55 protein-coding genes (2 of these 55 only partly in view) are annotated in these 57,204 nt (G+C 60.0%); 35 read left to right on the plus strand and 20 right to left on the minus strand.

The features are described from left to right. The 4 genes from recQ to ACYZT8_RS07615 all read left to right on the plus strand — a co-directional run. Positions 1-246, plus strand: the 3' end of a protein-coding gene (recQ, locus tag ACYZT8_RS07600) for a DNA helicase RecQ (RefSeq protein ID WP_461980200.1). It extends 1,881 nt beyond the left edge of the window; the window shows 246 of its 2,127 coding nt (coding positions 1,882-2,127); its start codon lies off the left edge, out of view; the stop codon is at positions 244-246. 118 nt (positions 247-364) lie between these two features. Then, positions 365-799, plus strand: coding sequence for a MarR family transcriptional regulator (locus ACYZT8_RS07605; RefSeq protein WP_461980201.1), 435 nt, complete (start codon positions 365-367; stop codon positions 797-799). A gap of 128 nt (positions 800-927) precedes the next feature. Further along, positions 928-2,673: a FimV/HubP family polar landmark protein gene (locus tag ACYZT8_RS07610; protein ID WP_461980202.1), complete on the plus strand. Its 1,746-nt coding sequence runs from the start codon at positions 928-930 to the stop codon at positions 2,671-2,673. A gap of 45 nt (positions 2,674-2,718) precedes the next feature. Next, on the plus strand, positions 2,719-3,006 hold the full coding sequence (locus tag ACYZT8_RS07615) for an Rdx family protein (protein WP_461980203.1): 288 nt from the start codon (positions 2,719-2,721) through the stop codon (positions 3,004-3,006). Here ACYZT8_RS07615 and ACYZT8_RS07620 read toward each other — a convergent pair. The 3 genes from ACYZT8_RS07620 to ACYZT8_RS07630 all read right to left on the minus strand — a co-directional run bounded on the left by ACYZT8_RS07620 (position 3,000) and on the right by ACYZT8_RS07630 (position 6,326). After that, entirely contained in the window at positions 3,000-3,890 is an 891-nt protein-coding gene (locus ACYZT8_RS07620) for a DMT family transporter (RefSeq protein ID WP_461980204.1), read from the minus strand. The genes ACYZT8_RS07615 and ACYZT8_RS07620 overlap by 7 nt on opposite strands. 447 nt (positions 3,891-4,337) lie before the next feature. Continuing rightward, positions 4,338-5,396, minus strand: a complete 1,059-nt coding sequence (locus ACYZT8_RS07625) for an IS110 family RNA-guided transposase (RefSeq protein WP_461982392.1) — start codon at positions 5,394-5,396, stop codon at positions 4,338-4,340. 165 nt (positions 5,397-5,561) lie between these two features. Next, the gene (locus ACYZT8_RS07630; protein WP_461980205.1) at positions 5,562-6,326 is read right to left on the minus strand and encodes a helix-turn-helix transcriptional regulator; all 765 of its coding nucleotides are present in this window, start codon (positions 6,324-6,326) and stop codon (positions 5,562-5,564) included. Positions 6,327-6,455: 129 nt separating this feature from the next. Between ACYZT8_RS07630 and ACYZT8_RS07635 the strand changes: the two genes are divergently transcribed. Continuing rightward, a complete protein-coding gene (locus ACYZT8_RS07635) occupies positions 6,456-7,271 on the plus strand; it encodes a UDP-2,3-diacylglucosamine diphosphatase (protein WP_461980206.1) in 816 nt (271 codons plus the stop codon). 135 nt (positions 7,272-7,406) lie between these two features. Here the strand turns inward: ACYZT8_RS07635 and ACYZT8_RS07640 are convergent, their stop codons facing one another. Together ACYZT8_RS07640 and ACYZT8_RS07645 are read right to left on the minus strand one after the other, a co-directional pair. Further along, positions 7,407-7,997 (minus strand): HD domain-containing protein, encoded by a 591-nt coding sequence (locus ACYZT8_RS07640; protein WP_461980207.1) that lies wholly within the window; start codon positions 7,995-7,997, stop codon positions 7,407-7,409. A 99-nt stretch (positions 7,998-8,096) separates the two neighbouring features. After that, entirely contained in the window at positions 8,097-8,408 is a 312-nt protein-coding gene (locus tag ACYZT8_RS07645; protein ID WP_131062531.1) for an Mpo1-like protein, read from the minus strand. 166 nt (positions 8,409-8,574) lie between these two features. Here ACYZT8_RS07645 and ACYZT8_RS07650 point away from each other — a divergent pair, with 166 nt between their 5' ends. Next, positions 8,575-9,636: an AraC family transcriptional regulator gene (locus ACYZT8_RS07650; RefSeq protein ID WP_461980208.1), complete on the plus strand. Its 1,062-nt coding sequence runs from the start codon at positions 8,575-8,577 to the stop codon at positions 9,634-9,636. Here the strand turns inward: ACYZT8_RS07650 and ACYZT8_RS07655 are convergent. Continuing rightward, positions 9,593-11,047: a TrkH family potassium uptake protein gene (locus ACYZT8_RS07655; protein ID WP_461957749.1), complete on the minus strand. Its 1,455-nt coding sequence runs from the start codon at positions 11,045-11,047 to the stop codon at positions 9,593-9,595. The genes ACYZT8_RS07650 and ACYZT8_RS07655 overlap by 44 nt on opposite strands. Before the next feature lie 122 nt (positions 11,048-11,169). Between ACYZT8_RS07655 and ACYZT8_RS07660 the strand changes: the two genes are divergently transcribed. Further along, positions 11,170-11,733 carry a nitroreductase family protein gene (locus tag ACYZT8_RS07660; protein ID WP_461980209.1) on the plus strand — a complete coding sequence of 188 codons (564 nt, stop codon included), beginning with the start codon at positions 11,170-11,172 and terminating at the stop codon, positions 11,731-11,733. 130 nt (positions 11,734-11,863) lie between these two features. Here the strand turns inward: ACYZT8_RS07660 and ACYZT8_RS07665 are convergent, their stop codons facing one another. The 6 genes from ACYZT8_RS07665 to ACYZT8_RS07690 all read right to left on the minus strand — a co-directional run bounded on the left by ACYZT8_RS07665 (position 11,864) and on the right by ACYZT8_RS07690 (position 16,149). After that, a complete protein-coding gene (locus ACYZT8_RS07665; protein ID WP_461980210.1) occupies positions 11,864-13,204 on the minus strand; it encodes a sensor histidine kinase in 1,341 nt (446 codons plus the stop codon). Positions 13,205-13,468: 264 nt separating this feature from the next. Further along, the gene (locus ACYZT8_RS07670) at positions 13,469-13,918 is read right to left on the minus strand and encodes a Spy/CpxP family protein refolding chaperone (protein WP_461980211.1); all 450 of its coding nucleotides are present in this window, start codon (positions 13,916-13,918) and stop codon (positions 13,469-13,471) included. Between the two features lie 125 nt (positions 13,919-14,043). Next, positions 14,044-14,721: a response regulator transcription factor gene (locus ACYZT8_RS07675; RefSeq protein ID WP_461980212.1), complete on the minus strand. Its 678-nt coding sequence runs from the start codon at positions 14,719-14,721 to the stop codon at positions 14,044-14,046. Between the two features lie 7 nt (positions 14,722-14,728). Next, the gene (locus ACYZT8_RS07680) at positions 14,729-15,142 is read right to left on the minus strand and encodes a translation initiation factor 2 (RefSeq protein ID WP_461980213.1); all 414 of its coding nucleotides are present in this window, start codon (positions 15,140-15,142) and stop codon (positions 14,729-14,731) included. A gap of 109 nt (positions 15,143-15,251) precedes the next feature. Then, entirely contained in the window at positions 15,252-15,551 is a 300-nt protein-coding gene (locus tag ACYZT8_RS07685) for a YciI family protein (RefSeq protein WP_008156126.1), read from the minus strand. Position 15,552: 1 nt separating this feature from the next. Beyond that, the gene (locus ACYZT8_RS07690) at positions 15,553-16,149 is read right to left on the minus strand and encodes a septation protein A (RefSeq protein WP_461980214.1); all 597 of its coding nucleotides are present in this window, start codon (positions 16,147-16,149) and stop codon (positions 15,553-15,555) included. A gap of 87 nt (positions 16,150-16,236) precedes the next feature. Between ACYZT8_RS07690 and ACYZT8_RS07695 the strand changes: the two genes are divergently transcribed. From ACYZT8_RS07695 to rluB, 6 genes are all read left to right on the plus strand, one after another. Continuing rightward, positions 16,237-17,100: a PHP domain-containing protein gene (locus tag ACYZT8_RS07695; RefSeq protein WP_461980215.1), complete on the plus strand. Its 864-nt coding sequence runs from the start codon at positions 16,237-16,239 to the stop codon at positions 17,098-17,100. Positions 17,101-17,113: 13 nt separating this feature from the next. Beyond that, positions 17,114-17,743, plus strand: coding sequence for an L-threonylcarbamoyladenylate synthase (locus ACYZT8_RS07700; RefSeq protein WP_461957755.1), 630 nt, complete (start codon positions 17,114-17,116; stop codon positions 17,741-17,743). Beyond that, positions 17,744-18,565: a segregation and condensation protein A gene (locus ACYZT8_RS07705; protein WP_461957756.1), complete on the plus strand. Its 822-nt coding sequence runs from the start codon at positions 17,744-17,746 to the stop codon at positions 18,563-18,565. It abuts the gene before it with no gap. A gap of 11 nt (positions 18,566-18,576) precedes the next feature. Further along, the gene (scpB, locus tag ACYZT8_RS07710; RefSeq protein WP_461980216.1) at positions 18,577-19,569 is read left to right on the plus strand and encodes an SMC-Scp complex subunit ScpB; all 993 of its coding nucleotides are present in this window, start codon (positions 18,577-18,579) and stop codon (positions 19,567-19,569) included. 147 nt (positions 19,570-19,716) lie between these two features. After that, entirely contained in the window at positions 19,717-19,908 is a 192-nt protein-coding gene (locus ACYZT8_RS07715) for a DUF1289 domain-containing protein (RefSeq protein WP_461980217.1), read from the plus strand. A 156-nt stretch (positions 19,909-20,064) separates the two neighbouring features. Continuing rightward, positions 20,065-21,363 carry a 23S rRNA pseudouridine(2605) synthase RluB gene (gene rluB / locus ACYZT8_RS07720; RefSeq protein WP_461980218.1) on the plus strand — a complete coding sequence of 433 codons (1,299 nt, stop codon included), beginning with the start codon at positions 20,065-20,067 and terminating at the stop codon, positions 21,361-21,363. 175 nt (positions 21,364-21,538) lie between these two features. Here rluB and ACYZT8_RS07725 read toward each other — a convergent pair whose 3' ends face one another. Then, positions 21,539-22,504 carry a leucyl aminopeptidase gene (locus ACYZT8_RS07725; protein WP_461980219.1) on the minus strand — a complete coding sequence of 322 codons (966 nt, stop codon included), beginning with the start codon at positions 22,502-22,504 and terminating at the stop codon, positions 21,539-21,541. Positions 22,505-22,573: 69 nt separating this feature from the next. Continuing rightward, positions 22,574-22,711 (minus strand): hypothetical protein, encoded by a 138-nt coding sequence (locus ACYZT8_RS07730; protein WP_010461921.1) that lies wholly within the window; start codon positions 22,709-22,711, stop codon positions 22,574-22,576. 931 nt (positions 22,712-23,642) lie between these two features. Here ACYZT8_RS07730 and ACYZT8_RS07735 point away from each other — a divergent pair. Together ACYZT8_RS07735 and arfB are read left to right on the plus strand one after the other, a co-directional pair. Further along, on the plus strand, positions 23,643-25,058 hold the full coding sequence (locus tag ACYZT8_RS07735) for an amino acid permease (protein WP_461980220.1): 1,416 nt from the start codon (positions 23,643-23,645) through the stop codon (positions 25,056-25,058). Between the two features lie 217 nt (positions 25,059-25,275). Next, positions 25,276-25,689 carry an alternative ribosome rescue aminoacyl-tRNA hydrolase ArfB gene (gene arfB / locus ACYZT8_RS07740; RefSeq protein ID WP_123364512.1) on the plus strand — a complete coding sequence of 138 codons (414 nt, stop codon included), beginning with the start codon at positions 25,276-25,278 and terminating at the stop codon, positions 25,687-25,689. On the opposite strand, the gene ACYZT8_RS07745 is transcribed toward arfB, so the two are convergent. The 6 genes from ACYZT8_RS07745 to phhA form a co-directional block, all read right to left on the minus strand. After that, complete coding sequence (locus tag ACYZT8_RS07745; protein ID WP_461980221.1) at positions 25,686-26,900, minus strand: MFS transporter; 1,215 nt, start codon at positions 26,898-26,900, stop codon at positions 25,686-25,688. The genes arfB and ACYZT8_RS07745 overlap by 4 nt on opposite strands. Positions 26,901-26,999: 99 nt before the next feature. Then, complete coding sequence (locus ACYZT8_RS07750; protein WP_461957763.1) at positions 27,000-27,185, minus strand: hypothetical protein; 186 nt, start codon at positions 27,183-27,185, stop codon at positions 27,000-27,002. 77 nt (positions 27,186-27,262) lie between these two features. Next, positions 27,263-27,394 carry a hypothetical protein gene (locus ACYZT8_RS07755; RefSeq protein ID WP_017337149.1) on the minus strand — a complete coding sequence of 44 codons (132 nt, stop codon included), beginning with the start codon at positions 27,392-27,394 and terminating at the stop codon, positions 27,263-27,265. Positions 27,395-27,673: 279 nt separating this feature from the next. Beyond that, the gene (locus ACYZT8_RS07760) at positions 27,674-28,867 is read right to left on the minus strand and encodes an amino acid aminotransferase (RefSeq protein WP_461980222.1); all 1,194 of its coding nucleotides are present in this window, start codon (positions 28,865-28,867) and stop codon (positions 27,674-27,676) included. Continuing rightward, entirely contained in the window at positions 28,867-29,223 is a 357-nt protein-coding gene (locus ACYZT8_RS07765) for a 4a-hydroxytetrahydrobiopterin dehydratase (RefSeq protein ID WP_123509107.1), read from the minus strand. The genes ACYZT8_RS07760 and ACYZT8_RS07765 overlap by 1 nt, the downstream gene beginning before the upstream one ends. Positions 29,224-29,340: 117 nt before the next feature. Next, positions 29,341-30,129: a phenylalanine 4-monooxygenase gene (gene phhA, locus ACYZT8_RS07770; protein WP_461980223.1), complete on the minus strand. Its 789-nt coding sequence runs from the start codon at positions 30,127-30,129 to the stop codon at positions 29,341-29,343. A gap of 310 nt (positions 30,130-30,439) precedes the next feature. Between phhA and ACYZT8_RS07775 the strand changes: the two genes are divergently transcribed. From ACYZT8_RS07775 to pseG, 20 genes are all read left to right on the plus strand, one after another. After that, positions 30,440-32,002: a sigma-54-dependent transcriptional regulator gene (locus ACYZT8_RS07775; RefSeq protein WP_461980224.1), complete on the plus strand. Its 1,563-nt coding sequence runs from the start codon at positions 30,440-30,442 to the stop codon at positions 32,000-32,002. A gap of 319 nt (positions 32,003-32,321) precedes the next feature. Beyond that, on the plus strand, positions 32,322-33,062 hold the full coding sequence (locus ACYZT8_RS07780; protein WP_010457018.1) for a flagellar basal body rod protein FlgF: 741 nt from the start codon (positions 32,322-32,324) through the stop codon (positions 33,060-33,062). Between the two features lie 45 nt (positions 33,063-33,107). Next, positions 33,108-33,893 carry a flagellar basal-body rod protein FlgG gene (gene flgG, locus ACYZT8_RS07785; RefSeq protein ID WP_027922324.1) on the plus strand — a complete coding sequence of 262 codons (786 nt, stop codon included), beginning with the start codon at positions 33,108-33,110 and terminating at the stop codon, positions 33,891-33,893. 51 nt (positions 33,894-33,944) lie between these two features. Continuing rightward, positions 33,945-34,640 (plus strand): flagellar basal body L-ring protein FlgH, encoded by a 696-nt coding sequence (gene flgH / locus ACYZT8_RS07790; RefSeq protein ID WP_461980225.1) that lies wholly within the window; start codon positions 33,945-33,947, stop codon positions 34,638-34,640. 27 nt (positions 34,641-34,667) lie between these two features. After that, a complete protein-coding gene (locus tag ACYZT8_RS07795) occupies positions 34,668-35,756 on the plus strand; it encodes a flagellar basal body P-ring protein FlgI (protein ID WP_219097715.1) in 1,089 nt (362 codons plus the stop codon). An 11-nt stretch (positions 35,757-35,767) separates the two neighbouring features. Then, positions 35,768-37,063 carry a flagellar assembly peptidoglycan hydrolase FlgJ gene (gene flgJ / locus ACYZT8_RS07800; RefSeq protein ID WP_461980226.1) on the plus strand — a complete coding sequence of 432 codons (1,296 nt, stop codon included), beginning with the start codon at positions 35,768-35,770 and terminating at the stop codon, positions 37,061-37,063. Between the two features lie 23 nt (positions 37,064-37,086). Then, positions 37,087-39,153: a flagellar hook-associated protein FlgK gene (flgK, locus tag ACYZT8_RS07805; protein ID WP_461980227.1), complete on the plus strand. Its 2,067-nt coding sequence runs from the start codon at positions 37,087-37,089 to the stop codon at positions 39,151-39,153. A 13-nt stretch (positions 39,154-39,166) separates the two neighbouring features. After that, a complete protein-coding gene (locus ACYZT8_RS07810; protein WP_461980228.1) occupies positions 39,167-40,732 on the plus strand; it encodes a flagellar hook-associated protein 3 in 1,566 nt (521 codons plus the stop codon). A 93-nt stretch (positions 40,733-40,825) separates the two neighbouring features. Beyond that, entirely contained in the window at positions 40,826-44,398 is a 3,573-nt protein-coding gene (locus tag ACYZT8_RS07815) for a glycosyltransferase (protein WP_461980229.1), read from the plus strand. Positions 44,399-45,574: 1,176 nt separating this feature from the next. Next, complete coding sequence (gene rfbF, locus ACYZT8_RS07820) at positions 45,575-46,348, plus strand: glucose-1-phosphate cytidylyltransferase (protein WP_438662263.1); 774 nt, start codon at positions 45,575-45,577, stop codon at positions 46,346-46,348. After that, positions 46,330-47,412: a CDP-glucose 4,6-dehydratase gene (gene rfbG, locus ACYZT8_RS07825; RefSeq protein ID WP_461980230.1), complete on the plus strand. Its 1,083-nt coding sequence runs from the start codon at positions 46,330-46,332 to the stop codon at positions 47,410-47,412. The genes rfbF and rfbG overlap by 19 nt, the downstream gene beginning before the upstream one ends. Further along, complete coding sequence (locus ACYZT8_RS07830; RefSeq protein WP_461980231.1) at positions 47,409-47,969, plus strand: dTDP-4-dehydrorhamnose 3,5-epimerase family protein; 561 nt, start codon at positions 47,409-47,411, stop codon at positions 47,967-47,969. Before rfbG ends, ACYZT8_RS07830 begins: the two co-directional genes overlap by 4 nt. Beyond that, a complete protein-coding gene (locus tag ACYZT8_RS07835; protein WP_461980232.1) occupies positions 47,966-49,192 on the plus strand; it encodes a methyltransferase domain-containing protein in 1,227 nt (408 codons plus the stop codon). Before ACYZT8_RS07830 ends, ACYZT8_RS07835 begins: the two co-directional genes overlap by 4 nt. After that, positions 49,189-50,046: an NAD-dependent epimerase/dehydratase family protein gene (locus ACYZT8_RS07840; RefSeq protein ID WP_461980233.1), complete on the plus strand. Its 858-nt coding sequence runs from the start codon at positions 49,189-49,191 to the stop codon at positions 50,044-50,046. Before ACYZT8_RS07835 ends, ACYZT8_RS07840 begins: the two co-directional genes overlap by 4 nt. Then, the gene (locus ACYZT8_RS07845) at positions 50,036-51,106 is read left to right on the plus strand and encodes a class I SAM-dependent methyltransferase (protein WP_461980234.1); all 1,071 of its coding nucleotides are present in this window, start codon (positions 50,036-50,038) and stop codon (positions 51,104-51,106) included. The genes ACYZT8_RS07840 and ACYZT8_RS07845 overlap by 11 nt, the downstream gene beginning before the upstream one ends. A gap of 17 nt (positions 51,107-51,123) precedes the next feature. Next, positions 51,124-51,861, plus strand: a complete 738-nt coding sequence (locus ACYZT8_RS07850; RefSeq protein ID WP_094471212.1) for a cephalosporin hydroxylase family protein — start codon at positions 51,124-51,126, stop codon at positions 51,859-51,861. Between the two features lie 51 nt (positions 51,862-51,912). Beyond that, on the plus strand, positions 51,913-54,846 hold the full coding sequence (locus tag ACYZT8_RS07855) for a TIGR00180 family glycosyltransferase (RefSeq protein ID WP_461980235.1): 2,934 nt from the start codon (positions 51,913-51,915) through the stop codon (positions 54,844-54,846). 103 nt (positions 54,847-54,949) lie between these two features. Further along, positions 54,950-56,119 (plus strand): UDP-4-amino-4,6-dideoxy-N-acetyl-beta-L-altrosamine transaminase, encoded by a 1,170-nt coding sequence (gene pseC, locus ACYZT8_RS07860; RefSeq protein WP_461980236.1) that lies wholly within the window; start codon positions 54,950-54,952, stop codon positions 56,117-56,119. Between the two features lie 37 nt (positions 56,120-56,156). Further along, positions 56,157-56,852, plus strand: a complete 696-nt coding sequence (pseF, locus tag ACYZT8_RS07865; protein ID WP_461980237.1) for a pseudaminic acid cytidylyltransferase — start codon at positions 56,157-56,159, stop codon at positions 56,850-56,852. Beyond that, positions 56,849-57,204 carry the beginning of a UDP-2,4-diacetamido-2,4,6-trideoxy-beta-L-altropyranose hydrolase gene (gene pseG, locus ACYZT8_RS07870; protein WP_461980238.1) on the plus strand. 1,150 nt of this gene lie beyond the right edge of the window, so the window shows 356 of its 1,506 coding nt (coding positions 1-356); it begins with the start codon at positions 56,849-56,851; its stop codon lies beyond the right edge, outside the window. Before pseF ends, pseG begins: the two co-directional genes overlap by 4 nt.

Below are 57,204 nucleotides of genomic sequence, written 5' to 3' on the forward strand. Positions count from 1 at the left end.
CAGCTGCAATGCTCGGAAAAGAATGTCTACACCATGCTCGCCGAGGCGATCGGCAAGCAGCAGTTGTCGCTGGAGCAAGCACTGGATCTGCCTGAAGAGTTGATGGGCGAGGTCCAGGATGCCTTCCTGGATGGCGAGGGCGAGTTGCCACCGGTGTCGGAGATTGCCGCGCTGTTCGCGGGGAGAGTGCCGGAAGGTGTTTTGTACTGCGTTCGGGCGGCACTGCAATCCGAATTCGAGGTTTAAATGACCTGTTACAGTGATGTAACGATTCACTACAGACCAAGCCTTGCCTCAAGCCAATGGTCATGCTTAGCTGACTAATAATTAGTTTTCTCTATTTCAGTCTAATCATGAGTTTTTTATGCCGTTAACCGATCAACACCGTTTTGGCATGCAACTGGCCCAGATGTCCCGCGGCTGGCGTGCCGAACTGGATCGCCGTCTGGCTGGCCTGGGTCTGTCCCAGGCACGCTGGCTGGTGCTGCTGCACCTGGCGCGCTTCGAACAAGCACCGACCCAACGTGAACTGGCGCAAAGCGTCGGCGTTGAAGGGCCGACCCTGGCCCGGTTGCTCGACAGCCTGGAAACACAAGGCCTGGTCCAGCGCCAATCGGTGCTGGAAGACCGTCGGGCGAAAAAAATCGTCCTCTGTGCCCCGGCCCGTCCTTTGATCGAACAAATTGAAACCATTGCCACGCAACTGCGCCGCGAACTGTTTGACGGCGTCGACGAGGCGGATTTAAAGATTTGCATGCGTGTCCACGGGCACATTCTGGCCAACCTGGAAAAATCTTGAGGCATAACCGCGCGTCAGCTTTTTGAGATAACCCGTTGGGCAGACTATAAAGAACTACTAGGCAATATCGTGTTCGTAACGGATGTGCGAACGCGTACAGGTTGGTTCTGGTTATCTAAGGGATGCTCATGCTCGAGAGTTGGCACGTTGTATTGCGGTGTTGCGCCAGGCTGCTACTGGTCGGTGGTGCGGTCACTTACTCGGCATTGGCCCCTGCGCTGGGATTGGGCGACATTACCCTTCATTCCGCGCTGAATCAGCCGTTGCGCGCTGACATCGCTTTGCAGGATGCCGGTGGGCTGGAGGAGGGCGAGCTCTCGGTCAGCCTAGCGACAGCAGAGGAGTTCACCCGCGCCGGCGTCGATCGGGTGTTCTTCCTCAACGACCTGAAGTTCACGCCGATCTTGCGGGGCAACCGCAGCCTGATCCGGGTGACCTCCAACAAACCGGTCAATGAACCCTTCCTGAATTTCCTGGTGCAGCTCAATCAGCCCAACGGGCGTTTGCTGCGCGAGTACACGGTGCTGATCGATCCACCGGGTTCACCGGGAATTGTGCCGGCCGATGACGAACCGGCCGCCAGCGCGCAAAACTCTCCATTCCCGAGCGTCAAACCGGCCACTGCGCAGGCACCCACGGCGAAGAAATCGGCGCCAGCGCCTGCCGTCGTTCAACCTGCCGCGCCTGTTCCTGACCCTGTTGCCGAACAATTGGCCGCCAGCGTCCTGCAAAACCAGCAGCTGCAAAAAACCGTAGATGAGCTGAATGCGAAGCTTCAGGCACAGGACGAGCAGATCGCCGGCCAGAAAAAACAGGTGACCGGACTGCAAACCCAGTTGGCGGAGGTCCAACAGGCACCGCTGGAGACGCCGGTAGCGGTGGCGCCCGCTCCCGTCGTTGTCGAAGAACCCGAGGCTAGCCATTGGCCGCTGATCATCGGCTTGCTGGCGCTGATCGCTTTGGTGCTGCTGGGGTTGTTTGTTCGGCGTCAACGGCAGCAGCTTCAGGCATTGCCCGAGTCTTCGCCCGTTGTACCGGCGCGACATGAGCCGATGCTTGAGCGTCCGGCGCAACAGCCCATACTGAAACCCGTTCCCGAAAACCGTGAAGAAACACCAACGGGTGATGTGCTGGAAGGGGTCGGTATTTACCTGGCCTATGGCCGTTTTTCCGAAGCGGTCGGCTTGTTGCGAGAAGTGTTGGCCAAGGAACCGCAGCGCACGGATCTGGCCGTGCAACTGCTGGAAGTCCTGGGTAAACAAGGCGACGTACCCGCCTATGACGCACAGGAAAAAAGCCTGCGTGACGACGGGTTCGACGTACAAAAGCTTCAGGACATCCGCGCCCGCTATCCGAAACTGAGCAATGCGGCTCCGGTTGCAGCCGCAGCAGTCATCACTTCCGCGGAAGTAGCGGCACCTGCCGACGAGTTCCAGTTGAACCTGGATGACCTGTCCATGGATTCCAGCTGGGACTTGGTCAGCCCTTTCGACAAGGCTAAATCTTCAGACGAATCACCTAAAGCTGTAGAGCCCGCGTTCACCTCAAACCTGCACGTGTTGCCCCATGTAATCGAGGTGTCTGAAGAGCCGACGTTGGACGAACCGGAGCTTGAGTGGGTTGCAGAACCGGATTCCCAGTCGCTGGATGCCGACTTTCTCGACGAATTCAGCGTTTCCGGTCAGTCCCTGGAACTTGAACCCTTGAGCCTAGAGCCAGCCGAGTCAACCAGCGCCGATAAACTGGAACAAGCCCAGACCTGCATCGATGACGGCGATCTGGACAGCGCCATCGAACTGCTCAACGAGTTGCTGAAGGAAGGCGATGAGCCGCTCAAGCAGACCGCCCGGAGCCTGTTGGCCGGAATCCGCTGAGCCTCTACTATAGCGGCGCCCTCTGGCTCAGGAGTCTTGCCCATCATGACCACGCGTAAACCGGAAATCATCATCACCTATTGCACGCAATGCCAATGGCTATTGCGTGCGGCCTGGCTGGCCCAGGAACTGCTCAGTACCTTTGGCGATGACCTGGGCAAAGTGTCGCTGGTGCCCGGCACCGGTGGGGTTTTCCATATTTTCTGTGACGACGTGCAGCTCTGGGAGCGCAAGGCCGACGGCGGTTTCCCGGAGGCCAAGGTGCTCAAGCAGCGGGTCCGCGATCAGATCGACCCTGAGCGCGACCTCGGCCACAACGACCGCACTCAGTGAGACGCGGCTTCGGCTGCCACGGTCTTTTTGCTTGAGCCGGACAGTCTGCTGGAAACCACGATCGCGACGATGATCAATGCGCCGCCGATCAGCATGCGCAGCGTCGGGTTTTCATCGAACAACAGCCAGGCCATGGTGATGCCGTACACCGGCTCCAGGGCGAACACCACGGCGGCGGTGCGCGCCTTGATCACCGCCAGGCTGGCGACAAACAAGCTGTGAGCGACGCCGGTGCAGAACACCCCGAGCAAACCGATCCACAGCCAGTCGATCGCGCGGACTTCGCTTAACTGCGGCGCCGCCACCGGCAGCAGGCACAGCGCGACCACAACGTTTTGACACAACGCAGCCTGCACCGGCGGTATTCTGCCGGAGCTGGCGCGGTTGGTCAGCGACAGAAGGGCGAACAGCAAACCTGAACCGACCGCCCAGAGCAGGCCCGTGGTGGCGCCACTCGCCAGATCGAAGTCAGGCGTGACCAGCACCAGCCCGACACTCACCAGCACCACCAACAGAATTTCATTGGCACGGATCCGCTCACGAAATATCAGCCCTTCGAGGATTACGGTAAACGCCGGGAAGGTGGCGAACCCCAGGGTCGCGATCGCCACACCGGCCACTTTCACCGCAATGAAAAAACTCACCCAATGCCCAGCCAGCAGCAAACCGCTGAGCAGCAGACGACGCCAGTCCACTGCTTCGAGTTTCTGCCAGCGCGTGTTGCTGGCGAACCGTGCGAACACCGCCAAGGCGAGCACGGCAAATGCGGCCCGGCCAAAAACGATGACGGCGGGCGAGGCGGCAGCGAGTTTGCCGAACACACCGGTCAGACCAAACATCAGTGCGCCGATATGCAAGGCGCCAAGGGCGGTACGGGGAGTCATTGCATTCCTTGATAAACGTATTAAAACCGGGCTGACAGACACCGCCGCCCTGTAGCAGCTGGCGAAGCCTGCGTTCGGCTCGGGCCGCGTTCGGACGCAGCAGTCGTAAACCCTGAATTCCGGATTTAACTGAAAGACCGAGTTGTCCGATTTCACGACTGCTCCGCAGCCGAACGCAGGCTTCGCCAGCTGCTATGTATGGACTCGCCCCCACTGTCTACCCGCTTTTGAAAAACCGCCGCCCCGTTGCATCTATGTATTAGGCCTATTCGAGGAAGCCGTCTTCGGCTTCTGGCCAAAATTGGAAGAGCTCGTGGTATGCCGATTACAGTCAGGCCTCGAAGGCCAGTAGCAGCTAAGGCATCAATCCACGCCGGTCTTACCTGGGGTCAATGTTTTTCAGCAAAGGGTCGGACAGTTGGTACCTCGGTGGCAGAACTCTGTCGCTCAGTGGCTCATCGTCGCTTGCTGGCCATCACCCGCCTGGCGACGATAAGTCTGGTCATTCTGTAGAAGCACCCAGACGATTCGCAGGTTGCGGTTGGCCAACCTGATCGCAGCCTCCTTACGACCCAGCCGGCTCATCCAGCGCAACAAGCGGCGGTCATCGGGTTGCTGGGAATCAGGTCGTAGTTGTTGCAGTACCGCGTGGGCTCCCTGGATCATCAGGCTGCGTAAATAAACATCGCCTCGCTTGGTCATGTCCCCCAGCCGGACCGTCTGCCCGCTGCTGTGCTGGTCTGGCACCATGCCAAAGTACGCGGCAAACTTGCGGGCATTGGGAAATCGCTCAGGCTTGGTTTCCTTGGCCACCAGTGCCGTGGCAGTGACTGGGCCGATGCCGCGCACAGTCATCAGTCGCTTCGCCGTCATGTCGGCGTTGGCGGCCACTTCCAGGCGCCCCGTCAGCACGCTGATGCGTTCGCCCAAATGGCGCCACTCGGCCAACAGTTCGTCGATCAGTTCACGCAGCAGGCCCGGCACCGGCTGGGTGGCATCTTCCAGTACCCGCGGAATTTTCTGGCTGATCGCAACATCGCCCTGCGCCAAGGCCACGCCATGCTCGAGCAGCAGGCCGCGCATCTGATTGCTCACCGCCGTGCGTCGACGCACATAGCCTTGGCGGGCCCGATGCAACGCCTGCATTGCCAGCGCCGCAACGCTTTTGACCGGCACTGCGTAGATCTTTTCATCGCGACCAGCCCGCAGAATCGCCAGCGCATCGTTGCGATCATTTTTAGGCCCGCTACGATGTGTGGCCACCAAACGGGCTGGAAGAATCCGCGCCAGATTGCCTTGGTCTTGCAGCTGCCGGGCCCAGGCTTGAGCACCCGGACCGGTCTCCATCAGAACCACGACATGAGGCGGCAACTGGCGTAGAAACTCATAAAACGCCTCGCGCGACTTGATCCGCTGCTCGTAGTGCACCTGGCCGAGGACATCTTCCCCGGCGACCTGAAAGACCTGCTTGGCCAAATCGACCGCTACGGTTGTGCAGGCCGACAAATCGGAAGAAGACAGGGATTGATCAACCGAAGTATGCTTTTTCATGGACTCGCCCTCGCTGTCGTTGGCTGTTTAGACTGCCATCGTGGCGCATTGACGCCTCGACTTGGGCGAGTCCATCCAATTACATTTGACCGCGTACACCCCAGCGAGTCTGTCGGCAGACTATCGACTTTTGTCGCCAGCCTCGCGCCGCAGTTTGCCCGGGGTCGTACCAAACTCGCGCAACACCGCCGCGGCAAATGCACTCTGAGAACTGTAACCGACCCGACTGGCAATCTCGCCGATCGGTAAGGGTGAGTCGCGCAGCAGTCCCACCGCGATATGCAGCCGCCGACTGCGGATGTAATCCATCGGCGTCTGCCCGCACTCCGCGACAAACCGCGCATGCAAGCGGGCACTGGACAGCCCGGCGACACGCGCCAGATCGGCGACTTGCAGCGGATAAGCCGCGTACTGATCGATGTGCGCATTCAGCGCCGCATACGGCAGGCGCCGACCGCCCACCACTTCAGGCTTGGCATTATTGAGGCTGGCCAATAACAGCACCGCGCCTTGCTGGGCAATCAACGGGTCGCTGACCTGGCTGCCCGCCAGCCAACTCACTAATTGGCTTTGCCCGGCATCCAGCGGCAGGCGACCGGCGTTGTCGAGCAAACGGCGGCTGGCGTCGGCGTGATCGCCAAGGGACTGCGAAACCCATTGATCGCTCGGCACATCCAGCACCAGGCAACGGCTGCCATTGCTGCTGCCGCAGGCGTGATGGAAGCCCGACGGCACCACCACAAAACTCTGCTGAATCACCTGACTGCCATGCCCGCCGACCTCGAAGTCCAGCGCACCCGACAGCCCGAACACCAGTTGCGCGTGGTCGTGGCTGTGGACGATCAGGTCCTTGGTGTATTGGCGAAGCGTGAGGATCGGTCTCATCGCAGGTCTCCCGGTCAAGATGCGGCCAGTCTACACCGGCCGGGCGTTGTCACAGGATTGACTCGCGGTTGTCATGGGCAATTAACCGGATTGAGGCAAAGTTGCCAAAACTTGCCCAGAGGGTTGCCCATGACCAGCGCCGAGCTCGCCAAACCCAGCCGTAAGCAACGTGTGCGGACCTTGTGGATTTCCGATGTGCATTTGGGCACCCGTGACTGTCAGGCCGAACACTTGTCGCAGTTCCTCAAGGGCTACCACGCGGACAAGGTCTACCTGGTCGGCGACATCATCGACGGCTGGAAACTGCGCAGCGGCATGTACTGGCCTCAGGCGCACACCAACGTGATTCGCCGCCTGCTGACCATGAGCAAACGCGGCACCGAGGTGATCTACGTCACCGGCAACCACGACGAATTCCTGCGCCGCTATTCGAAGCTGATTCTGGGCAACATCCAACTGGTGGACGAAGCGGTGCACGTGACCGCCGATGGCCGCCATCTGCTGGTGATTCATGGCGACCAGTTCGACGTGATCACCCGGTATCACCGCTGGCTGGCCTTTCTCGGCGACTCGGCCTACGAGTTCACCCTGACCCTCAACCGCTGGCTGAATCACTGGCGCGCCCGTTATGGCTACGGCTACTGGTCGTTATCGGCCTACCTCAAGCACAAGGTGAAAACGGCGGTCAGCTTCATCAGCGATTTTGAAGAAGCCATCGCCCACGAGTGCGTCAAACGCGAGTTGCATGGGGTGGTGTGCGGGCACATTCACCATGCCGAGATTCGCAAGGTCGGCGGGGTGGATTACCTCAATTGCGGGGATTGGGTGGAGTCGTGCACGGCGCTGATCGAGCATTGGGACGGGTCGATCGAGTTGTACCGGTTGGCGGATGCCCAGGCGCGGGAGGCGGAGTTGAAGGCCATCAAAATGGCAGAGCCGGCTTAACATTTGGGGTGTTTGAGCCGGCCTCTTCGCGAGCAAGCCCGCTCCCACATTTGACCGTGTTTTCAAGTTGGACACGGTTTAATGTGGGAGCGGGCTTGCTCGCGAATGGACTGCGCAGCAGTCCCACCGGATCGATCAGGCTGGCGAATGCTCTTCCATCGCCGCCTTGTAGATCGAATGTTTCGGATGCGCAAACAAGCGCTCCATCATCGGCTCAAAGAAACTCAGCGGTAACGTCTCGTAAGCCGGATCAAACGCCGCCGCGTCATATTTGGCGCAGAACTCGATGGTCGCCTGATACTGCGGATGCTCGCTGAATTGTTCGCGCAAATGCCGATCCATGCCCAGGTGATGGAAGAAGTAATACCCCTGGAATATCCCGTGCTTCTCAACCATCCACAGATTCTCGGCGCTGACGAACGGCTTGAGAATCGCCGCGGCAATGTCCGGATGGTTATAGGAACCCAGTGTGTCGCCGATGTCGTGCAGCAGTGCGCAGACCACATATTCTTCATCACGGCCATCGCGCCAGGCACGGCTGGCGGTTTGCAAGGAGTGGGTGAGGCGATCCACCGGGAAGCCGCCAAAATCACCCTCCAGCAATTTCAGGTGCGCCACAATTCGTGTCGGCAACTGCTTCGCGTAGGCACTGAAGTCTGCGGCGATGATTGCCCAGTCTTCCTGTGTGCCATCCTGCATGTGGGTGAATCGTGCATTGGCGTTCATCAGCTATCCTCTTGTTCTAATCGAAAGGGATTTCTTGAGTGTAGAACTTGGATCCAAGATCACACTGGCTATGCAGGACGCTTTTGTGGCCAAGGGAGCCTAGAACGGCACGCGACCCAGAATCATGTCGCGGTACATGACAAAGTCGCCGAGCAGGCTATAAAGGGGATGCTGGAACGTGGCGGGACGGTTCTTCTCGAAAAAGAAATGCCCGATCCAGGCGAAGCTGTAACCCGCCAGTGGCAAGGCCAGCAACATCAACCAGGCGCCTTTGCCAATGGTCAGCGCCAAGATGAAGATGACGAGGCTGGTACCGACAAAATGCAATCGTCGACAGGTGCTATTGCTGTGTTCGCTGAGGTAATACGGGTAAAACTCCGCGAAACTGTTGAAACGTCTGATGTTTTCCACGACTGCGATCTCTGTGGTTATTGTTGTTCTGATTGCAAGTTGTTCGGCGGGTAGCCTATTTGAGTCTAGAGTGTTCATTGGCATCAGCCAGTGACAATAGGCGCCACTTTAGTATCCTTCGCAAATTTGCCGCGGTAGACGGCTCACAAAGTAGTAAGTAGACGCCATGAGCGAACGAACGACTTCTGCAAGCTGGGCGATGGGGATTGTCAAAACACTGGAGATGGACGGCCTGGATTGCCGGCTTCTGTTCAAGCAGCTGGGGCTCGACTACGCGTCACTGGATGATCCGGATGCGCGCTTCCCGCAAGATTCCATGACACGACTGTGGCAGCGAGCGGTCGAGCTGTCCGGCAACCCGGCGATCGGCCTGAACATGGGCAAGGTGGTGCGACCGGCCTCCTTCCATGTGGCCGGCTACGCTCTGATGTCCAGCCAGACCCTGGCCGAAGGCTTTCAGCGACTGGTGCGTTATCAGCGGATCATTGCCGAAAGTGCTGACCTGAGTTTCCGACTGCTGGATGAAGGTTATGCGTTGATTCTGACGGTGCATGGCGATCACTTGCCGCCGACCCGACAGAGCGCCGAAGCGTCACTGGCCTGTGCGCTGGCGCTGTGCGGCTGGTTGACCGGTCGAACCCTGCAACCGCGCAAAGTGCTGCTGGAGGGCGATCAGCCCGCCGATCTCGAGCCTTACAAACTGGCCTTCCACGCGCCGTTGGTGTTCAACGCGCCCTACGACGCCTTGATCTTTGAGCGCGCCGACATGGAAGCACCTCTACCGACGGCCAACGAGGCAATGGCGCTGTTGCATGACCGGTTTGCCGGCGAATACCTGGCGCGGTTTTCCGAGAGCCGCGTAACCCACAAGGCGCGGCAGGTGCTGTGCCGTTTGCTGCCCCAGGGCGAACCCAAGCGCGAGACGGTGGCGCAGACCCTGCACTTGTCGCAGCGCACCTTGCAGCGACGCTTGCAGGAAGAAGGCACGAGTTTTCAAACGTTGCTGGACGACACGCGACGTGAACTGGCCGAGCAATACCTGGCGCAGCCAACCATGACCTTGCTGGAAATTGCCTACCTGTTGGGGTTCGCCGATCCGAGCAACTTCTTCCGCGCCTTCAGGCGCTGGTTCGACTCGACGCCCGGCGAGTACCGGGCGCGGTTGACGGAAACGCCTGGGGTTGTCAGTGCCGCCAGAACGCAGGAATACACAGAACAAACACCGTAATGATCTCCAGTCGGCCCAGCAGCATGCCGAACGAAAGAATCCACTTGGCGGCGTCCGGCAGGGTAGCGAAGTTGCCTGCCGGGCCGATGGTCTCGCCCAATCCCGGACCGACGCCGGACACGGTGCTGGCAGCGCCGGTCAGGGCGGTCATCCAGTCCACGCCAAGCAGCGACAGCAGCAACGCGATCACGCAGATGGTGATGGCGAAGAAGAACGAAAAGGTCAGGATCGAACGCACGATCTCTTCGTCGAGACGGTGGCCGTTGTACTTCTGCTTGATCACCGCGCGCGGGTGAATCAATTGGTTAAGGTTGGCCTTGAGCAGGATGTAGGCGACCTGGAAGCGGAAAATCTTGATCCCGCCGGCAGTCGAGCCCGAGCAACCCCCGACAAAACCCAGATAGAAGAACAGCATCAGCGAGAAATTGCCCCACAGGCTGTAGTCCCCCAGTGCAAATCCTGTCGTCGTGACGACCGAGGTCACGTTCAGCGCCACATGCCGCAGCGCGTCCAGCCAATGCAACTGAGTGGTCCACCAGTACCAGGTGGTGAGCACCAGCCACGTCACCAGCAACATGCCGAGCAAACCTTGAACCTGCTCATCTTTGATCAGCGCCTGACGGTTGCCGCGCAAGGTCGCCACGTACAGGGTGAACGGCAGGCTGCCGAGAATCATGATGACAATCGCCACCCAGTGCACCGCCGGTTGCGTCCACTTGGCCAGGGACTGGTCGGAGGTGGAGAACCCGCCGGTGGAGATCGCCGACATCGCATGGTTGATCGCATCGAACGGGCTCATCCCGGCCCACCAGAACGCCAGGCTGCCGAGAATGGTGATGCCGACGTAAGCCGCAACGATCAAGCGCGCCACCATGTGCGAACGGGGCATGACTTTTTCGGAACGGTCCGACGACTCGGTCTGAAACAGGCGCATGCCACCGATGCGCAGCAGTGGCAGAATCGCTACCGCCATGCCGATAAAGCCGATACCGCCGATCCAGTGCAGCAATGAACGCCACATCAGGATGCCGGGGGACATGGTGTCCAGGCCGGTGAGCACCGTCGCCCCGGTGGCGGTGATGCCGGACATGCTTTCGAAGAAAGAGTCGGTGTAGCTGATGCGTTGGGTCAGCAGGAACGGCAGCGCAGCGAAGATGCACACCACCACCCAACTGCTGACGGTCAGCAGGTACATGTCCCGCGGACGCAGATGCACATGTTCCGGGCGACCGGGGATGACCAGCGCGAGGCCGGCGACAAAGGTGATCATGCTCGCCCAGAGGAACGACGGCAGATCGCCCGTGCGTTCGTAAATCACCAGCGTGGCCATGGGCACGACCATGGCGATGGCCAGCGTGATCAGGAAGAGGCCGATGATGAAACCAATAAGACGTAAGGTCGGCAACGCCATGAAGTCCGCTCGGGCTGAAAGTAGGAAGGGCGCCATTCTACCTGCGGGGCAGGGCATGTAAACCGGCACCTCCAACGCACTTGCAGCTAGAATAGCCGCACATATTTTTCAGGAGGTGGCCGATGCAGGCTCTCGACGCTTTGCTCAACCGTGTTTCCGTTCCACGACTGCTCGAACCGGCCCCCACCGCAGCTCAGCGCGAAGTGCTGTTTTCTGCCGCGATGCGTGCGCCGGACCACGGCCATTTGCAGCCTTGGCGGTTCCTGACAGTCGAAGGTGCAGCGCGCGAGCAAATGGGCGAGTTGCTGGCCGAAGCGGCGAAGCTGCAAGACAGCGAGGTGTCCGAGGCGACGCTGGACAAGGCACGTAACGGTCCATTGCGCGCGCCGCTGGTGGTTGTGGTGATTGCGCGGTTGCAGGATCACGTCAAATACCCGAAATCCGAGCAACTCCTGGCGGCAGGGTGTGCGGCTCACGGGATTCTGCTGGCTGCTTACGCGCAAGGCATTGGCGCGGTGTGGCGTACCGGTGAACTGGCGTATTCGACGCATGTGGCAAAAGGGTTGGGCTTGGCGGAAGGGGAAGAGGTGATTGCCTTCCTGTACCTCGGCACGCCGCAGAAAGAACCGCGCGTAGCGGAGAAGGTGGATCTGGCCGAATTCGTCAGCGCCTGGCCTGGTCAGTAAGGATCGTTCCCACGACCTGCGTGGGAATGCAGCCCGGGACGCTCTGCGTCCCATTGGAACGCGGAGCGTCCCTTGAGGCATTCCCACGCGGAGCGTGGGAACGATCAAGGCCTGTCGTTCCCACAGGGGGTCAGGGTTGGACGATGATTCCCGGCACCAACGGTAACTCCAGGCTGGCAATGAACCCGCCCTGCGGGTGATTGGCCAACACCAGGCTCCCGCCATGCCGCTCTGCCGCGCGTCGCGCAATGGCCAATCCCAAGCCATGCCCGGCCGCCGTCTGACCCGGAGCCCGATAGAACGGCTCACCCAGTTGAGTCAAATGCTCGGTGTCGACACCGGGCCCATGGTCCCTGACGCTGACCACAATTCGCTCACCCTGACGCACCGCCTGCATTTCAATCGACTGCCCCTGAGGGTTGAAGCGCTGCGCGTTGCGCAGCAGGTTGTCGACGGCGCGCTCGATCATCGTCGGCCAGCCTTTGAGGTTCAGCTGCGGTTCCGCGTCGAGGCGAACGGTCTGCTCCGGCGAACTCAATTGAGCATCCTTTTGCAGCGTGCTGAGCAATGTGTTCAGATCCACGTCTTCAGCGCTGGCGTTGTCGGCATCGACTCGCGCCAGTACCAGGATTTCACTGATCAGCGCTTCCAGCCGGTCGCATTCGCGGGTCAGGCGTGGCGCGAGTTTTTCCCGTTCTTCGGGGGTGGCACGTTCGGCAAGTGCCAGTGCAATGCGCAGTCGCGCCAGCGGTGAGCGCAGTTCATGGGACACGTCGCGCAGCAATTGCCGCTGGCTGCCGATCAGACTTTGCAGACGCGCACCCATGCGGTTGAAATCGTTGGCCAGCACACCAAATTCGTCGCGACGGTTGGCCAGTTTTACCAGGCTGTTTTGCTGATAGGTGGTTTGCCCAAGGTCATGCACCGCGCCCCGCAAGCGGCTCAGCGGTCGGGTAATGGACAGGGTCACGAACAGGCTGAACAGCGTCAGTACCACCAGCGCAATGCCCAGCGCACTCAACGGCCAAAGCAGGCTTTCACGGTGCCATGAGTCCAGTTCCGGGTGCGGGATGCGATAGATCAGCAGGTAGGTGTCGCCGGTTTTCTCGCTGGTGTATTCCGCAGTCAGACGCCGCCACGGCAGGCGGCGATCGTCGTTGTTCTGCCGCGCTTCGAAGGCCGCCGCACGCCGGGGGAAGGTGCCGCGCACCACCGGGTCGCCGCTCTCGTTGAGCACCTGAACGTCGATGTGATACTGGCGCTTGCGCTGTTCCAGAATGTCCTGGGCCGCTTCCTCTCCCTGGGCTTCGTAGGTTTGCGTCCATTGTTCGGCCAGGGTGTTGAGGCCCGGGTGGCGACTGAGAATCCACGCATCCTGGTTGAGCATGTGCCCGAGCAGAATGGAAAGCCCTGCAACCAGAGCGATGGCCAGCCAGAAGCTGGCCAGGATACGCCAGAACAATGAGCGCACAGAAATTCCTCAGACAAACACAAATCCATGTAGGAGCGGGCTTGTGTGGCGAGGGGATTTATCCCCGTTCGGCTGCGAAGCAGTCGTCAAACCATTGCTTGCGGTGTATCTGAAACACCGCAATGTTCGATTCGGGGCCGCTTTGCAGCCCAACGGGGCGGTGCGACGTATCGCTAAATCCCCTCGCCACACAGGCTCTTTCCCACAATGATCTGAGTAGCAAAAGACCCAACGGGTTTAGCCGTCGGGTCCGGGGTTAACGCATTATTGCGCTTTTTGCGGTTGTTGCGCTTTCCACGCCTTGAACTCGGCCCATTCGGCGCGGCGCTCAGCCTTCTTCTTCTGGATCTCGTCGAATTTCTTCTGTTGATCCGGTTTCAGCAGGCCACGGACATCGGCTTCGGCTTTTTTGTGGTTGGCGGCCATTTCGTCTTTCATGGCTTTCTGGTCGGCCGGCGAGAGTTTCTCCAGGTACTTCTCGACCACTTGCTTACGCTCGTGCATCTGCTCGCCCATGATTTTGCGGATCTGCTCACGCTGTTCGCGGCTCAGGTCCAGCTGGCTGTACGGGCCTTTACCGTGCAGGCCGTGCATCTGACCGCCGTGGCGCGAGCCATCCATCGGACCGCCCATCGGGCCGGCACCTTCAGGCATGGCCATGGCAACGGTCGGCAGGGCGGCAGCGAACATCAGAGCGATAAGAGTCTTGCGCATGGTGAATCTCCTTGTCTCGTTCCCGGTACGTTCCGGATGAGTTCAGATTACGGAGATCAAGGTCAGCGGCGGTCAGCGGAGCGTAAAGCTTCGGTAAAGACGATTTCTCGCCGACCTGACAAAACTTACAGGCTGTAGTAGTAACCACGGCTACGCAGGGCAATGATGCGCGGGCGGCCGTCGGGGTGCGGGCCGATCTTTTTGCGCAGGTTGCTGACGTGCATGTCCAGGCTGCGGTCGTACAGGGTCAGCTTGCGGCCGAGGGCGAGTTGCGCCAGTTCCTGTTTGTCCAGCGGCTCGCCGGGTTGCTTGAGCAGGGCTTCAAGCAGACGGCTTTCGGAGACGGTGAGGGTGAATTCCTGTTCGTCGATGCTGACCACGCCACGCACCGGGCTGAAACACAGGTCGCCCAGTTCGAGCTGGCTGGACACCGCCGCCGGATGACTGCGGCGCAATACAGCGCGCAGACGGGCTGTCAATTCCCGTGGGTCGCACGGCTTGGCCAGGTAGTCGTCAGCGCCGAGTTCCAGGCCGAGGATGCGGTCCAGCGGCTCGCCACGCGCAGAAAGCATCAGCACCGGCAGGTCAGGGTGGTCGCTGCGCAATTGCTTGAGCAGTTCCAGACCGCTGCCGTCCGGCAGCATCACGTCCAGCACCACGGCGGCGGGGGAGGTTTCGGCCAGCGCACGGCGAGCGCTCTGGCCGTCGTGACAGGCACGGACCTGAAAGCCTTCCTGGCTCAGCCAACTGCTCAGGAGCTCGCACAGCTCCTGGTCATCATCAATTAATAACAGCTCGCTCATCACTCACTCAATTTAGCCATTGCCGACGTTTTCTGGTGGCACCACTGGCGAAGATACCGCAGAGCAGGGCCAATAGCGCAACTCCGCCACCGATTACGAACCATTGCTGCTGATCAGTCAGCAGTCGTGGCAGCGGATTGCTGGCCTGGGCTTCCTTGAGTTGCAGCTTGAGACGCTGATTCTCTTGGCGCAACCGGCTCAGCTGAGCGCTTTCGCGTTCGCTATCGGTATTTTGCAGTTGTTTGCTCAGTTCTTCTCGTTGCTGCTCACTTGCCTTCAAGCGCTGCTGCAACTCGGTGATCTGGCTGCCGGCACTCAACGACAGCGGCGTCGAACTGTGACCCTCGACGCTTTCTTCACCGTGGGCAGGGGCCACCATCGACAACGTCACCAACATCAGACACAACGGACCTTTGCGCATCGCCACTCCTGATTCCAATACGAGTATTGGGCAGGTTGTCGGCCGCTGAACGAGAATAATGAGCGTTGAGCGCGCGATGAACCGACAAGGTTCACCGCGCAATGGGGATTTACGGGAGGACTTGCTTGAACGGCTTGACCGAAACGTTGGCGTAGACGCCTGCGGCGATGTACGGATCCGCATCGGCCCAGGCCTGGGCGGCGCTCAGGGAATCGAACTCGGCGACGATCAGGCTGCCAGTGAAACCCGCAGCGCCCGGATCATTGCTGTCGACCGCCGGGTGCGGGCCGGCCAATACGATACGACCTTCGCCCTTGAGCACTTGCAGGCGCTCGAGGTGGGCAGGCCGAGCGGCCAGGCGGGCTTCCAGGGAGTTGGCGACGTCTGTGGCAATGATTGCGTAAAGCATGTCAGTCCTCGGTTTTTGGCGTGGTGGTATCGGCGTCGTGCAGGTGGCGGGACAGGTAAATGCCCTGGGCGACCAGGAACAGCAACGTCATGCCCAGGCTGCCGAAGACTTTGAAGTCGACCCAGTAGCTCTGGAACGTGAACGCGACGAACAGGTTGGCGGCACCGCAAAACAGGAAAAAGCCGATCCAGGCGATGTTCAGTCGCGTCCAGACCTGGTCCGGCAGGGTCAGTGCGTGGCCCATGATGCGCTTGATCAGCAGTTGGTCGCCGATGAAGTGGCTGCCAATGAACGCAAGGGCGAACAGCCAGTTGACCACCGGTGCTTTCCACTTCAGGAAGGTCTCGCTGTGGAACGCCAGGGTCAGGCTACCGAAGACCAGGCAGGCGACGAGGGTCAGCCACTGGCTCTTCTCCAGCTTGCGTTGCTTGATGAACAGCGCACCGTAAACCACCAGCGAGCTGATGATCAGCATTGCGGTCGCGCTGTAAATACCGCCTACAGTCAGTTGATGACCGCCGATGTCGACGACCCGTGGATCGATTTTGAAAACGATGAAAAATAGCAGGAGCGGGATGAAATCGATGAATTGTTTCACAGTGGCAGCCAGAAGCAGGATGTGGCGGCATAATAACAAACATATGGGCGCGCGATAGCGCCAGCTGATTTGAGGTAACACATCCCCGTGAATGTCGATTTGCACTGCCATAGCACCGCCTCCGATGGCGCTCTTGCGCCTGCTGTCCTGGTGGCGCGTGCGTTCGAGAAAGGCGTGCGAGTCCTGGCCTTGACCGATCACGACACCCTTGAAGGCCTCGATGAGGCCCGCAGTGCCGCGACGGCGCTGGGGATGCAACTGGTCAATGGCGTCGAATTGTCCTGCACCTGGGGCGGCGCGACCATTCATGTGCTCGGCTACGGATTTGATGTCAATGCCGCACCGTTGGTCGAGGCAATCGCCAAATTGCACGATGGTCGCTGGTTACGGTCCGAAGAAATAAGCCGCAAGCTGGCCTTGAAAGGCATGCCGGGCGCGCTGGAAGGTGCCCGGGCGATTCAGCAGGAACTGGGTGACAGCGGCAACGCGCCGGCCCGTCCGCACTTCGCCGACTGGATGGTGCGTGAAGGTTTCGTCAAGGATCGCGCCGAAGCGTTCCGTAAATGGCTGGGCGCCGGCAAGCTGGGCGACGTCAAGCAGCACTGGCCGACCCTGGAGGACACGGTCGAAACCCTTCGCGCCGCGAAGGCCTGGGTCAGCCTGGCGCATCCGTGGCACTACGATTTCACTCGCAGCAAGCGTCGTCGCCTGATTTCTGACTATATTCAAGCCGGGGGCCACGCAATTGAAGTGGTCAATGGCCATCAGCCCGCCGAGCAAGTGGGCAGTCTGGCGATTCTTGCCCGCGAATTCGGTCTGCTGGTCAGCGCCGGCAGTGATTTTCATGGCCCTGGAGGCTGGTCCGAGATCGGGGAATACCGCCCGCTTCCGGAGGATCTGCCACCACTGTGGTGTCGATTCAAACATGACCCAATTATTGCCGCCGTCTGAACAGGTAGAGAATGTGAGTCAATTTTTCCAGATTCATCCGGAAAACCCGCAAGTGCGCCTGATCAAACAGGCTGTCGAGATCATCCGCAACGGCGGGGTGGTGATTTATCCCACAGACTCTTCCTACGCCATTGGTTGCCAGATCGGCGACAAGACTGCCGTGGATCGCGTGCGCCGATTGCGCGGGCTGGATGACAAACACAACTTCGCGCTGATTTGCAGCGACCTGTCGCAACTGGGGCTGTTCGCCAAGATCGACACAGGCACATTCCGCCTGCTCAAGGCGCACTTGCCGGGGCCTTACACCTTCATTCTCAACGCCACCCGCGAAGTCCCGCGGCTGTTGCTGCACCCGAAAAAACGCACCATCGGCCTGAGGGTGCCGAGCCATCCGATTGCCCTGGCGCTGCTGGAAGAGCTCGGCGAGCCGCTGATGAGTGTGACCCTGATCATGCCCGGCGAAACCGACCCGATGAGCGATCCTTACGAGATGCGTCAGTTGCTTGAGCATCAGGTCGACCTGATCATCGACGGCGGTTTCGGCGGGATCAAGGCGTCCACCGTGATCAACCTCGCCGACGGCGAACCGGAAGTGATCCGCGTCGGTTGCGGCGACCCTACGCCGTTCATGGCCGAGGCGTAGATGTCTGCAGTAGAACCCGTGGTCGACAGCCAGGCCGGCGCTCAGCAAGAGCTGCCCTTCGCCATGGTCTATGGCCAGGCGGTCATGGAAATGCCGCTGGACCTGTACATCCCGCCGGATGCGCTCGAGGTTTTCCTTGAAGCATTCGAAGGTCCCCTCGACCTGCTGCTGTACCTGATCCGCAAACAGAACATCAACATCCTCGACATCCCGGTGGCGGAAATCACCCGTCAGTACATGGGGTATGTCGAATTGATGCAGTCGGTGCGCCTGGAACTGGCCGCCGAGTACCTGGTGATGGCCGCGATGCTCGCCGAGATCAAATCGCGGATGCTGCTGCCGCGTGCCGAGACCATCGAAGACGAAGAAGACGACCCGCGCGCCGAGCTGATCCGCCGCTTGCAGGAATACGAACGCTTCAAGGCTGCCGCCGAAGGCATTGATGGCTTGAGCCGGGTCGGCCGTGACGTGGTGGTGCCCAAGCTCGACGCCCCGGAAGCCAGGGCGCGCAAGCTGTTGCCGGACGTGCGACTTTCGGAAATATTGCTGTCGATGGCCGAGGTCCTGCGCCGTGGCGACATGTTTGAAAGCCACCAGGTCAGCCGCGAGGCGCTGTCCACCCGCGAACGCATGAGCGACGTGCTGGAACGGCTCAAGGGCGGCGGTTTCGTGCCCTTTGTCGAGTTGTTCACCGCTGAAGAGGGACGTCTGGGGGTGGTGGTGACCTTTATGGCGATCCTCGAACTGGTCAAGGAATCTTTGGTCGAGCTGGTGCAGAATGAGCCGTTCGCGGCGATCCACGTGCGAGCCCGAGCCGAATAACGAGTTGAATCATGAACCTGACTGAACCCCGCGAGCTGGCGCCACTGCTTGAAGCCTTTCTGTTGGCCTCGGGAAAACCGCAATCGCTTGAACGCCTGTTCGAACTCTTCGAAGAGGGCGAGCGGCCGGAACCGCCGGTCTTCAAGAAAGCCCTGACGATTCTCGCCAAATCCTGTGACGGTCGTGCCTTCGAGCTGACGGAAGTGGCTTCAGGGTATCGCTTGCAGATCCGCGAAAAGTTCTCGCCGTGGGTCGGGCGCCTATGGGAAGAGCGGCCGCAGCGTTACTCGCGCGCCATGCTTGAAACCATCGCCCTGATCGCTTATCGCCAGCCGATTACCCGGGGCGAGATCGAAGACGTACGGGGCGTGGCGGTCAACACGCACATCGTCAAAACCTTGCTGGAACGCGAGTGGATCCGCATCGTCGGGTACCGCGACGTGCCCGGCAAACCGGCGATGTTCGCCACCACCAAAGCGTTTCTCGATCACTTCAACCTGAAGAACCTCGACGATTTGCCGCCGCTGGCGGAACTGCGAGAGATGGAGCCGGATCCGGTACTCGACTTCGACGACGCGCCGGTGCCGGCCGGGTTGCAGGAACTGGCGGACGCCAGCGCCGAGCCGGAGGAGCCCAAGGAAGAAACCAGCTTCCATACGCTGTTGCTGGAACTGGACACCATGGAGGAGGGGATCAAGACCGACTTCGATGACATTTTGCGCGATAGCGCGGTGGTGGAATCTGAAGAGGTGCTGGATCAGCCGGAGCCGGAGCCCGAGATCGAAGTTGAACTTCAGGTCGAACCCGAAGCCACAGTCGAAGAAGAGCCGGAAGAAGAGCTTGAAGACGACGTGCTCGGTGTTGCCGAGGCACGCGAGAAACTCCTCGCCGCTGTCGCCGCCCTTGAACAACACAAACCCGAGCCCGAATTGAGCGACGAAGAAGCCGAAGCCCGGGCCCTCGCCGAAGCCATCGAAGCCGAACGCCGCGAGTTCGATGACTGACCCAAATCCCGTAGGCAAAGAAGGCCCCCCTGTGGGAGCTAGCCTGCTAGCGATGAGGGAGTGTCAGGCAACAATGATGTCGACTGAAACTCCCTCATCGCTAGCAGGCTAGCTCCCACAGGGGTTTTGTGTTGGCTGGAGTATTTGATGAGCTCAACCAAAGACCCCTGCATCAGCGTCTGCAAATTCACCGACGACATCTGCCTCGGCTGCGGCCGCAGCAAGCGCGAGATCAAGGCCTGGAAGAAACTCGACAAGACCGACAAGCGCACCGTCCTGGCTGAAGCCTCGCTGCGATTGATCAAACTCGGCGGTGCCGTTCGGCGTAAAAGCAAATAAGCAGGCAATCATCAGCTAGTCTCTGATGCGCAAACGCTCCCATGAGCGTATGATTCGCGACCCTTCGGCGATCCCCTCGCCAAGTGATTAGATTTACATCGCTTCAGGACGCTCAATCAAGGGCCGCCTGAACAGACCACACCGGGAGGTGCCCAGATGAGTATCAACGACCAGAAAGACGACCAGGAAATCGGCCCAGCAGGCGAAAAACTGCAGAAAGTCCTCGCCCGTATCGGCGTCGGCTCGCGCCGTGACGTGGAAGCCTGGATCAGCCACGGCCGCATCAAGGTCAATGGCAAAGACGCCACCCTCGGGCAGCGCGTCGACATGCACGACGCCATCACCATTGATGGCAAGGTGATCAAGCGCGAAGAAGCCGCCGAGTCGGTACGCCGCGTGATCATGTACAACAAGCCGGACGGCGAAATCTGCACCCGCCTTGATCCGGAAGGCCGTCCGACCGTTTTCGACAAGATGCCGAAACCAAAAGAAGGTCGCTGGATCAACATCGGTCGTCTGGACATCAACACCACCGGCCTGCTGATGTTCACCACCGACGGTGAGCTGGCCAACCGCCTGATGCACCCTTCCTACGAAATGGACCGTGAATACGCGGTGCGTGTACGTGGCGAAGTCGATGACGAGATGATCGAGCGTCTGAAAGCGGGCGTCGTCCTCGAAGACGGCCCGGCCAAGTTCACCGACATCAAGCAGGCTCCAGGTGGCGAAGGTTTCAACCACTGGTATCACTGCGTGGTGATGGAAGGTCGCAACCGCGAAGTTCGTCGTCTGTGGGAATCCCAGGGCCTGGTGGTCAGCCGTCTGAAGCGCGTGCGTTTCGGTCCGGTGTTCCTCAACTCCGACCTGCCGATGGGTCGCTGGCGCGAAATGAGCCAGTACGAAGTCGACATTCTGAGTGCTGAAGTGGGCCTGACGCCTGTGGCCATGCCGCAGATGAACGCCAAGAGCAAAGACAAGCTCGACCGCATGCAGCGTAAATCGTCGCGTCCAATGGGCAAGACCGAGCGCGTGCGTTCGTTGCGTCCAGCCATCGGTAACCAGACCGCTGCTACGCCGCGTGACTCCCGTGAACCGCAAATCGAAGGCGAGCGTCCAGCCCGCAAGCCAGCAGCACCTCGTGCTGACGGCGAGCGCGGTCCACGCACGCCACGTCCGGCCAACGGTCGCACCGAGCGCGGCGAAGGCCGTGGTGCTCCGTCCGGTGGTCGTAGCGATCGCGGTGCTCCAGCTGGTCGTGGTGAGTCTCGTGGTGATTCGAGCCGCGGTACGCCAGTGGCAGACCGTCCTTCCGACACCAAGCGCCCGGCCAAGGCACCGGCGAAGAAGCGTCCAGGCATCGTTCTGGTCGACAAGGATGCACCGTCGGGCAAGCGCCGTGGTGCGCCAGCCGGTTCGGGCCAGCGTCCGGGCTTCGGTCGTCGCAAGCCTGAGTAATCGGTAAGCGCCCCATAAAAAACGCCAACCTTCGGGTTGGCGTTTTTTTTTGTCTGGCTGATCGTTCCCACGCTCTGCGTGGGAATGCCTCTAGGGACGCTCCGCGTTCCAATGGGACGCAGAGCGTCCCGGGCTGCATTCCCACGCGGAGCGTGGGAACGATTAGTCATCTCGCTTAAAACACAAAGCGCCCATCAAACACCGGCTCATCATCCAGCGCCAACACGCCGCTGGAGAAGATCAGGTCCAGATGATGGCTGCCCTTGGCCCCACCCCCCAACCCGAGGTGCAGCCCGCAATGGCGCTCCTCAAACCCGGCATTGCGCGCATACAGCGCCTTCACGCCTTCATTGGTGCCAATCCCCAGTTCCTCAATGCGCCGATTCGACGGATTGGCCTCCAGGTACTTGTTGAAGTCATGTTCCAGCCCCGGCACATCGGTGGCGATTTTGCGGATGGTCGAATTCTCGATCCACAACTCCAGCGGCGAATCCAGCACCCCGTACTTGCGGGCAAATGGAATGGTGCTGAGGAAAGTCCCCATGAACTTCACCTGGCCGTTGATCGCTTCGCTGTGCGTCGCAATTTCACCGGGGGCCAAATCAAAGTTGCCGACACCGTTGATATCGGTCCACTTCTTGATGCTATGCATCGGTGTTTCAAACCACGAACCGTGATCATCTTTGAAACTTAATGTTGTCGCGTGGGACATGCGCTGAATCAAGTGGCTGTTCAGCCCCGCTATACGCTGCGGAGTGACAATGAAGGTGTCGTAGAAATAATCGCCGTAATCCTTGAACAGCAGCGACTTCTTCCAGTTCTCGGCCATCACGCCTTGCAGCGCACGGACAAACTCCGGGCCTTCGGGGCGTGGATTGGGCAGGGTGGAAGAGTCGTAGAAGAAAATGTACAGATCGCTGTCGGCAATCGCCTGGGCCAGCTTTTCGGTCGGTTCGAGGTCCAGGCGCAGTGCGCTGAAACGGAAGGGCTGGTTGTCACTGGCCTGTTCGGCGATCGCGCCGGTCAGTGCCTCGTAATCAGCGGTGTGGCCGAGCAAAACCTTAGCCGGGTTGATGCCGGCAAGGGCAGGGTGGTGTTCGAGGTAGTAAAGGAAATGCGAAATGGCGCGTTGCTTATCCATGTAGTCCTCCCTGACAAACCGAGAAAAAGTGACAGGCACAACCGGCCGGATCATGCCTGCCGGGGTGTCTTACAAAGGCCACATCGCCGTGCCGAACGGAACGACCGCATCGGCTTGCATCATTTCAACGGCGGCTTCATGGGTCGGTGCTTCAAACCAATCGTCCAGTTGCAGTTCAGTTTCCAAGTCTTTTTCAAGTGCTTGCATTGTGAATCTCCTAGATGACTTTTTCGGTAAGTGCAGCGGCGTGTTTTTCAGTCATTGAATAACCCGCCAACTTGCCGGTCGATGCGTTTCGGCAAGTCGCTGAAAACCTAGTTCAGAGGTTTTTAAATTGCAAAAAAATAATCAAATTAGATTTATTTGAACTTTTTATTCTGTTTTTTAGCGAAGAATTTATCGATAAAAAACAAAAACTAACTCAGCCCTTTCCTTAGGAAGCTTCCTATCGTCAATTTGCAGTCGTCCTACAGATTGATCTGATTTGGAAAATATGCGTTACAGCTTGTAAAGAAAAGCTGACGGAATAGCGCCTGAAAGCCCTTGGATTGACGCTTGCGGAAGGGGTGTAAGGAAAACCTGCCGCAAACACGCCATTCACTGACCCTGCAGCGCTCTGGCCCGCTTGTTTCAGCGGCGCTGGAAGGGTGAGATGCGCCCCATGCCTGTCGTGCAGGTGCATAACAAGAAGGAGGCGCAATGTACGCCGTGACTCATTTCCACTTCTCCCCAAGGGGCGATTTTTCCGTCGCCCTCATCGAAGACCCGCAAAGGTCTGACCCAGTTTTTGCAGCCGCCCGAGACCCTCGGGGCGGACACAGGCAATCCCGGCAAACGACGCGCTGATCCAGCGGTGTCTGGCAGCAGGGGGTTACAGGTGTACAATGCGCCGCGTTTTAACTGTGACCTCCTGCGCATCTGCGCAAACCTCAAGGCTATCCGCCTTGTTCACTCCGCCGCGCCACAAGCGTGCCGGGTTCGATTTCGTCACAGATAAAAACAAACAGGTGACGCATGACCGTTGTAAAAACGCTGAACTCCTTTTGCCTTCTCTGGGGTTTGATCGACGCTGCTTGAAATCGTAACTGAGCAGCATCGTCTAACGAACATCATCAAACCTTGCGTGAGACCCTTTTTCATGAGTGGACAAAACTCGCATTCAGGCGAGCTGAAACGCGGCCTGAAAAATCGCCATATTCAATTGATCGCCCTCGGTGGCGCGATTGGTACCGGGCTGTTCCTCGGCTCGGCCGGCGTACTGAAATCTGCCGGCCCGTCGATGATCCTCGGCTACGCCATCTGCGGCTTCATTGCTTTCATGATCATGCGCCAGCTCGGCGAAATGATTGTCGAAGAGCCCGTTGCCGGTTCCTTCAGCCACTTCGCCCACAAATACTGGGGCGGTTTCGCCGGCTTCCTGTCGGGCTGGAACTGCTGGATTCTGTACATTCTGGTGGGCATGTCGGAGCTGACTGCGGTCGGCAAATACATCCACTACTGGGCGCCGGACATTCCGACCTGGGTCTCGGCCGCCGGGTTCTTCGTGCTGATCAACCTGATTAACCTGGCCAACGTCAAAGTCTTTGGCGAAGCCGAGTTCTGGTTCGCGATCATCAAGGTCGTGGCGATTGTCGGCATGATCGCGTTGGGCAGCTATTTGCTGGTCAGCGGCAACGGCGGTCCTCAAGCATCCGTGACCAACCTGTGGGCTCACGGCGGCTTCTTCCCGAACGGTGTCAGCGGTCTGGTGATGGCCATGGCGATCATCATGTTCTCCTTCGGCGGCCTGGAAATGCTCGGTTTCACCGCAGCAGAAGCCGACAAACCGAAAACCGTGATCCCGAAAGCCATCAACCAGGTGATCTACCGGATCCTGATTTTCTACATCGGTGCACTGGTCATTCTGTTGTCGCTGACGCCGTGGGACAGCCTGTTGGCGACCCTGAACGCGTCGGGTGATTCGTACAGCGGCAGCCCTTTCGTACAAGTGTTCTCGATGCTTGGCAGCAACACCGCCGCGCACATCCTCAACTTCGTGGTCCTGACCGCGGCGCTGTCGGTGTACAACAGCGGCACTTACTGCAACAGCCGCATGCTGCTGGGCATGGCCGAGCAGGGCGATGCGCCGAAAGCCTTGTCGAAGATCGACAAGCGCGGCGTGCCGGTGCGCTCGATCCTCGCCTCGGCGGCGGTGACGTTGATCGCGGTGTTGCTGAACTACCTGATCCCGCAGAATGCGCTGGAACTGTTGATGTCGCTGGTGGTTGCGACTCTGGTGATCAACTGGGCGATGATCAGCTTCTCGCACTTCAAGTTCCGCCAGCACATGGACAAAACCAAACAGACGCCGCTGTTCAAGGCTCTGTGGTACCCGTACGGGAACTACATCTGCCTGGCGTTCGTGGTGTTCATCCTCGGCGTGATGCTGTTGATCCCGGGCATCCAGATCTCCGTGTATGCGATTCCGCTGTGGGTTGCGTTCATGTGGGTTTGCTACGGCATCAAGAACAAGCGCAGTGCTCGGCATGCGTTGCACGCGGCAAACGCGAAGTAAGCGCAGCACGCAGAAACAACAAACCCGGCCAATGTGCCGGGTTTTTTGTGCGCGCTGTAAAACCTGTGGGAGCGTGGCTTGCCCGCGATGAACGATTACGCGGTGTACCTGATGAACCGCGGTGCCTGAATCGCGGGCAAGCCACGCTCCCACAGGGGGCGCGTTCGTTCAGTCCATTCGCGGTATCCTGCGCGTTCTGAATACGGACGCTTTTTCCATGCTGGTGATTTCCAACAATGTGCATCTGCCCGATGCCGAGATCGAGTTGACGGCCATTCGCGCGCAAGGCGCCGGTGGGCAGAACGTCAATAAGGTCTCCAGCGCCGTGCACCTGCGCTTCGACATTCCGGCCTCGTCCTTGCCTGAGTTTTACAAGGAGCGACTGCTGGCGCTGCGTGACAGTCGCATCACCAGCGAAGGGGTGTTGATCATCAAGGCCCAGCAATACCGCACACAAGAAGCCAATCGCGCCGATGCGTTGGAGCGGCTGACCGAGTTGATTCTTAGCGCCACAAAGGTCGAAAAGAAACGCCGTCCGACCAAGCCGACCCTCGGCTCGAAGAAGCGTCGGCTGGAGTCCAAGACCAAGCGCGGCAGCATCAAGGCTGGACGCGGCAAGATCGATTTCTAGCGCGCGTCGCGCTCTTCACGATACTTTTCATTAAGGTGCTTGGGCGCTTGCCGGTACAAATAAACGCTCAGCGCCAAACCGCTTAACGCAGCGAGAGCGGCGAACAGGAAGATCGAGGCAAAGCCAAACCCGGCGGCAATCGCACCGGCCACTGGCCCGGTAATCCCCAGCGACAAATCGATGAACAGCGAATAGGCCCCGACCGCCGCACCACGGCTGGAGGCGGGCACCAGGTTGACGGCTTCCACGCCCAACGCCGGGAACACCAGCGAGAAGCCGAAACCGCTCAATGCCGCGCCGGCCAGTGCCCAATGAGCATCAGGTGCCAGCCACAGCAGCAACAACCCCAGGGTTTCCACCGATAGGCAAGCAATCGCCACGCGAAAGCCACCGAGGCGGTTGATCAGGTTGCCGAACAGCAGCCGCGCGCCGATGAAGCTGGCGCCGAACAGGCTCAGGCACAGCACCGCGTTGTCCCAGTGTTGCGTGGCGTAATACAACGTGATGAAGGTGGCGATGGTGCCGAATCCGATCGAGCCCAACGCCAGGCCGCAACCGTGCGGCAGGACCCGTCCCAGCACGTGCATGAACGGCAGCCGCTCACCGACCACAATCGGCGCGGCGGTTTTCGGCCAGGCCAGCGCCAGGCCGAGGACGGCCAGCAGCACGATGCTCACGCCCATGCTCCACAAGCCCAATTGACTGACCAGCAGCACGCCCAACGGCGCACCGACCGCCAGTGCGCCGTAACTGGCGATGCCGTTCCAGGAGATGACTTTGGCTGTGTTCGCCGCGCCGACCCGGCCGATGCCCCAGCCAATCGAGCCGGAACCCACCAGGCTTTCCGCGCTGCCAAGAACCAGGCGGCCGATCAACAGACTGATCAGGCTCAGCATCGGCAGGCTTTGGGTCCAGGCCGAAATCAGCATGAATACGCCGCTCAAACCGCAGCCGGCGAGGCCGTACATCACCGCGAGTTTGCTGCCCTTGTTGTCGATGATTTTCCCGGCGTACGGCCGGCTGAGCAGGGTGGCCAGGTATTGCACGCTAATCACCAGTCCGGCGATCACGGCGCCGAAGCCGAGGTCGCTGTGGACGTAGCCGGGCAATACGGCGAGAGGAATGCCGATGTTCAGGTAGCCGATGAAGGTAAAGAGAACGATGGAAACGACTTGCAGCGTGACCGCCAGGGGGCGCTGGTTTTCAGACATGGGTAAAGGTCCACGGGAAAGCGGGATAGATAGGCTGCTTATGATAGCGGCGCGAACGGCCGCAGGGCGTGGAAAAGTAAAACTATTTGCCGGGCGGGGTTATTCAGGTTTGGCGGGGGCAACCAATTGCGTCGTGACCAGGGCGGCCAGGGCGTTTTCTTCGCTGCCGAAACGGGCGAGCAACGCGGCTTGTTTCTCGGGGGACAGGCGATTCCAGATCTCGATCATCTTCTCGGCGGTGCCGATCAGCACGCTGGCTTGAGTTTCAGAAAAGTCGTCGGTCATGGTGGGCAGCTCAAGGGTTCAGGCGGTGTGGAAAGCGCATCTTAGCGCTTTCCACACGGTCTGGCATTGCAGGTGTTTCAGTCTTCGCTGTCGGCCTGGCGGCGTTCAGTGGCTTCTTTCGGCTCGGGCTGTTGGGCACCGGCTTGTTGCGGGGTTGTCTGCTCAGTTTCGTGCAGGCTTGGGAAGGGGAGATTAGGGATCTCGTGCATGTTTCGCGCTCCTCGCAAAGTCTGTTGATAGATCTGGTAGATCCGCGCTTTTAAAAAGCTTGGGCAGGATACAGCAGGAGAAATGACAATCAGACTTTTATATCCATTTGTTTCGACGGATGGCGTTGTCTAGACAGGTCAGTAGCAGTTGCGGGGATGATCGTTCCCACGCTCTGCGTGGGAATGCCTCAATGGACGCTCCGCGTCCGCTTTTGGGACGCAGAGCGTCCCGGGCTGCATTCCCACGCGGAGCGTGGGAACGATCAGTGGAGGGCGGGTTTATTTGCAGACTTCGGCGATTGCCTCGGCCAGCAGATCCAGGCGTGTCGCGTCGATCCCGGCCACGTTCGCCCGGCCGGTGCCGACCATGTACACGCTGTGATGATCACGCAGTTGTTTAACCTGATCCGGCGTCAAACCGGTGTAGGAAAACATCCCGCGTTGCACACCAATATGCGCAAAGCGTTCACGCAAGCCATGCGGTTCAAGCGCTTCCACCAGGCCGCTGCGCAGTTGGGCAATGCGCAAACGCATGGCCTCCACTTCGTCGGCCCAGAGGCTTTTCAGCTCCGGATCGCCAAGAATCGTCGCCACCACGGCAGCGCCGTGATCCGGTGGCGTCGACCACAGGTTGCGGGCGATGTTGGCCAGTTGGCTGCGGATATCCACCAGTTTTTCAGCGGTTTTCGCACAGACAATCAGCGCGCCAGTGCGGTCCCGGTACAAACCGAAGTTCTTCGAGCAGGAACTGGTGATCAGCACTTCCGGCAGCTCGGCAGCGAACAACCGAGTCGACCACGCATCCTGTTCCAGGCCGTCGCCGAAACCCTGGTAAGCGAAGTCAATCAGCGGCACCAGATCGCGGCTGCGCACTACGTCCAGTACTCGGCGCCAATCGTCATGGGACAGATCGAAACCGGTCGGGTTATGGCAGCAGGCGTGCAGCAAAACCACGTCGCCCTTCGGCGCATCCTTGAGGACTGCGAGCATGGCTTCGACGTCGAGGCGGTTATCGCTGCCGACGTACGGGTAATGGCTGACCTTGACCCCGGCGGCCGCGAAAATGGTTTCGTGGATCGGCCAGGTCGGGTTGCTCAGCCACACGCCACGGCCCGGCAGGCACTGGGCGATGAAGTCGGCGCTCAGGCGCAGCGCGCCGGTGCCGCCCGGGGTCTGGGTTGCGCCGGCCCGTTGTTCGGCGATCAGAGGAGAATCGACGCCGAGCACTAGCTCATTGATCGCCTTGCCGAACGCCGGTTCGCCGTGACCACCGATATAGGTCTTGGTGGTCTGACGATCCACCAGGCGCTGCTCGGCGAGCTTCACGGACTGGGGAATCGGGGTCAGGCCCTGGGCATCTTTATAGACGCCCACGCCAAGGTCGAATTTGCGCGGGTTCGGGTCCTGCGCATAGGCCTCCATCAGGCCGAGAATCGGGTCGCCGGGAACTCGACCTATGGCGTCGAAATGCATTATTTGCGGCCCTCGGCGTCCTTGGCCACGTCGTCAGTGCGTGCGGCCATGATGAAATCGTTGCGGTGCAGACCCTTGATGGAGTGGCTCCACCAGGTCACGGTGACTTTGCCCCACTCGGTCAACAGGCCCGGGTGGTGACCTTCGGCCTCGGAGATTTCACCGACCGCGTTGGTGAAGGCCAGTGCGTGTTTGAAGTTCTTGAACAGAAAAACCTTTTCCAGCTGCATCACGCTGTCGCGCACTTCGATGTTCCAGTCCGGGATCTGCTTGATCAGTACCGGCAGTTCTTCGTCGCTGACCTGAGGAGCGCCGGCTTGGCAGGCTTCGCAATGGGCTTGGTTCAATGTGGACATGATGAGTTCCTGAAATCTAATTATTGGAAATCGGCCGTCAGCGGAACCGCGCGGTACCCCCACGCTAAACCAAAGCGTCGGTTTCTGACAGGCTCACTTGATTCTAAAAGCTGCGGATCACGCGGCTTTTTTTGGCGGAAATTTAGGCGCGTGCAAACCCAGCTGCATGCCTTGCTTGACCATGCTCATGATGTCTTCATGAGCCACATCAAACAGACGCTTGAGGTTTGGCAGGACAAAGTACAGCGGTTGCAGGATGTCGATGCGATACGGCGTGCGCATGCATTCCAGCGGATCGAACGGCTGATGCTCAGGTTCGTCCGACAGGCAATAAACGGTTTCTTTCGGCGAGGAGAGAATGCCGCCGCCGTAAATGCGCAGGCCTTCTGGCGTATCGACCAGGCCAAACTCGATGGTCATCCAGTACAGACGCGCCAGGTACACGCGTTCTTCCTTGGTGGCCTGTAGGCCGAGTTTGCCGTAGGTGTGGGTAAATTCGGCGAACCATGGGTTGGTCAGCAGCGGACAGTGGCCGAAGATCTCGTGGAAAATGTCCGGCTCTTGCAGGTAATCCAGCTCTTCTCGGGTACGAATAAACGTCGCGACCGGAAACTGCTTGTTGGCGAGCAACTCGAAAAAGGTCTGGAAGGGGATCAGCGCCGGAACCCGAGCCACTTGCCAGCCGGTGGTTTCACCGAGGACTTTGTTGATCTCACCCAGTTGCGGAATGCGATCGTGGGGCAGACCGAGTTTTTCGATACCGTCCAGGTATTCCTGGCACGCACGCCCCTCGATCACTTTCAGTTGACGAGTAATCAGCGTGTTCCACACCGCATGTTCTTCAGCGGGGTAGTCGATAAAACCTTGCGCATCGGGCTCGCGAGCCACGTATTGCGTCTGCTTCATGCTGCTCTCCTGCTAGGGGAATTCGTTCTTGTTATGTGCTGCTATGGATTTAGAAATACCCCAAGGCGTGCGGTGATGCAGTAGGTGAACGCTGGCATGCGTAGGAAAAATCGTCGTTTTTCGTAAAGTATTCGTTACGGTTTGACGCCCATGGCGCAGCGATTGAGATTTGCCGGTTTGAAACGGTGCAAAGGTGTCACATAATCTTGACGACTATCTGCGTGCCTCCGCAGAAAAATCTTGCCGGGCTCACTCCTACAAGGAAAGCACGCAGGCATTTAAACCATTCACCGCTTTTCAGGCCTTTTATATGCGTATCAAAGTCCACTGCCAGAACCGCATCGGCATCCTGCGCGACATTCTCAACTTGCTGGTCGAGTACGGGATCAACGTCGCTCGCGGCGAGGTCGGCGGTGAGCATGGCAATGCGATCTACCTGCATTGCCCGAACCTGATCAACATTCAGTTCCAGGCATTGCGTCCGAAATTCGAGTCGATTGCCGGGGTGTTTGGCGTCAAGCGTGTAGGGCTGATGCCCAGCGAGCGTCGGCACATGGAGCTCAATGCCTTGCTCGGCGCCTTGGAGTTTCCGGTGCTGTCGATCGACATGGGCGGCTCCATCGTCGCGGCCAACCGTGCGGCGGCGCAGTTGCTGGGTGTGCGGGTCGATGAGGTGCCGGGCATTCCGTTGTCGCGGTATGCCGAGGACTTCGACTTGCCGGAACTGGTGCGCGCCAACAAGTCGCGGATCAATGGTTTGCGGGTCAAGGTCAAGGGTGACGTGTTTCTCGCAGACATCGCGCCGCTGCAATCGGAGCATGACGACAGTGAAGCCATGGCGGGCGCGGTGTTGACCTTGCACCGGGCTGATCGGGTGGGTGAACGCATCTATAACGTGCGCAAGCAGGAACTGCGCGGGTTCGACAGCATCTTCCAGAGCTCCAGGGTCATGGCCGCGGTGGTGCGCGAAGCCCGACGCATGGCGCCGCTGGATGCGCCGCTATTGATAGAAGGCGAAACCGGCACCGGTAAAGAGTTGTTGGCGCGTGCCTGTCATCTGGCGAGCCCTCGCGGCCAATCACCGTTGATGGCACTCAACTGTGCCGGTCTGCCGGAATCGATGGCCGAGACCGAGTTGTTCGGTTACGGCCCCGGTGCTTTCGAAGGGGCGCGGGCCGAAGGCAAGCTCGGGCTGCTGGAGCTGACGGCGGGCGGTACGCTGTTTCTCGATGGCGTCGGGGAAATGAGCCCGCGCTTGCAGGTGAAATTGCTGCGCTTCCTGCAGGACGGTTGCTTCCGTCGTGTAGGCAGTGATGAAGAGGTTTATCTGGATGTGCGGGTGATCTGCGCGACGCAGGTGGACTTGTCCGAGTTGTGCGCGCGCGGTGAGTTTCGCCAGGATTTGTATCACCGCTTGAACGTGCTTTCGCTGCACATCCCGCCGCTGCGTGAATGCCTCGACGGTTTGACGCCGCTGGTGGAGCACTTCCTCGATCAGGCCAGCCGGCAGATCGGTTGCCCGCTGCCGAAACTCGCGCCGGCGGCGATGGAGCGGCTGAGTCATTACCACTGGCCGGGCAATGTCCGCCAGTTGGAGAACGTGTTGTTCCAGGCGGTTTCGTTGTGCGAAGGGGGGACGGTCAAGGCCGAGCACATTCGCTTGCCGGATTACGGCGTGCGTCAGCCGCTTGGCGATTTCTCGCTGGAGGGCGGGCTGGATGCGATCGTCGGGCGCTTTGAGAAAGCGGTGCTGGAGCGGTTGTATTCCGAGCATCCAAGCAGTCGGCAGCTGGGCAAGCGCTTGGGGGTTTCCCATACGACCATTGCCAACAAGTTGCGTGAGTACGAAGTCGGCAAAGACCCCGGAGCTTAAACTGAGGCAATGATCGTTCCCACGCTCCGCGTGGGAATGCATCCCGGGACGCTCCGCGTCCCAAGGCGGACGCAGAGCGTCCATTGATACATTCCCATGCAGAGCGTGGGAACGATCAGCATCAAGGCTGATCCTTGCCACCAAACGGCATAACACCGCCGGTTTTTCGTCTCCGATACATTTCCCCAATCTCCACAAAACCCCTCAAGTCCTTTGTTTGCCGGGCCTCGCGCCGTCAAAAGAAAGTTGGTCTGCAAATTGCTTATCGCTCAGCAGTACAGCGGTGGGCGGCAAACGTCCGGCATGCAGAGGAAAGAGCGTGGATAAGTACCTTTATGTGGCAATGACCGGCGCCAGCCAGAATGCACTGGCGCAGAAGGCTCATGCCAACAACCTGGCAAACATCTCCACCAACGGTTTTCAGAAGGACCTGGAGCAGGCTCGTTCGATGCCGGTGTTTGGTGACAGCTTTCCGGCGCGTGCGTTTGCCATGACCGAGCGTCCGGCCACCGACTTCTCTCCAGGTTCGCTGGTTGAAACCGGTCGCGACCTCGACGTCGCGGTGCAAGGCAATGGCTGGATCGCCGTGCAGACCCCCGATGGCGCTGAAAGCTACGTGCGCACCGGCAGCCTGAACGTGGACGCCCTGGGCGTGCTGCGGGCCGGCAACGGTATGCCGGTGATGGGCAATGGCGGACCGATCGCCGTGCCGCCCGAGCAGCAAATCGAAGTGGGTGAAGACGGCACCATCAGCATCCGTGCGATGGGCGAAGGCCCGCGCGTGATGGCTGAAGTCGACCGCATCAAACTGGTCAACCCTGACCTGAAGAACATGACCAAAGGCCTGGACGGTTCGATCCACACCAAGGACGGCAAGCCGGCGCAAGCCGATGCGGGCGTCAAACTGGTGTCCGGGTTCCTTGAGTCGAGCAACGTCAACGCCGTGGAAGAGATGACCTCGGTGCTGGCCTTGTCGAAGCAGTTCGAGCTGCACATCAAGATGATGAACACCGCCAAAGACGATGACCAGGCCATGGCTCGGGTCTTGCAGATCAGCTAATTATCAGAACGTCGCGCCGTAAAACAGGCGCACGAGGAGAATCGAATGCTTCCGGCTCTATGGGTTGCCAAAACAGGTCTGTCCGCCCAGGACACCAACCTGACGACCATTTCCAACAACCTGGCCAACGTGTCGACCACGGGTTTCAAACGTGACCGCGCCGAGTTCCAGGACTTGCTCTATCAGATCAAACGCCAGCCAGGCGCTCAGTCGACTCAGGACAGCGAACTGCCGTCGGGTCTGCAAGTGGGTACCGGTGTGCGCATCGTCGGCACCCAGAAAAACTTCACCGCCGGCAGCCTGCAAACCACCGAGCAGCCACTCGACCTGGCCGTCGACGGCCGCGGTTTCTTCCAGATCCTGCAACCGGACGGCACCACGTCCTACACCCGTGACGGCACGTTCCACCTTGACTCCAACGGTCAGATCGTCAACGCCAGCGGCTTCGCCCTGGAGCCGGCCATCGTCATTCCGAACGACGCGCAGACCTTCACGGTCGGTCGCGACGGCACCGTGTCCATCACCGTTCCGGGTAACCCGGCCAACCAGGTGATCGGCAACCTGCAAACCGCCGACTTCATCAATCCGGCCGGTCTGCAAGCCGTGGGTAACAACCTGTTCCTGGAAACGGCTGCCAGCGGCGCACCGCAAGTCGGCACCCCGGGCCTGAACGGTTTCGGTACCACGCTGCAGAACACCCTGGAAACGTCCAACGTCAGCACCGTTGAAGAGATGGTCAACATGATCACTACTCAGCGCGCCTACGAGATGAACTCCAAGGTGATTTCCACCGCCGACCAGATGCTCTCGTTCGTAACGCAGAATCTGTAATCAGTCTATGAGGCGGCCATGAGGCCGCCTGCAACACCGTGAGGTAGGGTCATGAATCGCTTTGTATCTGTTCTGGCACTGAGTGGGGTCGTCGTGCTCGCGGGCTGCGTCGCTCCGCCGCCCAAGCCCAATGACCCTTACTACGCCCCGGTGTTGCCGCGTACGCCGTTGCCGGCTGCCGCCAATAACGGCTCGATCTATCAGGCCGGTTTTGAACAGAACCTGTACAGCGACCGCAAGGCGTTCCGGGTTGGTGACATCATCACCATCACCCTGAACGAACGCACCCAAGCCAGCAAAAATGCTAACTCGCAGATCGGCAAGAACAGCAAGACCGACATCGGCCTGAGCTCGTTCTTTGGCGGCGGTCTGAGCACCAACGATCCGGTGGGCAGCGGTAGTCTGAGCCTGGACGTCGGTTACGAAGGTGACCGCGCGACCAAGGGCGACAGCAAGTCCGGGCAGAGCAACAGCCTGACCGGTTCGATCACCGTGACCGTGGCTGACGTGCTGCCCAACGGCATCATCGCCGTGCGCGGCGAGAAGTGGCTGACGCTCAACACCGGCGATGAGCTGGTGCGGATTGCTGGCATGGTGCGCTCCGATGACATCGCCACCGACAACACCGTGTCGTCGACCCGCGTCGCCGATGCACGCATCACCTACTCGGGCACCGGTGCGTTTGCCGATGCGAGTCAGCCAGGCTGGTTCGACCGTTTCTTCCTCAGCCCGCTGTTCCCTTTCTAGGTGGCTACGTTGAATCTTAAACACCTGATGGTGGCCGCCCTGATGCTGTCCGCTGCGTTCAACGCGCAAGCCGAGCGGCTGAAGGATATCGCCAGTATTTCCGGCGTGCGTTCCAACCAATTGATCGGCTACGGCCTGGTGGTCGGGCTTAACGGCACCGGCGACCAGACGACGCAAACCCCGTTCACCCTGCAGACCTTCAACAACATGCTCTCGCAGTTCGGCATCAAGGTGCCGCCGGGTTCGGGCAACGTGCAGCTGAAGAACGTCGCCGCCGTGTCGATCAGTGCTGATCTGCCGGCGTTCGCCAAGCCAGGTCAACAGGTCGACATCACTGTTGCTTCGATCGGTAACTCCAAGAGCCTGCGCGGCGGCACCTTGCTGCTGACGCCACTTAAAGGTATCGACGGCAACGTCTACGCGATTGCCCAGGGCAACCTGGTGGTCGGCGGTTTTGATGCTGAAGGTCGCGACGGTTCGAAGATCACCGTCAACGTTCCGTCGGCGGGTCGTATCCCCGGTGGTGCATCGGTGGAGCGTTCGGTGCCGAGCGGTTTCAACCAGGGCAACAGCCTGACCCTGAACCTCAATCGTTCGGACTTCACCACCGCCAAGCGCATCGTCGACAAGATCAACGACATGCTCGGCCCTGGCGTTGCCCAGGCCATCGACGGCGGCTCGATTCGGGTCAGCGCGCCGCTCGATCCAAGTCAGCGCGTCGACTATTTGTCGATCCTCGAGAACCTTGAAGTCGACCCGGGTCAGGCGGTGGCGAAAGTCATCATCAACTCGCGCACCGGCACCATCGTGATCGGTCAGAACGTCAAGGTTTCCCCGGCAGCCGTGACTCACGGCAGCCTCACAGTAACCATCACCGAAGACCCGATCGTCAGCCAGCCCGGCCCTCTGTCTAATGGTCAGACCGCCGTCGTGCCGCGCTCGCGGGTTAACGCTCAGCAAGAAGCCAAGCCAATGTTCAAGTTCGGCCCGGGCACCACCCTCGATGAAATCGTGCGTGCGGTGAACCAGGTCGGCGCGGCACCGGGTGACTTGATGGCGATCCTCGAAGCACTGAAACAGGCCGGCGCGTTGCAAGCCGACCTGATCGTGATCTGAGGACGGCGACCATGGATATGCGCAAGGGCGGTCTGGGTGTCAGTAGCAACGATTCGGGCTCCTATTCGGACTTGAATCGTTTGAACCAGCTCAAGGTCGGCGACAAGGACAGTGACGCGAACATGCGCAAGGTTGCGCAGGAATTCGAGTCGCTGTTCCTCGGTGAAATGCTCAAGTCCATGCGCTCGGCCACCGAAGCGCTGGGTAAGGACAACCCGCTCAACACCCCGGCGGCCAAGCAATACCAGGAAATGTACGACCAGCAGTTGGCTGTTTCCATGTCCCGCGAAGGCGGCGGTATTGGTCTGGCGGACGTGCTGATGCGCCAGATGTCGAAGAACAAACCGCTGGCGCCGGGCGAGGCTGCGGCCTTGTCCGCCGCCAAGCAGGAAGCGGCGAAAGCTGCGGTGCCGACGCCGATTGCCGCGGGTACTGTGGCCACCGACGGTCCGCTGTCGCGGCTCAATGGCCAGCGTCCGTTGTGGGCGTCGCGTTCGGTAAAAGCGCCGACAGGCGAGGGCACGCATCACAATGACATGGAGCTGATCAATCAGCGCCGGCTGGCCTTGCCGCCGAAACTGGCCGATCGCTTGCTCGCCGGTCTGGTGCCTTCGGCAACGACCGCAGCGACAAACCCGAACAAAACCTTGCTGCCTGAACGCGCCGCGACGCCGGTAGTGACCGGTGCCGGGCCGCTGTTCAATGGTGACTGGCTGCCTTCGCCAACCGATAACAAGTCGAGCGGACGCTTGCAGGTTTACGGTCGGGCGATGGCGCAGATTCCACTGGCACCGCCGAAGAAAGCCTTCAGCTCCGCCGACGAGTTCGTCAACACCATGCTGCCGATGGCCAAGGAAGCCGCCGACCGTATCGGCGTCGATCCGCGGTACCTGGTGGCCCAGGCCGCCCTGGAAACCGGTTGGGGTAAATCGGTCATGCGCGCCCAGGATGGCAGCAGTAGCCACAACCTGTTTGGCATCAAGGCGAGCAGCAGTTGGAAGGGTGAATCGGCGCGAGCGATCACCAGCGAATTCAGGAATGGCGAGATGGTCAAGGAGACGGCCGAGTTCCGCTCCTACGACTCGTATAAAGACAGCTTCCATGACCTGGTGACTTTGCTGCAAACCAATAATCGCTATCAAGATGTTCTGAAGTCTGCCGATAACCCAGAACAGTTTGTACGCGAGCTGCAGAAAGCCGGGTATGCAACAGACCCGGCCTACGCAAGCAAGATTTCGCAGATAGCCAAGCAGATGACGAGTTACCAAAACTACGCTGCGGCGGGCGCTTCCACTACGCCTCTATAGGCACAAGGCATAAGGTCTGAACCATGAGTTTGCTCAATATCGGGATGTCGGGTCTGGCCGCTGGCCAATCCTCGTTGATGACTACCGGCAATAACATTGCCAACGCCGACACCGCCGGTTACTCACGCCAGCAAACCGTGCAGAGTACCAAAGCCTCGAATCAGTTCGGCAATGTCTACATCGGCAGCGGTACGACCCTGGCCGATGTGCGCCGCGTCTACAACAGCTACCTCGATGCGCAATTGCAGACCACCACGTCGCTCAACAGCGATGCGGCCGCGTACGCCGGGCAGGTCAGCCCGCTCGACGCCTTGCTCTCGGACAGCGGCACCGGCCTCAATGGCGCCCTGACCAAGTTCTTCGCCTCGGTGCAGAACGTCAACGCCAAGCCGGGTGACGACGCATCGCGCCAGCTGTTGCTCAGCGATGCCCAGGCCTTGAGCAATCGTTTCAACTCAGTGTCCAGCCAGTTGACCCAGCAGAACGCGAGCATCAACGGCAACCTGACGAACATGGCCGATCAGGTCAACAAACTCGCCGCCACCGTGGCGCAGTTGAACCAGAAGATTTCCGAAGTTTCCAAGTCCGGCGGCATGCCGAACGAGCTGCTCGATGCGCGTAACGAAACCGTGCGTCAGCTCTCCACCTTCACCGGTGCGCAGGTCGTCGAGCGCGACGGTAACCTCGATATTTACCTGGGCAGCGGCCAGCCGCTGGTCATGGGCGGCACCGCCAGCACCCTGTCCGTGGTACCGAGCCAGAACGATCCTTCGCGCATGGGCATTCAGCTCAAATCCGGCGGCAGCACCATCGAAATCACCTCGGTGATGACCGGCGGTGAAATGGGCGGCCTGCTGCGTTATCGCAGCACCGTGCTGGACCCGGCCATGAACGAACTGGGCCGTGTGGCCCTGGTGGTCGCCGATCAGATGAACAGCCTCCAGGCTCAGGGCATCGACAAGAACGGTGCGTTCGGCTCGAACTTGTTCAACAGCATCAACAGTGCCGCGCAGATCGCCAACCGCAGTATTGCCACCGTGGGCAACAGCGCCGGTTCCGGCGACTTCGATGTGACCATCGCGGACAGCGGCAAGCTGACCATCAACGACTACAAGGTCACCTTCACCAGCGGCACCAACTACACCGTGCAGCGTCTGCCGGATGGCACGTCCATGGGCGCTTTCAGCACCCTGACCACGCCGCCGCCGGTGATCGATGGTTTCTCGTTGAAGCTTACCGGCGGCACTGCCGCTGCGGGTGACACGTTCAAGATCACCCCGACCCGCAACGCGGCGGAGAGTATCAAGACCGAGATGACCGACAGCAAACGTCTGGCCATCGCTGCACCCTTGAGTGCGGCCATTGTGCCGGGCGGCAGCGGGACCTTGACCATCTCGTCCAGCGGTCAACCGACCCTGACCACGAAGTTTGATATTTACGATGCCGCCACCACCACGGCGATCCAGAATGGCATCAAGAATTCGACGCCGGTCAAAGTGGTTTTCGGTTCGCCATCGGCCGACGGCACCAGCCAGACTTACCAATTGCTGGATGCCAAAGGTGTGCAGATCAGCACCGGCACCATCAAGCCAAACCAGAACAACACCCTGAGCCTGAGCATACCGCTCAAGGATGCCACGGGTGCGCCGATCATGGATCCGGGGCCGCCGGCCGTGCAGCGCACCGCGACCTTCGACATGACCGTGGCCGGCTCGCCGGGCACTGGTAGCGCGATCGACATCAACGTTGCGCAGCCAGGCACGATGGACAACCGCAATGGCACCGCACTGGCCGGCTTGCAGACCAAGCAGGTCGTGGACACCGGGAGCGCCAGCAAAGGCATTTCCCTGACCGATGCCTACGGCAAACTGGTCGAGGGTGTGGGCGCCAAAGCCGCTCAGGGCAAGCTCGACAGCGCCGCAACCGGCGCCATCCTGGCTAACGCCAAAGGTGCTCGCGACTCGTTGTCCGATGTCAACCTCGATGAGGAAACCGGCAACCTGGTCAAATATCAGCAGTACTACACCGCCTCTTCGCAGATCATCAAGGCTGCGCAGGAAATCTTCAGCACACTGATCAACAGTCTTTAAGGAGTCGTAGTCCATGCGCATTTCTACCAGCCAGTTTTACGAGTCCTCTGCCGCGAACTATCAGAAGAACTTCGCCAACGCGGTCAAAAGCACCGAAGAGTCCAGCAGCCTGGTTCGCGTCAACACCGCGGCCGATGATCCGGTCGGCGCCTCGCGCCTGCTGCAATTGGGTCAGCAGGCATCGATGCTCGATCAGTACAAGGCGAACACCAACACCCTCAAGGCGACCCTGGGTCAGACCGAGTCGGTGATGACCAGCATCACTAACGTACTGCAGCGCGCCCAGGAACTGGCGGTCGGTGCCGGCAACGCCGGTTACACCGACGCCGACCGTCAGGCCAACGCTTTGGAGCTGGGACAGATCGAAGAGCAGTTGTTGAGCCTGATGAACAGCCAGGACGAGAACGGCAAGTACATCTTTGCCGGTTCCAAGGGCGATACCGTGCCGTTCACGCGCAACGCCGATGGCACCTACAGCTACAACGGTGATCAGGTGACCCTCGACCTGGCGGTCGGCGACACCATGTCGATGGCGACCAACAGCACCGGTTGGGCAGTGTTCCAGCAGGCCATCAACACCAGTCGCAGCCAGGTCACCCTGACCGCACCGGCGGTGGATGATGGTCGGGTGGTGCTGTCCAATGGTCAGGTATCGTCGAGCGTGACCTACAACAGCAAGTTCCGTGCAGGCGAGCCGTACACCATCGATTTCGTCAGCGGCACTCAGTTGAAAATCACCGATTCGGGTGGTAACGACGTGACCGCTGAAGCCAGTCAGGGCGGTGTTTTCAACCCGGCCACCAAAGCGGGCCAGAACGTGTCGTTCCGCGGTGTCGAACTGAACCTGAACATCAATCTGGCGGCCGGCGATACCGCCGCCACCGTGCTGCCGGGCCACAGCTTTACCCTGGCAGCCAAGCCTGACACCTTTACCGCGACCCGCAGCCCGGGCAACCCGACGGCGACTCAAGTCACCGGCAGCAGCATTACCAACCCGGTGGCTTACCACGCCAGTTTCCCGACCGGTTCGGCGGTGATGAAATTCACCAGTGCCACCGCATTCGATTTGTACGCAGCACCGCTGACGGCCGATAGCAAACCGGTCTCTTCCGGCACCGTGGTGGCCGGCGTTGCGACCGCTTCGGGCGTGAGCTTCAACCTGACCGGTACACCGGGGGCAGGCGATCAGTTCAACGTGGCCGTCAACACTCACGAAACCCAGAACATTCTGGACACCGTGAGCCAGCTGAAAACCGCGCTGAATACGCCAACCAATAACAACCCGATCCTGAACCAGAAGCTGCAAGCTTCGCTGGCCTCGGGCCTCGGCAACCTGGCGAGCGGCAGCGATCAGTTGTCCAGTGCGTTGAGTTCGGTGGGTGGTCGCGGTTCAGCCCTGGATACCCAGAACGAAACCAACCAGAGCCTGGTCCTGGCCAACGCCCAGACGCAGTCGTCGATCCGCGATTCCGATCCGGCCGAAGTGATGACTCGCCTGACGTTGCAAACAACCATGTTGCAAGCGTCGCAACTGGCCTTCAGCAAGATTGCTCAGTTGGGCTTGTTCAACAAGATCTGAGGCTGTGCCTGTCGAGCTGCCAACCGTCTTTTCCTAAGCGGTTCCGAAGCCTCTGCCCGAAAGGGCAGGGGTTCGCCGCTCGAGAGTTTCGCCGTGAATCAACACCCTCTAGTCAGTATCGTCATCCCCGCCTTCAACCCGCGCTTCTTCAGTCAGGCGCTGGAAAGTTCGCTCGCTCAAACCTATGAGAACGTCGAGATCGTCATCTGTGACGATTCGTCCACCGACGAGATTCGCGACATCGTCCAGTCGTTTGCCGACCCTGTGCACCCCGTTCGTTACCTGCGTAACCCGAAGCGCCTGGGCTTGCAAAAAAACGTACTGCGCTGTGTCAAGGAAGCCAAGGGCGAGTTCATCAAAGTGCTGTGCGACGACGATCGCCTGTTTGCGCCGAGCATCGAGGTGCAGGCCCGGGCGCTGATCGATCATCCCGAGGTCACGCTGGTTTGCGGCCTGCGCATGTTCAGCGATGCCGGGAACTTCATCCTGCCGCCACGACTCGAAAACTGCCTTTTCTCGCCTGGCGATGCATTGCTCAAGGGCGATGACATGTTGGCTATTTTCGAGGGCACGCCAAGGAATTTCATTGGCAACCTCAGCTCGACCCTGATGCGCCGTGCCGATGTGCTGGAGCTCTTGCCTGCGCTGGTTCAGGAAGATTGCGGCTTTGTCGCGATGCTCGATTTCGCTTTATTCGTGTGCCTGCTTCGACGCGGCAACATGGCGGTGCTGAATACGGTGCTGAGCACCGAACGTATGTACCCGGAACGTCTGAGCAAAACGCCGGAAATGGTCCGCGCCGCCGCGCAGGAACTGGAATGGTTGACTCAGATGCTCACCACGCGGGGAGGGGAGTCGGCTCCGGCCTCGGGTTGGGTGCGCACGGTTGATTTGAACAAGGCGGCTGATGAGCCTCGTCAGTGGGAAGAATTGTGCGTGGTGCGCGTACTGGGCGGCCGCAACACCGTGGTCAACGGCCGAGTCGGTGGGCAGAGCGACAGCTATGCCGATTTCTACCGAGAGTGGCTGGCGAGTCGTCATTTCACTTCGGCGGAAACGCGGCACATGCCGGAAACGATCAGCCGCTGGGCCGTGCGTCCTAACCTGGTGCCGATCATCATCGACACCGAGTCTGACACTGTCGCCCTGAACGCCACGCTGGCCAGCCTCGCCACTCAACTGTACGCACCGCAAGCGGTGGTGGTGCTGTCGAACGGTGACTGCGATGTTGCCGATAACGTGTTGCAGTTGCCGCTTGAGGAAAACTGGTCGCACCAGCTCAATGCCGTAGTGCCTGCGCTTGAAGGCGCGCATTGGTTCTATTTGCTGCGTGCGGGTGACACGTTGCGTGAGTCGTCTCTGCTGGTGTTGGCGGAGCGCATTGCCGGCACCCCCGGCATGCTCTGCGCTTACAGCGATGAGGGTGCGCTGCTGGAGGGTGAGTCCGCCGATCCGGTGTTCAAGCCAGGCTTCAATCTCGACCTCATGCGTTCCTATCCTTACGTCGGGCGCACCCTGGCCTTTGAGCGCGAGCGCTTTTTGGCGGTGGGCGGTTTTGATTCGCTTCACGGCGAATTGGCGCCGCACGATTTGCTCTGGCGGCTGGTAGAAGAGGCCGGGTTGCAAACCATTGAGCACATTGCCGAGATTCAGGTGGAGTCGACTCAGACCTTCGCCGATTGGCTGTCGTTGCCTGAGGTGATCGAGGGTAGCGAGGCGCTGGTCAGCGCGCACCTGACCCGTATCGGTCTCGAACACAGGATTCGCGACTGCGAGTTGCCGCTGCTCAAGCGCATCGATTACCTGCACGCTCACCGGCCTGTGGTCTCGATCATCATTGCGGCGGGCACCTCGTTGGCGGCCTTGCAGCGCTGCACCGAAAGCCTGATCGAACAGACCTCGTACACCGAATACGAAATCCTGATTGTGGATGAAGGGCGTGGCGATTCGGCGATGGCCGAGTGGCTGGGCGCGATGTCTCAGCTGGGCGCCGCCATGCTGCGAGTGCTGCATTTTGACGGGCGTACCGGCGAGGCGGCCATCGTCAACTTCGCCGCCAGCCATGCGCGTGGCGAGTACTTGTTGACGCTTAGCCCACGCAGCGTGATCTGCGCTGGCGACTGGCTCGCCGAACTGCTCAACCACGCTCAGCGTCCGGAAGTCGGCGTAGTGGGCGCACGCCTGCTGAGTGCCAACGGTGCGATTGTCTCTGCCGGTTTGATTCTGGGGCTGGCCGGGCCTGCCAGTTCGCCGTTTTTCGGCGAGCATGCCAGTGCTCGCGGCTACATGCAGCGTCTGCAAGTGGTGCAGAACTGGAGCGCTGTCAGCAGTGATTGCCTGATGGTGCGCAAAGAAGTATTCGACAGCGTGGGTCAGTTGGATGACGCCGCGTTCAGTCTGGAACTCGGTGCTGCTGATCTGTGCCTCAAGGCAGATAAAAACGGCTATCTGATCGTCTGGACGCCTTTCGCGAGTGTGGTGATGGGTGAAAACACATCGCCAGCAGCGTCCCAGGACAATGTGCCTGCGCAGGCGCTTGAGCAGGAAACCTTCTACAAGAAGTGGTTGCCGAAAATCTCCCATGATCCGGCCTACAATCCGGCGCTGACGCTCGGTATTTCGAGCTTCAGTCTGGAGCCTTCGCTGCGCAACAACTGGAACCCGTTCTGCCATCGCGATCTCCCGTTGATTCTCGGGTTGCCGGTCAACGAGTCGGCGATCGGGCATTACCGTGTGACTGCGCCTTTGGCTGAGCTTGAGGCGGCCGGGCGGGTCATTTCGCGTGTGGCTTACGAGTCTCCGTCGACCGTGGAAATCGAGCGCTTGTCGCCTGACGCCATTATCTTGCAGGGGCGCTACGGCGAAGGCTCGGCGGCCGACATTCTGCGTATGAAGAAGTACTCCAATGCCCTGCGGATTTTCGAGCTGGACGACTACATTGTCAGCACGCCGAAAAAGAACAGCCACGCCCGCAACAAGCCGACCAACACCGAGCAGTTGTTGCGAGAGGGCATTGCCCAGTGCGACCGCGTGGTGGTGACCACTCAGTCGTTGGCCGATGTGTTGTCGAGCATGCACAGCGAGATTCGCGTGGTGCCCAACATGCTCCCGCCGGACCCGTGGTTGACGCTGAGCAGCCAGCGCCGTACCTCGAAAAAACCACGGGTTGGCTGGGGCGGTGGCACCAGTCACACCGGCGACCTGGAAATCATTGCCGATGTGGTTCGCGAGTTGGCCAATGAGGTGGATTGGGTCTTCTTCGGCATGTGCCCGGACGCCTTGCGCCCGTACGTTCATGAGTTCTATGGCACCATCGATTTGCAGAGTTACCCGTACAAACTGGCGAGCCTGAATCTTGATTTGGCGTTGGCGCCGTTGGAGTTTCATATCTTCAACGACTGCAAAAGTAATCTGCGGTTGCTGGAATATGGCGCTTGCGGGTATCCGGTTATTTGTACTGATACCCGTGCTTATGACGGGTTCCTGCCTTGCACCAAGGTGCTGAGTAACAGTACTGAGGAGTGGTTGCAGGCGATTCGTATGCATTTGGCTGATCCGGATGCCAGCTATCGCATGGGGGATCAGTTGCGTGAGGCGGTGCATCGGGACTTTATATTGCGCGGTGACAATCTTCAGCACTGGCTTTGGGGGTGGTTGCCGGACTGATTGTTTTGTCTGTGTACATATCCGTTTCTGCGGTAACGGCGGCTTAGGGTTTCGCCCTTACGGCGACTCACTTTTTTTTCAAACGCCAAAAAAAAGTAAGCAAAAAAAGGCTCGCCCCAAGCGTCCGGCCCCTCGCCTGGGCTCGGCGTTCCTTCGCTCCGGTATCCATCCGGGGACACTGCCCTCCGGTCTGCTTCGCGACGACCTACATGCAGCGTGTTCGACTGCGTCGAACGGCGCTGCGCGCCACTCCCCGGATGAACACCTCCACTCAGCCTCCCGAACGGGGCGGGTGGATCAAGATCAAAAGCTGAAGGCGAGCTAACGCTCGGCCTGATGAGTGGTGAAGAGCAAAAGCCGGACGATGCTCTGCTTGCTTTTTGTAGGAGCGAGGCTTGCCCGCGAAGGCGGCCTGACAGCCGACCGATTTCTTGCAGGTGTACATCAATACACTGTGGGAGTGAGCCCGCTCGCGATGGCGGTGTGTCAGGCAAGTCAATGTTGATCGAACTACCGCAATCGCGAGCAGGCTCGCACCTACAGGTGTGAGGATACTTTGGCTTTGGCTTTGGCTTTGGCTTTGGCTTTGGCTTTGGCTTTGGCTTTGGCTTTGGCTTTGGCTTTGGCTTTTGACGTTGATCTTGATCTTGATCTTTCGCCCCTTCGGCAGGCCGAGCGTAGGTGTTCATCAGGGGGTTAGGCGCGAAGCGCCGTGCGGCGAAGCCGCACACATCGAGAGGAGGTCGTCGCGAAGCAGACCGTAGGCGATGCCCCCTGATGGACACCGTAGCGAGGGAACGCGGAGCCTCAGCGAGGCGCCGTACGCCGGGGCGAAGCCTTTTGGTTCCTTTTTGGCGTTTGAAAAAGGGACTCGCTGTAAGAGCGAAACCATAAGTCGCCGTTACCGCAGCAATGGATATGTACACAAATCCCAAATCCCAAATCCCAAATCCCAAATCCCAAATCCCAAATCCCAAATCCCAAATCCCTCCAAACCCCGCCAGTCGCCGACCCCAGACAATTGGCTCACTTCCTGCAAGTCCCCCGCATATCGCCATAAAACCTTCACCTCAAAACACGTGAAGGCCCCAGTGGCTGCGGGCAAATGATGTGCATCTGACGGTTCGCCAACCCTCGCGGGGGTGGCAGGGCCGCGCGAAGAGCAAGAGGACAGCGATGAAGGCAGTAATTCTGGCAGGTGGTCTCGGTACGCGGATCAGCGAAGAGTCGCACCTCAAGCCCAAGCCAATGATCGAAATCGGCGGCAAGCCAATTCTTTGGCACATTATGAAACAGTACTCCGCCCACGGGATCCATGACTTCGTGATTTGCCTTGGCTACAAGGGCTACGCGATCAAGGATTTCTTCGCCAACTACTTCCTGCACACTTCCGACGTCACCTTCGACATGTGCAACAACCGCATGGACGTTCACCAGAACTACAGCGAACCGTGGCGCGTGACCCTGATCGACACCGGCGAAGACACCATGACCGGTGGCCGCCTGCGTCGCGCCGCCCGTTACCTGGAAGGCGAACAAGCGTTCTGCTTCACCTACGGCGACGGCGTTTCGGACCTCAACATTGGCGCCTTGGTAGACTTCCACCTGACCCACGGCAAACTCGCAACCGTGACCGCCGTGCAGCCACCGGGCCGTTACGGCGCCCTGGAGCGCGACGGTGACAGCGTCAAAGGCTTCATTGAGAAGCCGCGCGGTGATGGCGGCTGGATCAATGGCGGCTTCTTCGTGCTGTCGCCCAAAGTGCTGCCGTACATCGCCGACGATCAGACATCCTGGGAAGCCGAGCCGCTGGCCGCGCTGGCCAGTGAACAGCAACTGCAAGCCTTCCAGCACGACGGTTTCTGGCATCCGATGGACACCCTGCGCGACAAAAACCACCTTGAGCAACTGTGGCTGAGCGGGGAGGCCCCATGGAAACAATGGGACTGAGCCCGGAGTTCTGGCGCGGCAAGCGGGTTCTGCTGACCGGCCATACCGGTTTCAAAGGCAGTTGGCTGACGTTGTGGCTGCAAAGCCTCGGCGCTGAAGTGAGCGGGTTTTCCCTTGATCCTTCGACCGAGCCGAGCCTGTTCGAGCTGGCGCGGGTGCACGAAGGCATCAACGATCAGCGCGGTGACCTGCGTGACCTCGGCGCTTTGCTGGAGCTGATCGCCGAGACCCAGCCGGAAATCGTCTTGCACCTGGCGGCCCAGCCGCTGGTGCGCGAAGGTTATCGCGACCCGTTGGGGACTTACTCCAGCAACGTCATGGGCACCCTCAATCTGCTCGAAGCGATCCGCCAGGTCGGCGGCGTGCGTGCCTGCGTGCTGGTGACCACCGACAAGGTCTACGCCAATCAGGAATGGCTGTGGCCATACCGTGAAAACGAAGCCCTTGGTGGACACGATCCGTACAGCAGCAGCAAAGCCTGCTGCGAGTTGCTGGCGCAGTCTTACGCGGCTTCGTTCTTCCCGGCTGAAAAGCATGCCGAACACGGTCTGGCCCTGGCCACGGCGCGTGCCGGCAACGTGTTGGGCGGGGGGGATTTTGCGCCGGAGCGATTGATTCCCGATGTGCTCAAAGCCTGGTCCGCCGACGAACCCGTGACCCTGCGCTACCCGCAAGCTGTGCGCCCGTGGCAGCACGCGCTGGAGCCGCTGGCCGGTTACCTGCAACTGGCCGCCGGCCTCTATGAAAAAGGTCCCGAGTTTGCCGGTGCGTGGAACTTCGGCCCGAGCGAAGCGGACATGTGCAGCGTCGGCGAAGTCGTCGAATTGCTTGCCAGCCGCTGGCCGCAAGCGCGCGGTTTGCGTATCGAGCCGAGTGAATTGCATGAGGCCGGTCTGTTGCGTCTGGACAGCAGCCGCGCCCGTCAACTGTTGGCCTGGCAGCCGCGCTGGTCGTTGCAGCAGTGCCTGACCCAGACCCTCGACTGGCACCTGGCGTGGCAGAACGGCGACGACATGCGCACCATCACCCTGAGCCAGTTGAACCTGTACCGAGGCGCGCTGTGAGCGAGTTTCTGTTGAAACCATTGCCGCTCGCCGGGTTGTTCAGCGTGCAGCACAAACGCTTCGAAGATGAGCGCGGGCACTTTGCGCGGCTGTTCTGTGAAGGCAGTCTCAGCGCCTTTGGCGAGCCGTTTCATATCCGTCAGATCAACCATTCCTGCACACGCGAACGCGGCAGTGTGCGCGGTCTGCATTACCAGAACGCCAGTGCGCCGGAAGCCAAGCTGATCACCTGCCTGCGCGGTGAAGTCTGGGATGTGGCGGTGGATTTGCGCCCCGACTCCGAGACCTTCCTGCACTGGCATGCCGAACACCTGCGCGCCGGCGACGGTCGCAGCCTGTTGATTCCGGCCGGGTTCGCCCACGGCTTCCAGACCCTGACCGACGACGCCGAATTGCTCTACCTGCACAGCGCGGATTACACGCCTGCGTATGAGGGTGGTTTGAGTGTGAACGATCCGCGGCTGGCGATTGCCTGGCCGTTGCCTGTCAATAATCTGTCGGCCAGGGATTCCAGCCATCCCTTGCTCGATGAGCACTTCGCTGGAGTACGTGTATGAACTGCCGTGGTTGCGGGACTTCTCTGGACTTGCCGCTGATCGATCTCGGCACTTCGCCGCCGTCCAACGCTTATGTGCGCGCCGATCAGCTGGAACAAGCCGAGCAATGGGTGCCGCTGAAGGTTGCGGTGTGTCAGCAGTGCTGGCTGGTGCAGACCGAGGATTACACCAGCGCCGACAGCCTGTTCGACGCCGAATATGCCTACTTCAGTTCGTTCTCCAGCACCTGGCTGGCCCATGCCGACAAGTATGTGGCCGAGATGGTCGAGCGCTTCGGCCTGACTGGCGACAGCCGCGTGGTGGAAATCGCGGCCAATGACGGTTACCTGTTGCAGTACGTGTCCGGGCGCGGCATCCCTTGCCTGGGCGTCGAGCCGACCCGCAGCACCGCGCAAGCGGCGCGGGAAAAAGGCTTGGAGATCCGCGAGCTGTTTTTCGGCCGCGATACGGCTTCGCAGTTGATCGCCGACGGTTGGTCCGCCGACTTGATGGCGGCCAATAACGTGCTGGCCCATGTGCCGGACATCAATGATTTCCTCGGCGGTTTCGCGACGTTGCTCAAGCCGACCGGCGTGGCGACGTTCGAGTTTCCGCAGTTGCTGACCCTGATGGCCGGGCAGCAGTTCGACACGCTGTATCACGAGCATTATTCCTACCTGTCGCTGACCGCGGTGCAAACGCTGTGCGAGCGCAACGGTCTGGAAGTGTTCGACGTCAGTCAGTTGTCGACACACGGCGGATCGCTGCGAGTCTTCGTCCAGCGTGCCGACGGCGCGCGCCGCGACGTGCAGCCAGCGGTTGCCCGGCAGCTGCAAGCCGAACTCGCCGCAGGAGTGAAAACCCCCGAGTACTACGCGACCCTCGCGCCCGCCGCCGAACGCATCAAGCACCAACTGCTGCGTTTCCTGTTACAGGCGAAAGCCGACGGCAAGCGCGTGGTCGGTTACGGCGCCGCGGCCAAGGGCAACACCTTGCTCAACTACGCCGGTGTCAAACCGGACTTGCTGGCCTGGGTCGCCGACGCCAATCCGCACAAGCAGGGCAAGTACCTGCCGGGCAGTCGCATTCCGATTGTTTCGCCGGCGCAGATCGATCTGGAAAAACCCGATTACGTGCTGGTGCTGCCGTGGAACCTGTTACACGAAGTCAGTCAGCAACTGGCCCAGGTGCGCGAGTGGGGCGGCCGCTTTGTCATCGCCGTGCCTGAGTTGACCGTCCTGTGAAGGTCCTGGTCACCGGGGCGACCGGGTTCGTCGGCCGGCATCTGGTCGAGGCCTTGCTCGCCCGTGGCTGCGAAGTCCGCGCCGTGGCACGCAACGCCGAGACCGCTGCGAACTTGCCGTGGATCAATGCCGTGGAATTCGTAGCGGCGGATATTCACGCCGCCGAACTCGACATCGCCGCGCTGACCGATGGCATCGACGCACTGGCACATCTGGCTTGGCCAGGATTGCCGAACTATCAGGCGCTGTTTCACTTCGAGCACAACCTGATGGCCGATTACCGGTTCATCAAGGGCGCGGTCGAGGCGGGCGTCTCGCAAGTACTGGTCACCGGCACCTGTTTTGAATACGGCATGCAGAGTGGTCCGCTCAGCGAACAGACCACACCGCAGCCGGGCAATCCTTATGGGTTGGCAAAAAATACCCTGCGTCTGTTCCTCGAAAATCTGCAGCGGGTTCAACCGTTCACCCTGCAATGGGCACGGCTGTTTTATCTGCACGGCGAGGGGCAAAACCCGAACAGTTTGCTCGCGGCGCTGGACCGGGCGATTGATACCGGCGACGACAGTTTCAACATGTCGGCCGGCGAACAGCTGCGCGATTACCTGGCCATCGAAACGGCCGCCGGTTACCTCGCCGCCATCGTGCAACAGCGTGATTTCGACGGCGTGATCAATTGTTCCAGCGGCCAGCCGGTTTCGGTTCGGGCGTTGGTCGAGCAACGACTGCGGGAACGTGGCGCAGCGATCCGTCTGAACCTCGGTCACTACCCATACCCGACCCACGAGCCGATGGCGTTCTGGGGCGTGGCGGACCGTTTGCAACAGCTACTGGGAGCAGAGCATGAGGCATGAGTTGTATCGGGTCGCCGACCTGCCGGTGTTGCAGAACCGCACCTTTGCCGACCCTGCGTCGGCGAAAGCGTCGGCGTGCGCCGACATGGTCTTGGTGCAGGACGAAAAGAGCGGGTTGATCTTCAACCAGGCCTTCGATGCCGACAAGCTCAGCTATGACGCTGACTACCAGAATGAACAAGCGCACTCGGGCCAGTTCCAGAAACACCTGAGCGATGTCGAAGGCATCATTGCCCGCCACTTCAAGGGTCAGGAACTGATCGAAGTCGGCTGCGGCAAAGGCTACTTTCTGGAGCTGCTGAAAAGCCTGGGTTACGCCATCACCGGCATCGACCCGGCCTACGAAGGCAGCAACGCCGACGTGATCAAGGCGCCGTTTACGCGCGGCCTGGGTCTGGCGGCGGACGCCATTGTGCTGCGCCATGTACTGGAACACATTCAGGATCCGGTGAGCTTCCTCGCCGAAATGGCCGACGCCAATCAGGGCGGGCAGATCTACATCGAAGTGCCGTGCTTCGACTGGATCCTGGAGCACCGCGCCTGGTTCGACCTGTTCTACGAGCACGTCAATTACTTCCGCCTCGATGACTTGCGCCGGATGTTCGGCACGGTGCACGAGGCCGGTCACCTGTTCGGTGGCCAATACCTGTACATCGTGGCGGACCTGGCAACCTTACGTCTGACCCCCGAACAACCGGTGCCGCGCCTTGAGTTGCCACAAGGTTTCACCAGCAGCCTCGAGCGCGCGGTGCGGATTATTCAAGCCGCCCCCGAACAAGGTTCGGCGATCTGGGGCGCGTCGTCCAAAGGCGTGATCTATTCGCTGTTCCTGCAACGGGCCGGTGTGGCGGTGGATCGCGTGGTGGATATCAACCCGGCCAAACAGGGCCGGTATCTACCACTTAGCGGCGTACGTGTTTCCTCGCCGCAAGAGGCCATGGACGCGTTGCCCGAAGGCGCCAATCTGTTTGTGATGAACTCCAACTACCTCGAAGAAATCAAGCGGATGACCGATGGACGCTACGTCTATCACGCCGTCGACAGCGCTTCGTTCCAGTGACTATTGAGATTAGAAAAATGACCGACAACACCATCAATACAGCCTTCGAAGCCGAATGCCAGGCAGAAATCGCAGCTCAGGGCGACGACCAGAAACTCACCGGTCTGGCCCAGGATTTCTTCAACCAGTCGGCGAAGCACAAGTACAGCTACCACTTCTCGTGGATGGGCCGTCCGATCATTCAGTTGCCGCAAGACATGATGGCGATGCAGGAAATCATCTGGCAGGTCAAACCTGACCTGGTGATCGAATGCGGTATCGCCCACGGCGGTTCGATCATCTACTACGCCTCCTTGCTGGAGCTGCAAGGCCACGGCGAAGTACTGGGCATCGACCTCGACATTCGCCCGCACAACCGCGAAGCCATCGAAAGCCACCCGATGAGCAAGCGCATCAAAATGATCGAAGGTTCGAGCATCGACGCCGCCATCGCCGAGCAAGTGCGCGCCGCGGCCGAAGGCAAGAAAGTCATTCTGGTACTGGATTCCAACCACACCCACGACCACGTGCTGGAAGAGTTGCGCCTGTACGCACCACTGGTGTCGGTCGACAGCTACTGCGTGGTGATGGACACCGTGGTTGAAGACATGCCGGCCGACTTCTTCCCTGATCGCCCATGGGGCCCGGGCGATAACCCGAAGACCGCCGTGTGGAAATACCTGGAAGAAAACGCTGACTTCGAGATCGACCGTCAGTTGCAGAACAAGCTGCTGATCACCGTGGCGCCGGACGGCTACCTGCGTCGCGTTCGTTAATCATTATTGAATCTGGGTTCTCGGCGCTTGGCCGGTTGTGGGGATAGAGATATGCGCGTTCAAAACACTGCTCGTAACGATGTGGCACCGCTGAATGAACGGTTGACGGTGGTGGTGATTTCCCACAATCGCAACGCCTACCTGCGGCGCACCTTGCAGTATTACAGCAGCTATCCCTGCACGATTCTGGTCCTGGATTCTTCGCTCAAAAGCGACGATGACATCACCCGGGATTACCCGATGGTCGATTACCGGCACCTGCCGCAGTTCACCTATACCGGGCTGCAGGACAAACTCGCCTATGGCGTGAATCAAGTGACCACGCCGTACATGGTGCTGGCGGCCGATGACGATTTCCTGATTCACGATGCGGTCACCGAGTCGCTGGAATTCCTCGAAGACAACGCCGACTACGGCATGGCTCACGGCTACGGAATCATGTACCTGGCCCGCGCCACGGAAGTGAATTACTTCCGCCGCGACCGCAAAGGGCCGGAAGATTATTGCTCGGATAAAGCCGAAGATCGCCTGACGCAATTCATGGGGCACTTCCTGCCGCCGTTCTATGCGGTCAGCCGCACCGAGCTGCTGCAAGACTGGCACAACGCACTGCTGCCGGGCACCAGCTTCGAATGGCAGGAAATCGGGCATGCCTATTACATGCTCGCTCGGGCCAAGGCGCGAATTCTGCCGATCCCGTTCGCCGTGCGGGAAATCCCTTACGGTGCCTCGGAACACAACACCAACGTCCTGACAGTGTTGACGCTTAAAGACGCGAAAACCGTGGCCGACCGCGAGCGCTTTGCCGAGTTTCTGGCTTCGCTGCCGACCGGCATGAGCCACAAGACGCTGGCCGAGGGCAAGCAGGTGGCGCTGGACAGTTTCGCTACCATGGCCGACTGCCTGACTAACATGCGTTCGTTGCAGGGGACGATGATTTTCACATCGGCCTGGCATGGGGCGGGTAAAGAACCGGTGCGCCAGTTTGGTCAGCAGCAGTTCGTCGAAATGCCGTTCTACAACGAGCCGGTGTTTGATCTGCTGACCCAATTCGAATTCCTCCTGCACACCATGCCCGCCGGCAAATTGCAGTTGCAGGAACTGGAAGGCATTTTGCTAAAGCAGCATGAGCTGATGCGCGTTCACCCTACCGACAACGATCGCACTCTGCGTGCTCGTTTGTGGGAAGCGCTGAGCCTCTATGCGTTCAACCGCACTGTGGTTGCGCGTCTGGCCGAGTCGCTGCAGGGCACCGAGGAAGAGGAAGAAGGCGTCAAGTTGCAAGCCTGGGCCAAGCGCCTGGCGTCGGTGCCGGCACAAGACGAACAGTCGTTGTTCGAAAACATGCCGTCCGGTCGCCTGCTGAGCTGGATCGACGCGCGCAACCCGGATGCCAAGCAACTCAAATCGATCAGTGCGCACCTGGCCAAACACAACGGCGGTCCACAATTCGGCATTCTGTTGCTGGATCTGGACGCCGACATGGTCAAGTTGCAGGCCACCTTCGACAGCCTGGTCAGTGGCCACTGCAAGGCGTTCAAACTGGTGGTGTTCACCACCGGCGATTTGCCGGCGACCACCACGCCGCGTGACACCGTGCACTTCGTCAAAGTCACTGCCAGCAACTACGTCGAACGCATCAACCAAAGTGTGACTCAGTCCACCGTCGATTGGCTGGTATTGGCCGAGGCCGGTGATCAGTTCACCGCCAGTGGCTTGCTGCGCGCCAGCCTCGAATTGCAAGGTGCCGAAGGCGTACGTGCGGTGGCCATGGACGAAATCCAGCGTCAGGAAAACGGTTCCCTGAGCGAAGTGTTCCGTCCGGGGGTCAACCTCGATCTGCTGCAAAGCGTGCCGTCGCTGATGGCCCGTCACTGGCTGATCCAGCGTGATGTATTGGCCGAGGCCGGTGGTTACTCGACTGAATACGCATCGGCGCTGGAGTTCGATCTGGTGCTGCGCCTGATCGAAGACGGCGGCTTGGGTGGTCTCGCTCATCTGGCCGAGCCACTGCTGATCTGCAACGCGCCGTCCGCCGAGGAAAACCCTCACGAGCGTCAGACCCTGACCCGGTCCCTGACGGCTCGCGGCTACCGCGGCCGGGTCAGCTCCGAGCTGCCGCAAACCTGGCAGATCGACTACCAGCACGCCAAGCGCCCGAAAGTGTCGATCATCCTGCACAGCCAGGACAATTTCGAGTCGCTGCAACGTGCCGTGGTCAGCGTGCTGCAACGTACCCGTTATCAGCAGCATGAAATCCTGATTGCCGATAACCACAGTCAGTCCGAAGAACTCGCCACTTGGTTGGCCAGCCTGGAAGGCAAGGGCGATCGCCTGCGCATCCTGCGGACCGACAAGCGTCTGAGCGCCTCGGCGCTGCATAACTTTGCGGTGCGAGAGGCCAAGGGCGACTACGTGGTGCTGATGTCGGCCGACGTCGAAGTGGTCAACTCTAACTGGCTCGATAGTCTGCTCAATCAGGCTCAGCGTCCGGAAGTCGGGATTGTCGGCGCCAAGCTGATGGACTTCCGTGGTGTCACCACGCAGGCCGGCCTGGTACTGGGCCTTAACGGTGTGCTGGGCTCGGTGTTTATCGGTGAGCGCAAAGATGCCAAAGGCTATATGAACGGTCATCAGGTGGAGCAGAACTACTCGGCCGTGTCCGGGGCTTGCATGATGGTTCGCAAAGACCTTTATGAAGCCGTCGGCGGTCTCGACGAAGAGCATTTCGACGAAGCCTTCGCTGACATCGATCTGTGCCTGAAAGCGGCCGACGCCGGTTACCTGATCGTCTGGTGCCCGCAGGCGCAAATGCTGCACCCGGGCCTGTTGCCTGACGCGCCGCAGACCGCCGCCGCCCTGCAAGATAAGTGGCAAGCGCGTTTCGCACAAGATTCGGCCTACAACCAGAACCTGGCCTTGACCGGCAAGGGCTTTACCCTCGGCGACGCTTCCAGTGTGAACTGGGCGCAGTTGCTCGCTTAAGCTGTCTGATCAGCAAAAGGACTCAGCACATGTGCAACCGCAAAATGATGTTCAAGGACACGTGTGTCTGCCCGTTGGTTGGGCATTGTGTTGAGTCAAGGTCATGATGCCGTACCGGATTCCCTACGGCCGACAAAACATTGATCAGTCGGACATCGACGCGGTCATGGAAGTGCTCAAATCGCCCTGGCTGACTCAAGGCCCGACGATCGAGCGCTTTGAAAAAGCCCTGGCCAAACACTGTCAGGCTGAATACGCGGTAGCGGTGTGCAACGCCACGGCAGCGTTGCACATTGCCTGCCTGGTGGCAGGGCTGGGGCCGGGGGATTACCTCTGGACCAGTCCCAACACCTTTGTCGCCTCGGCCAACTGCGGTCGCTACTGTGGCGCCAACGTCGATTTCGTCGACATCGACCCACACACCTTGAACATGGATGCTCGGTTACTTGCAGAGAAGCTCGAGGTCGCCGAAGCCACCGGCAATCTGCCCAAAGTGGTGGTGGCGGTCGCGTTCGCAGGGCAGAGTTGCGACATGCGTACGATCTCGCAGTTGTCCGAACGCTATGGTTTCACCTTGATCGAAGACGCCTCCCATGCGGTGGGTGCCTCGTATCTCGGTCGGCCAGTCGGTTGTGGCCAACACGCTGCAATGACGATTTTCAGCTTTCACCCGGTCAAGATCATTACCAGCGCCGAGGGCGGCATGGTGCTGACCAATCGCCCGGAGTTCGCCGACCGTTTGCGGCGCTTGCGCAGCCACGGCATTACCGGTGATCCGGCGCAGATGAACGTTCCGGACACAGGGTTGTGGTACTACCAGCAACTGGAGCTGGGCTTCAATTACCGCATGACCGATCTGCATGCCGCCCTGGGGCTGTCGCAAATGGCGCGGCTCGATGTGTTTGTCGCCAAGCGTCGTCAATTGGCTGCGCGTTATGAAACACTGCTGGCCGGTATAGCGGTGACATTGCCGGTGGCTGAGCCGGGTACAGAGTCGGCCTGGCACCTGTACGTGGTCCGGTTGCAATTGGAACAGACCCAGCTCAGCCAGACCCAGGTGTTCGAAGCGTTGCGGGCTGCCGGGTTGGGTGTGAACCTGCATTACATTCCGGTGCATTTGCAGCCGTATTACCGTGAGCAGGGTTTCAAGGATGGCGACTTCCCTCAGGCCGAACGTTATTTTTCCGAGGCCATCAGCTTGCCGTTGTACCCGGATCTGACGGATGAAGAGCAGGATGAAGTGGTGGAGCATTTGAGGCGAATTCTGGGTTGAACATCATGATTGATCGTCGGGCGACGGAGTGTCGGCTGTGAGTTGCGTGGCCATCATTCCGGCCCGGGGCGGCAGCAAGCGTATCCCGCGCAAGAACCTCAAGCCGTTTGACGGCGTACCGATGATCGTCCGCTCGATCCGTACAGCGCTGGATTCGAAGCTGTTCGATCAGGTGATCGTCAGCACCGACGATGAAGAAATCGCCGAGCTCGCGCGGGCGCATGGCGCTCAGGTGCCGTTCATGCGTCCGGCGTCATTGGCCGACGATTTCACCGGCACCGCTGCGGTGATGGTGCATGCCTTGAATGAGCTTCCGGCGTTCGACTATGCCTGCTGCCTCTACGCCACCGCGCCGCTGTTGCAGGCGCGGTTTCTGCGTCAGGGATTTGAATTGCTGGAGCAGCATCCGGATAAATCCTTCGCGTTTTCCGTGGCCGGTTTCGGCTTTCCCGTGCAACGTGCCTTGACCCTCGACGAGCAGGGCGCACTGACGTCGCTGTACCCGGAATTTCGCAACACCCGCTCGCAGGACCTGGCCGAAGCCTTTCAAGACGCCGGTCAGTTCTACTGGGGGCGTAGCGAGGCTTGGTTGCGCGGTGATGTGTTGTTCTCTCCAGCGAGCTTGCCGGTGATTCTGCCGCGGCATCTGGTGCAGGACATCGATACCCTCGAAGACTGGAAGCGCGCTGAATACCTTTATGCCGCGCTGAAGGCCGGTGGTGAATTGCAATGAGGGTGCTGATTCGTTCCGACGCGTCGCCGACCATTGGCAGCGGGCATATCGCTCGTTTGTTGCCCCTGGCCAGAACCCTGCGCAAGCAGGGCTCGCACGTTGCCTTTGCGTGTCGCCTGCTGCCGGGCCATCGGTTGGATGCGCTGGCGGCTGAAGGCTTTGAAACCTTCGCGCTGCCGGAGCGTTATCCCGATGAAGACCCGCAGCAAGCCATCGAATCCATGCTGCCGTGGCAGGCGGACATCGACGCGTTGGCGCACGCACTGGAAAACCATCCGGCGTTCGACTGGATCATCGTCGATCACTATGGCCTCGACCATCACTGGCAGACCGCGGCCCGGCGCTGGGCGCC

The organism is Pseudomonas sp. LB3P93 (assembly GCF_054898025.1).

Bases quoted from the DNA above. Each gene is read 5' to 3' on its own strand.
- ACYZT8_RS07745 (WP_461980221.1), bottom strand. From the start codon at position 26,900: ATGTCTGAAAACCAGCGCCCCCTGGCGGTCACGCTGCAAGTCGTTTCC.
- ACYZT8_RS07680 (WP_461980213.1), bottom strand. From the start codon at position 15,142: ATGCGCAAAGGTCCGTTGTGTCTGATGTTGGTGACGTTGTCGATGGTG.
- ACYZT8_RS07630 (WP_461980205.1), bottom strand. From the start codon at position 6,326: ATGAGACCGATCCTCACGCTTCGCCAATACACCAAGGACCTGATCGTC.
- rfbF (WP_438662263.1), top strand. From the start codon at position 45,575: ATGAAGGCAGTAATTCTGGCAGGTGGTCTCGGTACGCGGATCAGCGAA.
- ACYZT8_RS07735 (WP_461980220.1), top strand. From the start codon at position 23,643: ATGAGTGGACAAAACTCGCATTCAGGCGAGCTGAAACGCGGCCTGAAA.
- phhA (WP_461980223.1), bottom strand. From the start codon at position 30,129: ATGAAGCAGACGCAATACGTGGCTCGCGAGCCCGATGCGCAAGGTTTT.
- flgJ (WP_461980226.1), top strand. From the start codon at position 35,768: ATGGATATGCGCAAGGGCGGTCTGGGTGTCAGTAGCAACGATTCGGGC.
- arfB (WP_123364512.1), top strand. From the start codon at position 25,276: ATGCTGGTGATTTCCAACAATGTGCATCTGCCCGATGCCGAGATCGAG.
- ACYZT8_RS07845 (WP_461980234.1), top strand. From the start codon at position 50,036: ATGAGGCATGAGTTGTATCGGGTCGCCGACCTGCCGGTGTTGCAGAAC.
- ACYZT8_RS07775 (WP_461980224.1), top strand. From the start codon at position 30,440: ATGCGTATCAAAGTCCACTGCCAGAACCGCATCGGCATCCTGCGCGAC.
- ACYZT8_RS07670 (WP_461980211.1), bottom strand. From the start codon at position 13,918: ATGCGCAAGACTCTTATCGCTCTGATGTTCGCTGCCGCCCTGCCGACC.
- ACYZT8_RS07795 (WP_219097715.1), top strand. From the start codon at position 34,668: ATGGTGGCCGCCCTGATGCTGTCCGCTGCGTTCAACGCGCAAGCCGAG.
- ACYZT8_RS07835 (WP_461980232.1), top strand. From the start codon at position 47,966: ATGAACTGCCGTGGTTGCGGGACTTCTCTGGACTTGCCGCTGATCGAT.
- pseC (WP_461980236.1), top strand. From the start codon at position 54,950: ATGATGCCGTACCGGATTCCCTACGGCCGACAAAACATTGATCAGTCG.
- ACYZT8_RS07615 (WP_461980203.1), top strand. From the start codon at position 2,719: ATGACCACGCGTAAACCGGAAATCATCATCACCTATTGCACGCAATGC.
- ACYZT8_RS07715 (WP_461980217.1), top strand. From the start codon at position 19,717: ATGAGCTCAACCAAAGACCCCTGCATCAGCGTCTGCAAATTCACCGAC.
- ACYZT8_RS07675 (WP_461980212.1), bottom strand. From the start codon at position 14,721: ATGAGCGAGCTGTTATTAATTGATGATGACCAGGAGCTGTGCGAGCTC.
- ACYZT8_RS07760 (WP_461980222.1), bottom strand. From the start codon at position 28,867: ATGCATTTCGACGCCATAGGTCGAGTTCCCGGCGACCCGATTCTCGGC.
- ACYZT8_RS07755 (WP_017337149.1), bottom strand. From the start codon at position 27,394: ATGCACGAGATCCCTAATCTCCCCTTCCCAAGCCTGCACGAAACTGAG.
- ACYZT8_RS07605 (WP_461980201.1), top strand. From the start codon at position 365: ATGCCGTTAACCGATCAACACCGTTTTGGCATGCAACTGGCCCAGATG.
- ACYZT8_RS07655 (WP_461957749.1), bottom strand. From the start codon at position 11,047: ATGGCGTTGCCGACCTTACGTCTTATTGGTTTCATCATCGGCCTCTTC.
- rluB (WP_461980218.1), top strand. From the start codon at position 20,065: ATGAGTATCAACGACCAGAAAGACGACCAGGAAATCGGCCCAGCAGGC.
- ACYZT8_RS07660 (WP_461980209.1), top strand. From the start codon at position 11,170: ATGCAGGCTCTCGACGCTTTGCTCAACCGTGTTTCCGTTCCACGACTG.
- ACYZT8_RS07650 (WP_461980208.1), top strand. From the start codon at position 8,575: ATGAGCGAACGAACGACTTCTGCAAGCTGGGCGATGGGGATTGTCAAA.
- ACYZT8_RS07750 (WP_461957763.1), bottom strand. From the start codon at position 27,185: ATGACCGACGACTTTTCTGAAACTCAAGCCAGCGTGCTGATCGGCACC.
- ACYZT8_RS07730 (WP_010461921.1), bottom strand. From the start codon at position 22,711: ATGCAAGCACTTGAAAAAGACTTGGAAACTGAACTGCAACTGGACGAT.
- ACYZT8_RS07640 (WP_461980207.1), bottom strand. From the start codon at position 7,997: ATGAACGCCAATGCACGATTCACCCACATGCAGGATGGCACACAGGAA.
- rfbG (WP_461980230.1), top strand. From the start codon at position 46,330: ATGGAAACAATGGGACTGAGCCCGGAGTTCTGGCGCGGCAAGCGGGTT.
- flgK (WP_461980227.1), top strand. From the start codon at position 37,087: ATGAGTTTGCTCAATATCGGGATGTCGGGTCTGGCCGCTGGCCAATCC.
- ACYZT8_RS07635 (WP_461980206.1), top strand. From the start codon at position 6,456: ATGACCAGCGCCGAGCTCGCCAAACCCAGCCGTAAGCAACGTGTGCGG.
- scpB (WP_461980216.1), top strand. From the start codon at position 18,577: ATGAACCTGACTGAACCCCGCGAGCTGGCGCCACTGCTTGAAGCCTTT.
- ACYZT8_RS07855 (WP_461980235.1), top strand. From the start codon at position 51,913: ATGCGCGTTCAAAACACTGCTCGTAACGATGTGGCACCGCTGAATGAA.
- ACYZT8_RS07705 (WP_461957756.1), top strand. From the start codon at position 17,744: ATGTCTGCAGTAGAACCCGTGGTCGACAGCCAGGCCGGCGCTCAGCAA.
- ACYZT8_RS07810 (WP_461980228.1), top strand. From the start codon at position 39,167: ATGCGCATTTCTACCAGCCAGTTTTACGAGTCCTCTGCCGCGAACTAT.
- ACYZT8_RS07725 (WP_461980219.1), bottom strand. From the start codon at position 22,504: ATGGATAAGCAACGCGCCATTTCGCATTTCCTTTACTACCTCGAACAC.
- flgH (WP_461980225.1), top strand. From the start codon at position 33,945: ATGAATCGCTTTGTATCTGTTCTGGCACTGAGTGGGGTCGTCGTGCTC.
- ACYZT8_RS07620 (WP_461980204.1), bottom strand. From the start codon at position 3,890: ATGACTCCCCGTACCGCCCTTGGCGCCTTGCATATCGGCGCACTGATG.
- ACYZT8_RS07610 (WP_461980202.1), top strand. From the start codon at position 928: ATGCTCGAGAGTTGGCACGTTGTATTGCGGTGTTGCGCCAGGCTGCTA.
- ACYZT8_RS07850 (WP_094471212.1), top strand. From the start codon at position 51,124: ATGACCGACAACACCATCAATACAGCCTTCGAAGCCGAATGCCAGGCA.
- flgG (WP_027922324.1), top strand. From the start codon at position 33,108: ATGCTTCCGGCTCTATGGGTTGCCAAAACAGGTCTGTCCGCCCAGGAC.
- ACYZT8_RS07685 (WP_008156126.1), bottom strand. From the start codon at position 15,551: ATGCTTTACGCAATCATTGCCACAGACGTCGCCAACTCCCTGGAAGCC.
- ACYZT8_RS07765 (WP_123509107.1), bottom strand. From the start codon at position 29,223: ATGTCCACATTGAACCAAGCCCATTGCGAAGCCTGCCAAGCCGGCGCT.